We start from the raw sequence: 56,063 nt of genomic DNA, 5'->3' as shown, positions 1-56,063 counted from the left end.
GGGCAACGCCGACAGCCTTCGTGGCGGCACCCTGCTGATGACGCCCCTCAAGGGGGCCGACGGGGACACCTACGCCATGGCCCAGGGCAACCTGCTGGTCGGCGGCGCGGGGGCCTCGGCGGGGGGCAGCAGCGTGCAGATCAACCAGCAGGCCGGCGGGCGCATCGCCGGCGGCGCCACCGTGGAGCGTGGCGTGCCCCTGGACCTGGGCGCCAACGGCGGCCTGCTCGAGCTGCAGCTCGACAGCGACGACTTCGGCACCGCCCAACGGGTGGTCAGCGCCATCAACCGCGAGTTCGGCCGCCCCGTGGCCGCGGCGCGCAACGCCCGGGTCATCGCCCTGGACGGGCCCCTGGATCCCAATGCGCGGGTCAACTTCATGGCCCGCGTCGAGAACGTCCGGGTCACGCCCACCGAAGAGCCGGCCCGGGTGGTGCTCAACTCGCGCACCGGCTCCATCGTGCTCAACGGCGCGGTCACCCTGCGCCAGGCGGCGGTGGCCCACGGCAACCTGTCCATCGTCATCGACACCGAGGTCGGCGTCAGCCAGCCCAACCCCTTCGCCGATGGCGAGACCGTGGTGGTCGAGGACACCGAGGTCAGCATCCAGCAGCAGCCCGGCACCCTCAAGGTCGTCGAGGGGGCCGACCTGATGGAGGTGGTCGATGCCCTCAACTCCCTGGGCGCGACGCCCAATGACCTGATGTCCATCCTCGAGGCCCTCAAGCAGGCGGGCTCGCTGCGAGCCGAACTGGAGATCATCTGATGAGCCTGGATACCCCCGGTCACCTCAGCGGACAGTTCGCCCTCGACGTCCAGGGCCTCGAGCGCCTCAAGCACACCGCCGAGGGCTCGCCCGGCGAGGGACTGGACGGCGCCGCGCGCCAGTTCGAGGCGCTGTTCGTGCAGATGATGATGAAGAGCATGCGCGAGGCGGTGCCGTCCTCCGGGCTCCTCGAGGACAAGCACACGGACTTCTACCAGTCCCTGCTCGACAAGCAGTGGTCCCAGGTCGTCGCCGATCGCGGCGTCGGCCTGGCCGAGCGGCTGGTGGAACAGCTGGAGGGAGAGGTCGGCGGCCCGCGCCGCGGCACGGGCGCCGACCACGAGGCGCTGATCGCCGGGATCCCGAGAGGCACGCCGCGGCCCCTGGAGGACGCCCTGAGCGCGGAGGCGCCGTCGGAGGCTGCCGGCGGCGAGGCGCGACCGGCCTCCTTCATGGACGCCCTGCAGGTCACGCCGGCCGGCGATGCCTCGCGTCCCGAGGCGGCGGATCGCCATGCCGGGCGGCCGAGCCATGTGCGCGACTTCCTGGACCGGCTGGCCGAACCGGCGCGGGCCGCCAGCCGCGCCTCCGGCGTGCCGGCCGAGCTGATCCTGGCCCAGGCGGCGCTGGAGACCGGCTGGGGACGCCACGAGATCGCCACCGCCGATGGTCGCAACAGCCACAACCTGTTCGGCATCAAGGCCGGCGGCGGCTGGCGGGGCGAGACCACCGAGATCCTGACCCACGAGGTCATCGACGGGCAACGCCGGCCGGTGCGCGACCAGTTCCGGGTCTACGGCTCCTTCGAGGAAGCGTTCACCGACTATGCCCGGCTGATCGGCGACAACCCCCGCTATGCCGGGGTGACGGCCGCCGCCACTCCCGACCAGGCGGCGCGGGCCCTGCAGCGGGGCGGCTATGCCACCGACCCGGCCTATGCCGACAAGCTGATCGCGGTGATGGACAGCCTGGGGCCGCTGGCCGGCGACGCCATGCTGGCGCGCCGCGACGGCCGCTGACCCGCCTTCTCGTCGCGTCGGGCCTCAAGTCCGCGGCCCGGCGGCCGATGACCTGACTATCGGCACAAGGGAACACCGACATGAGCATCTTTTCCACCGGCCTCAGCGGCCTCAACGCCGCCCAGAACGCCCTGGCCGCGACCAGCAACAACATCAGCAACATCTTCACGCCCGGCTACAATCGCGAGGTGGCGATCCTCTCCGAGAGCGGCAACGGCGGCAATGGAGTGCAGGTCGAGGATATCCAGCGACAGTTCAATCGCTATATCGCCGACCAGCTGAACGCGGCCACCAGCAAGACCAGCGCCCTGGAGACCTACACCACCCAGGTGGAGCAGATCGACAGCCTGCTGGCCGATCGCGAGGCCGGCCTGGCGCCGCTGATGCAGGACTTCTTCTCCTCGCTGGAGGACCTGGCCAGCGCGCCCTCGGACCCCGCCGCCCGGCAGGGGGTGCTGGGCTCGGCCCAGACGCTGAGCGCCCAGTTCCGCTCCTTCGACGGCTACCTGCAGGACATGCAGGAGGGCATCAACGGCCAGATCGAGGACGAGGTCACCCAGATCAACAACACCACCAAGCAGCTGGCCGGCATCAATCGCGAGATCGCCCTGGCCCGCGCCAAGCAGGGCGAGGCCCCCAACAGCCTGCTCAACCAGCGCGACCAGTTGGTGCACGACCTCAGCGAGCGCCTGGACGTGCGCCTGAACATCCAGGACGGCAAGACCTACAACGTCAGCCTGCCCAACGGCCAGCCGCTGGTGTCCGGGGAGCGGCAGTTCGCGCTGGAGACCATGGAGGCGCCCAATGATCCCCAGCGCACCGTGCTGGGCTATCGCGACTCCGGCGGCAATGTCGTGGCCCTCGACGAGGACGTGGTGTCCGGCGGCACCCTGGGCGGGCTGATGCGCTTCCGCGACGAGACCCTGGACAAGACCCAGAACCAGATCGGCCAGATGGCGGTCTCGCTGGCCGTCGCCTTCAACCAGCAGCATGCCAACGGGGTCGACCTGGACGGCGAGCAGGGCGCGGCCTTCTTCGACATCGGCCAGCCCCGGGCCTTCTCGGCGAAGGACAACGACGGTAGCGCCACGGTGACCGACACGGCCTTCGATACCGCCAACATCGATCAGCTTGGGACGAGCGACTACCGGGTGCGGATCACCAATGCGCCGCCCTCCGGGCCGGCGGACTTCGAGGTGACCCGCCTGGACGGCGGCGGCACCCTGGAGGCCGCCGATCTCGCCTTCGACGATCCCAACGGCAATGGCACGGACGCCACCCTGAGCTTCGGCGGCGTGACGCTGACCTTCGACGACACCAACAACCTGGCGCAGAACGACCGCTTCGAGGTCCAGCCGGTGCGTCGCGCCGCGGCCGACCTGGAGGCGGCCATCACCGATCTGGACGATATCGCCGCCGGCAGCCTGGTGCATGGCGATACCGGCGCCATCGCGGAGTTCCAGGCCGAGCCGGGCAATGCCCTCGCCTCGGGGAATGCCCCTTGGCGCCTGTCCGTCACGGACACCGGAGGCGGCACCTTCGAGATCGTGGCCGAGGACGATACGGGGGCGACGCAGACCTTCACCGGCCAGGAGTCCGGGGATGCGATCACCGTCGACGGCATCACCCTGACCCTCGGGGATCTCGAGGACGGCCAGACGCTGACCCTCGATGCCGACGCCTCGGGCAGCGGCGATAACCGCAATGCCCTGGCGATGCAGGATATTCAGCAAGAAAGCGTGGTGGGCGGCTCCGCCAGCCTGAGCGGCGCCTACGGCAGCATGGTCAGCGACGTGGGCAATCGCACCAACATCGCCCAGGTCAACCTGGAGTCCCAGCAGGGGCTCAGCGAACAGCTTAGGGCGGTCCAGCAGTCCGAGTCTGGGGTCAACCTGGACGAGGAGGCCGCCAACCTGATCCGCTACCAGCAGTACTATCAGGCCAACGCCAAGGTGATCGAGGCCGGGCGGACCATGCTCGATACCGTCCTCGGCCTGCGCAACTGATCACGGAGCTACATAGATGCGTATCAGCACCGTCACCATGTTCGAGCAGAGCGTCGGCTCGCTCAACCAGCAGCAGTCGGACTTCCTCAAGGTCAGCCAGCAGATCGCCAGCGGCCGCCGGGTGGTCAACCCCTCCGACGATCCCCAGGCGGCCTCCCGGGCCGTGGGCGTGGATCAGGCCAAGGCCGTCACCCAGCAATATGCCGACTCCCGGGTCAGCGCCCGCAACTCGCTGTCCCAGTCGGAAAGCGTGCTCAACAGCGTCAACGATGCGCTGGTGCGCGCCAAATCCCTGATGGTGCAGGCGTCGAGCGATACCCTGAGCGACGTGGACCGGGAGTCCGTGGCCAGTGAGCTTCAAGGGGTCTACGAGTCCCTGATCGGCCAGGCCAATGCCACCGATGGCAACGGCCGCTACCTGTTCGGCGGCTATCAGGACAGCAGCGCGCCCTTCGTCAAGGACGTCAACGGCGATATCGAGTACGCGGGCGATAGTCGGGTCCGGGAGCAACGCATCGATGCCTCGCGATTGATGCCGGTCAGCGACACCGGCGAGGCGATCTTCATGCGCGTGCCTTCCAGCGCCGGCTACGTGGCCGAGGCGGGCGAGGGCAACACGGGGACGGGGACCTACGAGGAGGTGAGGATCACCGACCGCCAGCAAATGGCCGACGACCTGCAGGCGGGCAACTCCTTCAAGGTCACCTTCGACGATCCTCCCAATACCTATCAAGTGGAGGAGCTGGATGCCGACGGCAACACCGTCGCCACCACCAGCGGCAACTATCCCGCCGACAACCCCATCGCCATGGGCGGGATGGAGTTGAAGCTGTCCGGCGAGCCCGACAAGGACGACACCTTCACCGTCCAGTCGGCGGATCAGGCCAATACCAATATCTTCGCGACGCTCGAGAAGGCGATCGACGTGCTCGGTCAGCCTACCGACACCGACGCCAAGCAGGCCGCTCAGCGCAACACCCTGAAGAGCGTGATGCGAGAGCTCGACAACGGGCTGGACAACGTCCTGACGGTGCGTGCCTCCATGGGCGCGCGGCTCAACGAGCTGGACGTCGTGGACTCCGTGGGCGGCAATCGCACCCTCAACTACGAGCAGACCCTCTCCGACCTGGTCGACCTGGACTACTCCGAGGCCATCTCGGAGTACAGCCTGCGCCAGGTGGGGATGCAGGCCGCCCAGAAGACCTTCGCCAACATGCAGGGCATGTCGCTGTTCAAGTTCCTGAACTGATACTCCGTTACCCTGCCGGCCGGGGCTTGCCCCGGTCCCTTGTGCCGTCCGTCGCATCCCGCCGGGCGGTTTTTTTCATCCGCCGGGAACCGCGGCGAGGGTCTCCAGGAAGCCGCGCAGGGTATCCAGCCCCTGGGCGAACAGGCGCTCCAGGAAGCGGTCCAGGTCGGTCATCAGCACCATCAGCAGGGCGACCCCCATGGTCAGCTGCGCCGGAAACCCGATGCTGAAGATGGTGAGCTGGGGCGCGGAGCGGTTGAGGATGCCCAGCGACAGGCTGACGACCAGCAGCGCGGCGACCAGCGGCAGGGCCAGCAGCATCCCGGAAGAGAAGATGATGCCGCCGTAGCGGGCCAGCATCTCGAAGGCGGCGGGATCGTATTGGCCCAGGCCCACGGGGAGGATCCGGAAGCTCCAGGCCAGGATCTCGAGGACCGCCAGGTGGCCGTTGAAGGCCAGGAACATCATCAGCGTGATCATGTAGAGGATGCGCGACAGCACCATCATGTTGGTGCCGCTGGCCGGGTCGAAGAAGGTGGCGAAGGCCAGCCCCATCTTCAGGCCGATGAACTCGCCGGTGGCCTGGACCACCACCAGGGTGACGCGCATCACCAGCCCCATGGCGGCGCCGACCAGCAGCTGCTCGACGAGGATCCCGAGTCCCGCCCAGGACACCAGCGGCACGTCCGGCATGGGCGGGATGACCGGAGCCATGACCACGGTGAGGGCCATGGCCAGGCCCAGCTTGACCTGGCGCGGCACGCTGGAGTGCCCCCACAGGGGCGAGGTCAGCATCAGCCCGGTGATGCGGCAGAAGGGCCACAGGAAGGCGATCAGCCAGCCGTGCAGCTGGGCGAAGGTGACCTCGACCATCGCGGCCCTACATCACCAGGTTGGGGATATTGCCGAACAGCTCCCGGGTGAAGGTGGTGATCAGGCCCAGCAGCCAGGGGCCGGCCAGCACCAGCACGGCGAACACCGCCAGGATCTTGGGAATGAACGACAGGGTCATCTCGTTGATCTGGGTGGCGGCCTGGAAGAGGCTCACCAGCAGGCCGGTGAACAGCGCCGTGAGCAGCAGCGGGCCGGCCAGCAGCAGCGTCACGCGCATGCCCTGGTAGGCGATGGTCATCACCGTCTCGGGGGTCATGGCAGTCCTCCGGTGTCAGAGATAGAAGCTCTCGGCGAGCGAGCCCAGGATCAGCTGCCAGCCGTCGACCAGCACGAACAGCATCAGCTTGAACGGCAGCGAGATGGTGATCGGCGGCACCATCATCATGCCCAGGCCCATCAGGGTGCTGGCCACCACCAGGTCGATGATCAGGAAGGGAATGAAGATGGTGAAGCCGATCTGGAAGGCGGTCTTCAGCTCGCTGGTGACGAAGGCCGGCACCAGCACCCTCAGGGGCACGTCCTCCGGCCCCTGCAACTCGCCGACATCGGCCAGGCGGGCGAACAGCGCCAGGTCCGGCTCGCGGGTCTGGCCGAGCATGAACTCGCGGAAGGGGCCCTGAGCCTGGGTCAGGAACTCGGGGAAGGCGATGTCGCCGCTGGACAGCGGCACCCAGGCCTGGTCGTAGACCTCGCCGAACACCGGCGCCATGATGAAGAAGGTCAGGAACAGCGCCAGGCCCAGCAGGATCTGGTTGGGCGGGGTGGCCTGGGTGCCCATGGCGGTGCGCAGCAGGCTGAGGACGATGATGATGCGCGTGAAGCTGGTCATCATCAGCAGCGCCGCCGGCAGGAAGGCCAGCGAGCTGAGCAGCAGCAGGGTCTGCAGCGACAGCGACCAGCGCTGGCCACCGTCCTCCAGCGGCTGGGAGACCACGCCGGGGATCTGCTGGGCCAGGGCCAGGCCGGGCAGGAGCAGCAGCGCCAGGGCCAGCCAGCGCAGGCGACGGGCATCGAGGCGGATCATGAGCCCCCCCGCCCGGGGCGATCGAGGCCGGCGTTGTGGCGCAGGGCGCGGGCGAAACGCGCGGCGAAGCCGTCGCCCGGCTCGCCCGGGGCCTCGGCGGGTGCCTTGGCCTCCTCGGCGGCGGGCAGCTCGTGGAGCTTGGTCACCCGGCCGCTGCCCACGCCCAGCACCAGCCAGGTGTCCTCGACCTCGACGATCACCACCCGCTCCCGCTGGCCGATGCTGGTGCTGCCGACCACCCGGGGACGCGGGCCGCGCCCCTGGCCGCCGCCGCCCAGTCGCCGCAGCAGCAGGCTGCAGCCCAGGATGATCGCCAGGATCAGGGCCAGGGCCGCGGCCGTCTTGCCCAGGGTGGCCATGCCCATCAGGGCCTCGCCCCCGGCCATCCCGTCGAGGGTGGCGCTCGCCTCGGACGCGGTCTGGCTCATCGGTTCAGCTTCTGGACACGCTCGGAGGGGGTGATGATCTCGGTGATGCGGATCCCGTACTTGTCCTCCACCACCACGACCTCGCCCTGGGCGATGAGGTAGCCGTTGATCAGGATGTCCATCGGCTCGCCGGCCAACCCTTCCAGCTCGATGACCGAGCCCTGGGCCAGCTCCAGCAGCTGCTTGATGGTCAGCTTGGTGCGGCCCAGCTCCACGGTCAGCTTGACCGGGATGTCCATGATCATCTCGAGGTCGCGGGGCATGGTGCGACCTTCCTCGCCCTCGAGCGGCTGGAAGACGCTGTCGCCCGCCGGGCGGGCCGGCTCGGCCGGGTTGTCCTCGGGCGCCTGCTCGGCCTCGGCGCCCTCCTCCGCCGCGGCCTGCTCGGCCATGGCGGCGGCCCAGGGGTCCTCGTCGTCGCTCGGCGACGCCTCGTCCTGCTGCTCGGACATGGCGGCCGCCCACTCGTCATCGAGATTCTGATCGGGCTTGTTGGGATCAGTCATGCTTGGCTTCCTTGGATGTCGGCTGAGCCCCCTTGGAGAAGGCGGTGGATGGCGCATGGCCGGCGGCATGATCGAAGAGGCGCCTGACCCGGAGGGCCCGCTGGTCGTTCTGGCTGCCGTAGTCGCATTCCATCACCGGCACGCCGTCCACGCTGGCGGTCACGGTCTCCGGCAGCTCCAGCGGCAGGACGTCGCCGACCTTCAGCGACAGCACATGGGCGATGCGCGAGGGAATGTCGGCGAAGTTGGCGACCAGCTCGATCTCCGACTGGCGCAGCTCGCCGGCCATGCGCTTCGACCAGGTGCCGTCCTGATCCTGGTGGCCGTCGTTGAGCGGGTTGGTCAGCAGGTCGCGCAGCGGCTCGATCATCGAGTAGGGCATGCAGATCTGGAAGCTGCTGGCCAGGTTGCCCACCTCGAGGTTGAAGCTGGTGTTGACCACGATCTCGTTGGGCGAGTTGGTGATGTTGGCGAACTTGGATTGCATCTCGCTGCGCAGGAAGCTGATCTCCAGCGGGTAGACCGACTTCCAGGACTCGCCATAGGCCTCGATGGCCAGGTGCAGCATGCGCTGGATGATGCGCTGCTCGGTGTTGGTGAACTCCCGCCCCTCGGACTTGGTGACGAAGCGGCCGTCGCCGCCGAACAGGTTGTCCACCACCATGAACACCAGGTTGGGCGGGAAGACGATCAGCGCCGAGCCCTTGAGGGGCTTCATAGCGATCATGTTGATGTTGGTGGGCACCGGCACGTTGCGCGAGAAGTCGCTGTAGCTCTGGTACTTCACCGAGTCCACGGTGATGTCGGCGCTGCGTCGGATCAGGTTGAACAGCCCCATCCGGAAGTGCCGGGCGAAGCGCTCGTTGATCATGTCCAGGGCATGCAGGCGCTCGCGGATGATGCGGTGCTGGGAGGCGGGGTCGTAGGGGCGTACCTTGGGCTGGCCGTCGTTGCCGGCGGCCGGCTCGTCATCCCCGCTGACGCCCTTGAGCAGGGCGTCAATCTCATCCTGGGAGAGCAGATCGTCTTGGGACATGTGCGGCGCGACCCCGGGGTTATTGCACGATGAATTCGGTGAACAGCACGTCCTCGATCGCCAGCTCGGGCTGGGTCTCGGCCATGGGCGCCTCGAGGGCGGCCTCCACCTGCTCGGCGAGGCGCTGCTTGCCGTTCGGCGAGGTCAGGTCCGACGGTTGCTGTCCGGAGAGCAGCATCAGCAGGCGGCTGCGCACCTGAGGCATGTGGGAGGTCAGCAGCTCCTGGCTCTGCTCGTCGCCGACCTTCAGCGAGATGCCCGCGTACAGCAGGTGGGCGCCGAGTTCGTCCTCGGCCAGGTTGACGGTGAAGGGCTCGATCTCGACGAAGATCGGCGCCTGGTATTCGACCTGCTGCGTCTGCTGGGCCTTGGCCTGCCCGTCGTCCTGCCGGCTGAACACCATGAACAGGGCCGCGGCGGCCGCCGAGGAGGCGAGGATCACCAGCACCACCAGTAGCCACAGCAGTTTCCGGGAGCCTCCACTGGATGTCGCCATTACCGTTCCTATGCTGAAATTGCCGCCGATACCGCGGGATTATGCCCGTGGCGCGGGGGACATGATGAATTGAACAGGCCCGATGAACGGGCCCATCTCCGACCTTTGCGGGGCGCGCGGCCGTCAGGCGTAGAGGTCGACGCGGCCGTCCAGCGCGGCCTGGCGGAGCGGCTCGTCGGCCGGGTCGCCCTCGATGCCGGCATCGCCCTCGCCGGTGGGCTGTCCAGCGAGGCCGACGAAGGCCGGATCGTCGCCGTCAGCGCCGCCCTGCTGCTGCTCGCCGACGGAGGTCTCGGCCAGGGAAATGCCCTGCTCGGCCAGGGTCTCGCGCAGCTGGGGAATCGCCTGCTCGAGGGTCTGGCGAACCTGGGCATGGGCCGACAGGAAGTGCGCCTGGGCCCCCTGGTCGCCCATCTTGAGGGTCACCGACAGCGGGCCGAGCTCGGCCGGGTGCAGCTTCATCTCGATGCGCTGCTCGCCGCCGGCCTGACCGAAGCGGATCAGCTGCTGGCCCAGCTGGCGGGGCCAGGCCGGGTTGTCCACCGGGGTGGTCAGGCTGGCCTGCTGGGGCAGGCTGGCCGCCTGGGCGCCGCTGCCCGGTGTCGCCGCCGGGCCGGCGGCAGCGGCGCCGTTCAGTCCCGCCTGGCCGATGGCCAGCGAGGTCGGGGCGGGGCCATGTCGAGCCTCGTCGCGGCGTCCCGTCAGGGCCTCGAACAGGGCCTGGGGGCCGGGCGCCGGCGCGGCCTTGAGCGGGGCCTGGCCGCTGGCGTCCTGCTGCCCCAAGGCCTCGAGGGTGGTGGGCGCGATCCGTGCGGCGTCCAGGCCGCCCGGGCGCCCCTGGGCCAGGGCCAGCAGCGGGTTGGCGCCGGCCTGGCCGCCGCCCGATCCGGCGGACTCCGCCGGGCGAGCGTCGGTGACGGCGGCGCCCGGCGCCTTCGCGGCGGCCAGGCCCGGCAAGGTCGCGGCGCCGCCGGCGGCGAGCGTGGCCAGGGAGGCGCCCTGTGCAGCGGCCGCGCCGGCCGCCGCGCCCGGGGCCTGGTCGGTGCCCGCGGTCTGGATCAGCGTCAGGCGCTGCATGGCGGCCACCAGCGCCGGCATGGTCGCGGCCTCGGTGTCATCCGACGCTTGCGCGGCCGCCTCGAGCCGGCCGGCCCCGTCGCGTGCGGCCCGGTCGGCTCGGGCCAGCATCGCCTTCAGGTCGTCGGGCAGGGGGGCGTCCTCGGCCAGCAGGGCCTTCAGGTCGTCGGACAGGGCATGGCCCTCGGCCAGGCCCTTCAGCGTCTCGGGCAGGACCTGCTCCCGGGCCTCGCCGGTGTCGTTCGCCGTCAGCAGGCGCTGGCGGGGCGTCGCCTCCTGGTTCGGGGCCGCCCCGGCCTCGGCCAGCGGCCGGGCGGCCGGCGACAGCGCGGTCAGTGTCTCGGCGAAGGCGTCGCCGCTCCGGGGCGCGTCGCCCGTCTGGTCGGCCCGGGCGCCGGTCGGCCTGCCCTGGGACGCGGCGAGGATCTGCTGGATATCCATGGGAAACTCCTTGTCCGTCAGTATCCGCTCGGGGCGGCGTCTCGGCGCAGCCAACGCTGGGTCACCAGTTCGTCGGTGGCGCGCTGCTCGCGACGTTGTTCGGCTCGCCGGCGGGCCGTGGCCCGGCGCTCGGCGAGGGTATCGTAGGAGGTCAGGCGGCGCTGCTCCTCCTGCCAGTGCCGCTGGCTGCGCTCGACGCGCTGGCGCTGCTCGGCCAGGGCCTGGTGGGCTCGCTCCAGGGCGTCGTCCAGGGACGCCAGGAAGCGCTGGTAGTTGTGCATGGCGGCCGGGTCGATGCCCTCGCGCATGGCGGTATTCAGCTGGCCAGCGTATTCGCGCCGATAGCGCTGCAGGGACTCGAGCTGGGCCACGATCTGCTCGGCGCTGCGTCGCTCGCCGGCGAGCTGCTGTCCCGCCTTGTCCCGGGCCTCCCGGGCCAGTTCGGTCAGGTTGTCCAGGGCGGTCTGACTCATGACGTGCCTCCCAGGGCGCCGGCCAGGGCCTGACGGGAGGCCTCCAGATCGGCGCATTCCGCGATGCCTTGTTGCAGGAAGCCTTCCAGGGCCGGATAGCGGCGCACGGCCTCGTCCAGTTCCGGGTCATGGCCTGGATGGTAGGCGCCGACGCTGATCAGGTCACGATTGCGCTGATAGCGGGAAAACAGGCTCTTGAAGCGGCGCGCCAGATCCAGCTGGGCGTCGTCGACGATGGCGGTCATCGCCCGGCTGATCGAGGCCTCGATGTCGATCGCCGGGTAGTGCCCGGCCTCGGCCAGGGTGCGCGACAGCACCACATGGCCGTCGAGGATGGCGCGCGCCGAATCGGCGATGGGATCCTGCTGGTCGTCGCCCTCGGTGAGCACCGTGTAGAAGGCGGTGATCGAACCGCCGCCGCGCTCGGCGTTGCCGGCCCGCTCCACCAGGCTCGGCAGCTTGGCGAACACCGAGGGCGGATAGCCCTTGGTGGCCGGCGGCTCGCCGATGGCCAGGGCGATCTCCCGCTGGGCCATGGCATAGCGGGTCAGGGAGTCCATGATCAGCAGCACGTTCTTGCCCTGATCGCGGAAGCCCTCGGCCAGCCGGGTGGCATAGGCCGCGCCCTGCAGGCGCTGCAACGGCGAGGTGTCGGCCGGGGCCGCCACCACCACGGCGCGCCGGCGCCCTTCGCTGCCGAGGATGTTGTCGATGAAGTCCTGGACCTCGCGGCCGCGCTCGCCGATCAGCCCCACCACGATGACGTCGGCCCGGGTGTAGCGGGCCATCATGCCGAGCAGCACCGACTTGCCGACCCCCGAGCCGGCGAACAGGCCCATGCGCTGGCCGCGGCCGACGCTGAGCAGGGCATTGATGGCGCGGATGCCGACGTCGATCTGGGCCTCGATGGGGGCGCGGGACAGCGGATTGAGCGGCGGCGTGGCCAGCGGCGCCCGGGGCGCGTCGTCCAGCGGGCCCTGGCCGTCCAGCGGCTGGCCGTTGCCGTCGACGACCCGGCCCAGCAGGCGCTCTCCGAGCGGGAAGCGCCGGGCGGCGTCGTCGGTGCTCTCGCCCAGCGGCAGGACCCGGGCGCCGGGGCGCAGGCCGCTGATCTCGGCCAGCGGCATCAGGAACAGCCGGTCCCCCGAGAAGCCCACTACCTCGGCCTCGGCGTGGCGACGCCCCGGCCGTCCCTGGGCGTCGGGCAGCTCGATGCGGCAGGCGTTGCCCAGTGCGACCTGCAGGCCCACCACCTCGATCACCATGCCGGTGGCGCGCACCACCCGCCCGCTGGCCCGGCTGACGGGCAGCGGCTCGATGCGGGCGCGCATGCCCTGCAGGGCGCGCTGCCAGCCGAGCTGATGACGGTTGCGGGGGGCGGTGTCGCTCATCTCGCGCTCCGTTCAGTCCGCGTCGGACCGGCTCGCCGGCCGGCGGCGGCGTACCTGGTCCTGGATGGCCTGCCAACGGGTCTCCCAGGTGGCGTCCAGCTCGCCGTTGGCGCTGGTCACCCGGCAGCCGCCGCGGCTCAGCTGATCGTCGGGCTGCAGGCTCCAGCCGGCGGCCTCGAACTCCTCGCCCAGGTGCTTGGCGACCAGGCGATGGTCCAGCGGGTGCAGCCACAGGCGCTGCTGGCCGATCAGCGGCGGCTCGGTGTGCAGCAGGGCGCGGACCAGCTCCAGGACCTGCCGCGGTCGCGCCTTGAGGGCATCGCCGGCCAGCTGGCGGCCGGTGGCCAGGGCCAGTTCCACCAGGTCCTCGGCCACGGCCTCGTCGAGCGTCTCGATCGCCTCGCCGAAGCGGCGGGCCAGGGGCGCCATGGGGGCCAGCGTCTCCTCGATGCGCTGCTCCAGTTCTTCCTCGGCCAGCCGGCGTCCCTCCTCGAGCCCCTGGGCATGGCCCTCGCGGCGCCCCTCTTCTCGCCCCTCGCGCAGGCCTTCCTCGCGGGCCTCCCGGCGCACCTGCTCGCGCAGGGCGTCCAGGGCCTGCTGCTGGCGTCGGGCCTCGGCCTCGCGAGCCTGCCGGGACGCCTCTTCGCGCTCCGGGCGGGCGGCCGGCGCCGGCCGGCGCAGCTCGCCCATCTGCCAGCGGCGCCAGGGCGAGCCGTCCTCCTGGGGCGTGGCGGAGTCGGCGTCAGACATAGGTCTCGTCCCCGCCGCTCAGCACCACCTCGCCGGCATCGGCCAGGCGCCGCACCACCTGGAGGATGGTCTTCTGCTCGGCCTCGACCTGGGAGACGCGGATCGGCCCGCGGGCCTCCATGTCCTCGCGCAGCAGGTCGGCGGCACGCTGCGACATGTTGCGCAGGAACTTGTCCATGAGCGCCTCCGGCGAGCCCTTGAGGGCCACCACCAGGGAGTTGGTGTCGATCTCCTTGAGCACCAGCTGGATGCTGCGGTCGTCCAGGTCGATCATGTTCTCGAACAGGAACATCTCGTCGATGATCTTCTGGGCCAGGTCCTCGCTGTGGGAGCGCACCGTCTCGATGGCGGACTCCTCCTGATGGCTGTTCATCAGGTTGAGGATCTCGGCCGCGGTGCGGGCGCCGCCCATCTTGCTGCGCTTGAGGTTCTGGCCGTCGAGCATGTTGTTGAGCACCTCGGTCAGCTCCTGGAGCGCCGCCGGCTGCACGCCGCTGAAGGTGGCGATACGCAGCACCACGTCGTTGCGCAGCTTGTCGTCGAAGGCCTCCAGCACGTCGCTGGCCTGGTGACGATCCAGGTGGATCAGGATGGTGGCGATGATCTGCGGATGCTCCTCGCGGATCAGCTCGGCCACCATCGAGGCCTCCATCAGGTTCAGGGCGTCGATGCCCGAGCTGGTGCCCGAGGTCTCCATGACGTCCTCGATCAGGCTCGAGGCCCGGTCGCTGCCCAGGGCCTTGGTCAGCACCGAGCGGATGTGCTCGCTGGAGTTGAGGTTCAGCGCGATGAATTCCTCGGTCTCGTCGCTGAACTCCTGCAGCACCTGGCGCATCTCCTCGTGGGAGACCTGGCTCATGGTCGCCATCTCGATGCTCAGTTGCTGCACCTCCTTGGACGACATGTGGCGAAACACCTCGGCGGCGCTGTCCTCGTCCAGGGCCAGCAGCAGGATGGCGCTGCGGCGCAGCCCGGTCATCTTCTTATCCGTCATTCTTGCTCATCCAGCCGCGAACGATCATGGACACCATGCGGGGATCCTCCTGGGCCATCTCCCGCAGGTCGTTGAGGTTCTGCTCATAGGCGGTGGCCCGGCGCTTGCGTCGCCGCGGAGGCGCCGCCTCGCCGTCCTCCGCCTCGCCCGGCTCGCCCGGCTCGCCGTCCTCGCCGACGTCACGGTCGTCGTCGTCGCCGCCGACGCGCGCCTGGAAGCCCGGCGCCGGTGCCGCCGGGGCCGGCAGGGGCTGCTCGGTGTAGCGGCGGATGAAGGGCCGCAGGATCAGCAGGTAGAGCAGCAGGATGGCGATGCCCACCAGCAGGTAGCGGCCCAGGGTGAAGGCCAGCTGCTGCAGCTCGGGCTGCTGCCACCAGGCCGGCTCGGCGGGGGCATCGTCGTCCCGGGTGAAGGGGCTGTTGACCACCGCCACCTGGTCGCCGCGGGCCGCGGAGAAGCCCATGGCCTGGCGCACCAGACGCTCGATCTGGGCCATCTCCTCGTCGTCGAGCGGGGCCGGGACCCGCTCGCCGCTCTCCTCGTCGAGGGTCTCACGGTAGTCGACCACCACCGCCGCCGACAGGCGCTCGACCTGGCCGCGCCGGTGCTGGACATGGGAGACCTGGCGGTCCACCTCATAGTTGACGACGTCGTCGCGGTTCAGGCGCTGTTCCGCGGCGGCCCCCTCGGCGGGCGCCTCGTCGGCCCCCTCCTCGGCCTCGCCCTGCCCCGGGTCGGCGATCGGCGAGGCCGCCGTGCCGGGCGGAGTGTTGCTCAGTGCGCCGGGGATGCCCTCGGCCAGGTCGCCGGTGCCGTTGAGCGCCAGGCTGGTCTGGCGGCTGCGCACGGCCGCCTCGTTGGGCGGCTGGTTGGGCCCGTAGCGTTCCGAGGTCTCCTCGCGCTTGGAGAAGTCGAGCTGGGCGGTGACCTGCGCCTTGACGTTCTGATGGCCGAGGATCGGCGCCAGGATGGTCTCGATGCGCCGCTGATAGGCGCGCTCCACCTCGGCGACGTAGTCGAGCTGGGTGCCGTCGAGGCCCAGGGCTCCGCCATCGGGGGTCGAGAGCAGGCTGCCGGCCTGGTCGACCACGGTGACCGCCTCGGCATTCAGGTCGGGCACGCTGCTGGCGACCAGGTGCACGATCGAGTCCACCTGGCCCTCGCCGAGGGAGCGGCCGGGGTGCAGGGTCAGCACCACCGAGGCCTTGGCCGGCTCGCGCTGGCGCACGAAGACCGAGTCCTTGGCCAGGGCCAGGTGGACCCGGGCGTCGGCCACCGGCCCCAGGGATTCCATGGAGCGCGACAGCTCGCCCTCGAGGCCGCGCTGGTAGTTGACCTGCTCGGCGAACTGGCTGATGCCGAAGGCCTGGTTCTCCATCAGTTCCAGGCCGACATTGCCACCCTGGGGCAGGCCCTGGGCGGCCAGCTGCAGGCGCAGGGTATGGACGCGGTCGGCCGGCACCATCAGGGCCTGGCCGCCCTGGCTGAACTTGTAGGGCACCTGCTGGCTGTCGAGCTCGGCGATGATCTGGCCGCCGTCGGCCTCGCTGAGGTTGCTGAACAGCACGCGGTAGGTGGACCCGCCCGCCCAGAGCAGCAGCGCGATCACCACGGCGATCACCGCGGCGCCGACGATCAGCAGGGCGACCAGGGGGCTGCCGCGCAGCTGCTGGGTCAGCCGCGCGAAGGGGGATGTGGAGGCTTGCGGCCTGCCGGAGGACGAACCGGTGGCGGTGGCGCCACTGCTCATGAGCGCCTCCCGGCATCTCGGCTGGCCGCGGGCTTGAAGGATGAGGACATCGCTGCGTTCCGTCTATCGCGATTCGCCGCCCCCGTGGGGCGGAACTGTGATGACGGCCATTATCCGTAGCCCTGTGCCACCCAAAGGTGAGAAAAGCCTGACTTTTGGTCGGCAATTGGCGGCATGGCGGCCCCGGCCGGGCTGCTAGCCTGACGCTCACTGAGATCATCACGACCCGGAGGTCATCGAATGAGCGCGCCCGCCCTCGCTTCCGCCCTCGCCCAGATGCAGTCCCTGGCCACCCAGGCCGGCGACGCCGCCGCCGGGCAGCGCCTGTCCACCGTGGCCGGCGACCAGGACGGCTTCGCCGGCGAGCTCAAGGCCTCCATCCAGCGCATCAACCAGCTCAAGCTGCAGGCCGGCGACACCGCGCGCGCCTTCCAGGCCGGCGAGCCGGGCGTCGAGCTGGACGACCTGATGGTCGACATGCAGAAGGCCAGCGTGGCCTCCGAGATGGGCGTCCAGGTCCGCAACCGGCTGGTCACCGCCTACAAGGACGTGATGAACATGCAGGTCTGATCAGGCCTCCTCGCGGATCAGCTGGCCCTGCACCTCCTCCAGCCGCTCGGCCACCCGCAGTACCTCCTCGGCGGGGATCTGGCGGATCAGCTCGCCGGTCTCCCGGTCCACCAGTCGCGTGATCAGGCGCGAGCTGTCCTCCTGTAGCTCGAACTCCACGCCGTAGGGGCGCATCACCTCGTTGACGCGCTGGACGGGCGCCACCAGCTCGCCCCGTTGCGGCGCCTGCTCGGCCGCGGTCTCGGGCGCCTCTCCCGGCGCCCAGGTCGCCAGGACGGTTTCCACGCGGCGACGCGTCGGCGTGGCCTCCGTCGATGGGGTAGACGCGGCGGCGGCGCTCTCGTTCACGGAAGGTGTCATGGACGCGATTCCTTTTGTTCTGCCAATGGTCCGATTCGTTACCGGTTATCGGCCGATGTCGGCGTCGCTTTAGCCCGATCCCGTGGCCGCGTCGTCTGCCGCCTCGCCATCGGAATGTCATGAAGCGCTGATATAACACCGCGTCAGGCCGGTAGCCGGCCGTCCGACCATCAGCGACAGGATCTCCGATGCGACTTCTCGATCGACTGACCATCCGGCTCAGCTGGAGCCTGGTACTGATCGCCTTCGGGGCGATCATCCTGGGCACCGGGGGCCTGGGGCTCTACGCCAACCACCATGGCCACGCCGCCTTCACGGACCTGCGCGAGCGCCAGGCGCAGCAATCCCGCGCCCTGCACCAGGCCTATATCGCCACCCTCCGGGCCCAGGTCGCGATGGATCGCGCCGCCCACCTGCTGCGCGTGCCCTCCTTCGATCGCCCCGGTCCGGTCATCGAGCAGGCCCAGGCCTACATGGACGAGGCCAAGGCGGCCTTCGAGCGCTTCCGCGCGGTGCCCGTCGCCGACGGCCAGCAGGAGGCGGTGGAGGCCCTGACCTCGCGTTTCCAGTCGCTGTTCAGCACCGGCCTGTCGCTGCAGCTGATGCTGCTCGAGGAGGAGGACCCGGGCGGCTACGACTCCGGCAAGTCCCGGGTGGCCGACATGAGCCAGGCCTTCATGGACGGGGCCGATGCCTTCTTCGCCGCGGCGGCCGAGCGTGGCGACGCCCTGGCCGGGCGCTTCAACGCCATGGCGGACTGGCTCAACCTGGCCCTGGGCGCGGCCCTGGCGGGCGCGCTGCTGCTGGTGCTGGTGGTGGTCTGGGGCGTGCGGGCCAACGTCATCCGGCCGCTGTCGCGGATCATCGACCACTTCCGCCGCCTCGCCGACGGCGACCTGGCGACCCCGGTGGAGGGCCGCGGCGACAACGAGATCGGCCAGCTCTATGCCGAGCTGGATGGCATGCGCCGGGCGCTGGCGGAGACCGTGGAGCGGGTGCGCGACGGCGGTGACCGGGTGCTCGACAACGCCGCTCGCCTGAGCGAGGGCAACCAGGAGCTCGCGGCGCGCACCCAGCAGCAGGCCGCGTCCCTCGAGCAGACCGCCTCCAGCCTGGACGAGATGACCGCCTCGGTGGCCGAGACCGCCGGCCATGTGCGCGAGGCCAACGCCCTGGCCGACCAGGCCACGGACAAGGCCCGGCAGGGCAGCGACGGCGTGAGCGCCTTCGTCGAGACCATGGGCGAGATCCGCGAGCGATCGACTCGCATCGGCGAGATCGTCGGCCTGATCGACGATATCGCCTTCCAGACCAACCTGCTGGCGCTCAATGCCTCGGTGGAGGCCGCCCGGGCGGGCGAGCACGGGCGCGGCTTCGCGGTGGTGGCCGGCGAGGTCCGCCAGCTGGCCTCGCGCAGCGCCCAGGCGGCGCGCGAGATCCGCGAGCTCATCGAGGCTTCCCGGGCCAGCGTCGAGCGCGGCAACGGCCTGTCCCACCGGGCCAGCGAGGACATGGTCGCGATCCTCGACGCCACCCGCGGCCTCGGCGAGCGCATCGATCGCATCGCCCAGGCCGCGACCGAGCAGCACCGCGGCCTGGACCAGGTCAACCAGGCGATGCACCAGATGGGCAGCGTCACCCAACGCAACACCGCCATGGTCGAGCGGGCCAATCGCGCCGCCGAGGCCCTGGAGGACGAGGCCGGACGCATGCGCGACTTCACCGCCCGCTTCCGTCTGCCGGAGGCCGGCGCCCGGCCGGCGGCGATCGCGGTCGACGCCCCGGGCGCCCAGGCGCCCGGCGAGGCCGAGGCAAGGGACACGCGGGGCCTGGAGGCCCTGCCCGCCTGAGGAGAGACGACGCCATGCCAGAGGTCACCCGCGACGCGCAGCCGACCCCGGAGACCATGATCGATCACGAGGCCCTCGAGCTGGATCGCATCCTGCGCGAGGAGGCGATCACCCCGCTCTTCCAGCCCATCGTCGATGCCGGCTGCCAGGGCATCTTCGGCTACGAGGCCCTGGCCAGGGGGCCGTCGGACTCGGCGCTGCATTCGCCGCTGACGCTGTTCGACACCGCCCGCCATACCGGCCGCCTGGTCGAGCTGGACCTGCTGTGCCGACGCCTGGCCATCGAGGCCTTCGCCGCCCTGGACCTGCCGGGCCGGCTGTTCCTCAACGTCATGCCCACCTCGCTGCTCGAGGACGACTTCCGGGAGGGGCTGACCCGCGCCTTCCTAGATGGCGTGGGGCTCTCACCGGAGCGGGTGGTGATCGAGCTCACCGAGCACCTGCCGATCCATGACTACGCCCTGATGCGCCAGGCGGTGGACCACTACCGTCGCATGGGCTTCCAGGTGGCCCTGGACGACCTGGGGGCCGGCTATTCCAGCCTGCGCCACTGGGCCGAGCTGCGCCCCGACTTCGTCAAGGTGGATCGCCACTTCGTCCAGGACATCGATCGCGATCCCGGCAAGTGCCAGTTCCTCAATTCGCTGCTCGAGGTGTCGCGCAGCCTGGGCTGCCGGGTCATCGCCGAGGGCATCGAGACCGCCGGCGAGCAGCGCTGCCTGTGGGGGATGAACTGCGCCCTGATGCAGGGCTATTACTTCGCGCGGCCGGCCCGCGACCCGCTGCGCCGGCTGGCGGGGCCCGCGCCGACGCCCAGGGCGGTGACCGGCTCCTTCGGCACCCGCGCCGCCATGCTGTGCCGTCACCTGCCGCCGGTGGCGCGGGGCACGCCGGTCCCCGAGGTGGTGGCGCGCTTTCGCCACGAGCCCAACCTGCGTTGCCTGGCCGTGCTGGACGACGACCAGCGCCCGGTGGGGGTGGTGCGCCAGCACGAGTTCCTGTCGCTGTTCGCCAATCCCTTCAGCCACTCCCTGCATGCCCGGCGCCCCATCGATGCGCTGATGGACCGGCGCATGCTGGTCGCCGAGGAGACGATGCCGCTGGAGGCGCTCAGCCGACATATCACCGGCTCGACCCAGGGGCGCCAGGACGACTTCGTCATCGTCGACGCCGAGGGGCGCTATCGCGGGCTGGGCCAGGTCCTCGACCTGCTGCGCGAGATCACCGCCCTGCAGGTGCGCAGTGCCCGCCAGGCCAACCCGCTCACCGGGCTGCCGGGCAACGAGGTGATCAACGATACCCTGGCGGCGCGGCTGGCCGCCGGGGAGCCCTTCGTCGCCGTCTATGCCGACCTGGACAGCTTCAAGGCCTACAACGATGTCTACGGCTATGCCTGCGGCGACCAGGTGATCCTGGCGCTGGGGCGGATGCTGCAGGAGAGCGCCGGCGAGGACGGCTTCGTGGGGCACGTGGGCGGCGACGACTTCATGCTGGTGCTGGCGCCCGGAGACGCCCGGGAGCGCTGCGAGGCGATCCTCGAGCGTTTCGCCTGCTTCATCCCCGCCTTCTATAGCGAGGCGCATCGCCGGGCCGGCGGCTTCGACGGCCGGGATCGCCACGATCGGGCGTGCTTCGTGCCGCTGATGACGCTGTCCCTGGCCTACTGTCCGATCGCCGGGGGCGCGGGGCTGGCGGCGATGGACGTCGCCAACCGCCTGGCGGAGCTCAAGCGCCAGGCCAAGCGCCAGGCCGGCAACAGCCTGTTCATCGATCGGCGTCGCTGAGCCCGGGCGGCTCCGGGGCGACTACCAGCGGGCCGCCACGCGGTTCCGGCCCGCGCGCTTGGCCCGGTACATGGCGGCGTCGGCCCGGCGGGTGAGGGCCGCGGGGCCATCGTCGTCGGCCTTGAACGCCGTCACGCCGATGCTCACCGTGAAGTGGAAGGGCAGCGACGCCTCGGCGAGCGACCGCTCGGCGATCGCCCGGCAGAGTCGCCGAGCCACGCGCTCCGCGGTCGCGGGGGCGGTGTCCGGCATGATGACCATGAACTCTTCGCCACCCGTGCGGCAGGGCAGGTCGGCCTCGCGCAGCCGCCGCCTCAGGCAGTCGGCCAGCAGGCACAGGGCCCGGTCGCCCTCGACGTGCCCGTGGGTGTCGTTGATGGCCTTGAAGCGGTCGATGTCGATCATCAGCAGGGCGGCGGACGGGCCCGCCTCGCGGACCGAGGCGGCGACCCGCTGCACCTCGTCGTCGAAGGTCCGGCGGTTGGCCAGGCCGGTCAGGGCATCGGTGCTGGCCTGGTGCGCCCAGTCCGCCTCCTGGCGCTTCTGCCGGGTGATGTCCCGGTAGCCCCAGAGGTGGCCGCGATGGCGGCGGTCGACGATCACCGGGGTGTAGGAGCGCTCCAGGAAGCGGCCATCCGCCATGGCGACGACGTCCCGGGCCGGCGCCTCCTCGCCGGTGACGAGCGCCTCGACGCGCGCCGCGAAGGTCGCCGGGTCGCGGACGCCGGCGCGGGCGGCCCGCAGGGCCTCCCGGCAGTCCAGGCCGGTCAGGCGCTCCGGGGACGCGGCCACCTCGAAGAGGTCGCAGAAGGCCTGGTTGGCCACGATCACGGTGCGGTGCTCGTCCTCGAGGAGCAGGCCCACGTTGAGGCCCTCGATCACCACCTCCAGCTGGCGCTTGGCGAGCAGCCGGGCCTGCTCGAGCTCCCGGCGCCGGCTGATATCGAGCTCGCTCATCACGATCATCGGCTCGGCGGTCTGGGGATCGGTGGCCCGGCAGAGGTCGAGCCGATGCCAGCGCGGGCCGTCCCCGACCCGCATGGCCGCCTCCAGGGTGCATTCCGGCCGGTGCGCCAGGCGCTCGAGGAGCCGCCGGGCCAGGGCGCGATCCTCGAAGGCCTCGACGAAGCCGGCCTCCCCGCGCCGGGTGCGCAGGGCGGCCGGGTTGCGCATCAGAATCCGGCCCGCGCCGTCGAAGACCGACACCATCAGCGGGCTGTGGCGCACGGCCTCCAGGGCCCTAAGGCTGGAGGCGTCCAGCAGGGGGGCGCTCTCGAGTCCCTCGACCAGCATCCCGGTGCGGCCGTCCTCCAGGGGCAGGCCGCTGCAGCGGCAGTGCACGGAGATGCCCTCGCCGCCGGGGTAGAAGGTCCACTGCTCACTGATGGGCTCGCCGGCCGCCAGGCGCGGGAGGTAGTCCGCCAGCCGCTGGCGGCTGGCCTCGCTCATCGTCGACGACCAGTCGCGGCCGTACAGCGCCTCGTGGGTCTCGGCGTTCCACAGCCGCAGGGCGGCGGCATTGGCGTAGTGCATCCGCTCCCGTTCGATGTCGAAGATCCACACCGGGGTCTGGAGCCGGTCGAGCAGGGAGGCGGAGGCAGGCGTCGGGGGAAACCACGTCATGGGAAGGCCATGCGGAGCGTTGTCGTGTCGTGCCGGCGTCGCGCTACTCCCTGTATCGGCGACATCCCGGGCCCTGTCAAACGGGCGCGCCCTCCGCGGCGGACGGCAGCCTCATCGCGGAGTAAGGGGCATGTCCGATGCCGGTTCCTACTCTACACTGATGTGACTCCTCCGTCCCGCGGGCGGTGCCGTCAGGCATCGTCCGCCGGGCAAGGAGGGTTTTCTTGATGCATGTCAATGAAATCGACTAGCCCCCTGTCGAGCCGGCGAGGCTCGGGCTAGGGTGAATGGTTTTCCCGAGACGGTGCATGGATGGACTCGGATCAGCTCTCCCAGACGCACGCCCTTCCCGTCGAGCGCATCATGCAGCGCGGCCTGCTGACCTGCGGGCCGCAGACGCCGTTGTGCGAGGCCGCCGCCCGAATGAGCCGGCGCCGCTGCAGCTCCATCCTGATCGTCGAGGACGACCGGCCGCTGGGTATCTGGACCGAGCGGGACTGCCTGCGGCTGGATTTCGCCGAGCCGTCGACCCTGCGCCGACCGATCGCCGAGGCCATGAGCCGTCCGGTCGAGCGCCTGCGGCGGGACGTGCCCCTCGGCGAGGCCGCCATGCGCTTCGCCACCTCGCGGCGGCGCCACTTCCTGGTGGTCGACGAAGAGGATCGCCCGCTGGGCATCGTCTCCCAGACGGACGTGGCCCTGAACCAGGGCCTGGAGCCCTACCTGCGCCTGCGCGAGGTGCAGGGCGCCATGCGGCCCGCGCCCATGCGCCTGCCCGGCACGCTGAGCCTGGCCGAGGCGGCCGCCCGGATGGGCGAATGCGGCGTGGACGCCGCGGTGGTGGCCGGCGACGACCGGCCGCTGGGCATCCTCACCGAGCGCGACCTGGTACGTTTCGTCGCCCGCTACCCCGGCAACGTGGCGATCGATGCGCTGGCCAGCCGGCCGCTGCTGACCATCGGCGCCACGGAACCGCTGATCCGCGCCCGGGAGACGCTGGTCGGCCGGCAGGTGCGCCACCTGGCGGTGCTCGACGAGGCCGGCGAGGTGATCGGCCTGCTGGGCTTCCAGGACATCCTGGCCGGCGCCGAGCACGGCTACCTTCAGGACCTGCGCGAGGCCCTCGAGGAGCGCGACCGGGCCCTGGCTCAGTCCCGGGAGAGCCTGCAGCTCGCCGAGCGGGTCATCGATGCCTCCCTGGAGGGCATCATCATCACCGACCCTCGGACCCGCATCCAGTTCGTCAATCCGGCCTTCACCCAGATGACCGGCTACCACCTGGACGAGGTGGCCGGGCGCACTCCGGCGGTGCTGTCCTCCGGGCGCCACGATGCGACCTTCTACCGCGACATGTGGCAGACGCTGCAGGAGCATGGCTTCTGGCGGGGGGAGATCTGGAATCGCCGCAAGAGCGGCGAGCTCTACCTGGAGCTGCTGACGATCTCGGCGATCCGCGACGAGGCCGGCGAGGTGAGCCACTACGCCGCGCTGTTCACCGACATCACCCATATCCGCGAGAACGAGGAGCAGGTCCGCCACCTGGCCTACTACGATCCGTTGACGCGGCTGCCCAACCGGCGCCTGCTGGACGATCGCCTGGCGTTGGCGGTGCGCCACGCCCACCGCCAGGCGCGGCGCCTGGCGGTGCTCTTCCTCGACCTGGATCATTTCAAGCAGGTCAATGACTCCCTCGGCCATGCCCTGGGCGACGAGCTGCTGGTCAAGCTCACCGAGCGCCTGCAGCAGCACCTGCGCGAGGACGACACCCTGGCGCGGCTGGGCGGCGACGAGTTCATCGCCCTGCTGCCCGATGTCCAGGAGGTCGACGAGGTGACCCGGGTGGCGCGGCGGCTGATCGAGGCGGCCAGCGCCCCCTTCGAGCTGGGGCGCCATCGCTATCGAGTGGGGTGCAGCGTCGGCATCAGCGTCTATCCCGACGACGGCGAAGCCCCCGAGACCCTGGTGCAGCGGGCCGATGCCGCCATGTATCGCGCCAAGCAGGAGGGGCGCAACACCTATCGCCTCTACCGCGCCGAGATGCATGTCCGGGATCATCACCACCTGGCCCTGGAGACGGCGCTGCGCAACACCGCCGAGACCGGGGAGGGGCTGGACGTCCACTATCAGCCGCTGATCGATCGCGACACCGGCGAGGTGCGCGGCGCCGAGGCCCTGCTGCGCTGGCACAGCGCCGAGTTCGGCGTCGTCTCGCCGGGGGACTTCATCCCCCTCGCCGAACGCTCGGGGCTGATCCTGCCCATCGGCCGGCGGCTGATGCACCTGGTGGCCGGCCAGCTGCGGGCCTGGCGCCTGGCCGGCCTGACGCCGCCGAGGGTCGCGATCAACCTCTCGGCCCGCCAGTTCTGGCAGGGCGACCTGATCGCCGAGGTTTGCCAGCTCTACGCGGACTACGACCTGCCGCCGGGTCAGCTCGGCTTCGAGCTGACCGAGAGCACCCTGCTCGACCAGCACCAGCAGGCCGCGGCCACCCTGAAGGCATTGCGCGAGCTGGGCTGCGACATCGCCATCGACGACTTCGGCACCGGCTACTCCTCGCTGAGCTACCTCCAGGAGCTGCCGGTCACCACCCTCAAGATCGATCGCAGCTTCGTCCGCGGGCTGGGGCAGTCCCGGGGCAGCGGCGCCATCCTCGCCGCGGTGACCGGCCTGGCCCGCGAGCTGGGCCTGCGGGTGGTGGCCGAGGGCGTCGAGACGCCGGAGCAGCTCGAGGCCCTGCGGGCCTACCACGTCACCCTGATCCAGGGCTTCCTCACCGGCCGCCCGGCGGGCGCCGAGGCCTTCGAGGAGCGCTACCTTCGGGAGCCGCAGACGGTGCGCTGAGCGGGCCCGGCGGGCGGCTAGCGTCGCAGTCGTTTGAGGAAGTCGTCGAGATCCAGCCAGTCCCGGTCGCCGGCCGGCGGGCCGTCCGGCGGCGCCTCCCGGGACGGGGCGCGAGGGAGCGGCGAGGCCTCGCGGGCCACCTCCAACCCGGTGGCCACGATCGAGACCCGCAGGCGGCCCTCCAGGGCGGGATCCAGGGCCGTGCCGACCACCAGCATGGCGTCCTCGCCGGCGAATTCGGCGACCCGGCGGCCGATTTCGTCGAAGTCGGCGAGGCCGAGGTCCGCGCCGGCGGTGACGCTGACCAGCACGCCGGCGGCCTCGGCCAGGTCGGTGGCCTCGAGCAGGGGGTGTTCCACCGCCGCCTGCACGGCCTGGCGGGCCCGCTCCTCGCCGGCGCCCTCGCCGCTGCCGATGCGCGCCCGGCCGGGGCGGCGCATCACCGCCGCCACGTCGGCGAAGTCGATGTTGATCATGCCCGGGCGGGTGATGACCTCGGCGATGCCGGTCACCGCCTCGCGTAGCACGTCGTTGACCGCCGCGAAGGCCCGCATCATCGAGGCGCCGGGGCCCAGGGCGGGCAGCAGGCGATCGTTGGGCACCACCACCAGGCAGTCCACCCGTCCATGGAGCGCCTCGATGGCGGCGTCGGCGGTGCGCCGGCGACGGGCTCCCTCGAAGCCGAAGGGGCGGGTGACCACGGCCACCGTCAGCAGGCCCATCTCCCGGGCCAGGTCGGCCACCACCGGGGTGGCGCCGCTGCCGGTGCCGCCGCCCATGCCGGCCATCAGGAACAGCATGTCGGTGCCGGCCAGCCGGGCGCGCAGGGCGTCGCGGCCTTCCTCGGCGGCCCGTCGTCCGGCCTCGGGGTCGGCGCCGGCGCCGAGGCCCCGGGTGGTGCCCCCGCCGATGGCCAGGGCGGTCGACTGGGGCAGGGTCTCCAGCGCCTGGCGGTCGGTGTTCACGGCGATGGCGTCGATGCCGTCCAGCTCGGTGGTGTCCAGCAGGTGACGGATGGCGTTGCCGCCGCCGCCGCCGACGCCGACCACCTTGAGGGAGGCGGGATATTCCTGGGGAAGCTGCTGGTCGCTCATGCGTCCTGTCGTGGCCTGGGGTGGAAAGGGATCGTCATGCCCATCATCGGCCAGGACGGGGCCTTCTTGAAAGCCGCGTGACGCGGGGGCGGTTCAAGTTCCGGCCGGCACGGCCGATAGCCGCAGTCGAGCCAGCGCCTGGCACCCGGGAGCTGCGCCCACGACGAACTCCCCATCCACGAGAGTGACCATGCTGACATCCCTGCGACTGCGAATCCTGATCGCCACCCTGGTGGTGATCGCCGTGGCGTTGCTTATCAACGGCGCGGCCAGCTACTTCACCGTCGAGTCCCACAACGACGACCAGATCACCCGCAACCTGGAGGCCGTGGCCCACGGCAACGCCCAGGCCATCGAGGAGTGGGTCGATGCCCGGGCCGGCATGCTCGCGGCCCTGGAGCCCGTCGCCACCAGCGATGCGCCCATGCCCGCCCTGGAGCAGCTGCGGGTCTCCGGTGACTTCATGAACACCTACATCGCCGACACCCGGGGCGGGGTCGTCTTCTCGGCCAGCGAGACCCCGGAAGGCTATGATCCCCGCGAGCGGCCCTGGTATCGGCAGGCCGCGGAAGCCGGCGAGGTGGTGGTCACCGCGCCCTACGCGGACGCCACCTCCGACAAGCTGGTGGTGACCTTCGCCGCGCCCTTCTACCGCGACGGCGACCTGGTGGCGGTGGCCGGCGGCGACGTGGCCCTCGACGCCATCATCGACATCGTCGACCAGATCGCGCCGACGCCCTCGAGCCTGGCCTTCCTGGCGACCGCCGACGGCACCCTGGTGGCGCATCCCGATCCCGAGATGAGCCTGGCGCCGGTGAGCGAGCTCTCCCCGACGCTGTCCGCCGCCGCCCTGGCCGAGCTGACCGGCGCCGCCTCGCCGCTGCCGGCGGAGCTGGCCGGCGCCGACAAGCTGCTGCTGGGCAACGGCATCGAGGGCACCGACTGGCAACTGGTGGTGGCCCTGGACGAGCACGAGGCGACCGCCGGGCTGCGCGGCATCATGAGCGCCTCGGCGATCACCCTGGTGCTGGTCGGCCTGGGCGCGGCCCTGCTGCTCGGGCTGCTGCTCAAGGTGGTCTTCCGCCGGCTGCTGGCCGCGCGGGACGCCATGGAGAACGTGGCCAGCGGCCAGGGCGACCTGACGCGGCGGCTGCCGGAGGACGGCAGCGACGAGGTGGCGCAGATCGCCAATGCCTTCAATCGCTTCGTGTCGCGCATGGAGTCGGTGATGCTGACCATCCGCGACAGCAGCGAGTCCGTGCACGTGGCGGCCACCGAGATCGCCCAGGGCGGCCAGGATCTCTCCCGGCGCACCGAGAACGCGGCCTCCAGCCTGCAGCAGACCTCGGCCTCCATGGAGGAGATCACCAGCACCGTGGAGCACACCGCCGAGTCCTCCCGGCAGGCCAACGGCCTGGCCGAGTCGGCCAACGAGGTGGCGCGGCGCGGCGGCGAGGCGGTCGGTCAGGTGGTGGCCACCATGGACGGCATCAGCGACTCCTCGCGGCAGATCGGCGAGATCGTGACCATGATGGACAGCATCGCCTTCCAGACCAACCTGCTGGCGCTCAACGCCTCGGTGGAGGCGGCCCGGGCCGGCGAGCAGGGTCGCGGCTTCGCGGTGGTGGCCGGCGAGGTGCGTCAGCTGGCCAGCCGCTCGGCGGAGGCGGCCAAGCAGATCAAGGGGCTGATCGACACCTCGGTGGAGCGCACCGAGGAGGGCGCGGCCCAGGTGCGCGCGGCCGGCGAGACCATGGAAGAGATCGTCGAGAGCGTGACCCGCGTGACCGACGTGCTGGGCGAGATCACCGCCGCCACCGGCGAGCAGAGCGAGGGCATCGGCCAGGTCAACGTGGCGGTCAGCGAGCTCGACCGCATGACCCAGCAGAACGCCGCCCTGGTGGAGGAGTCCACCACCGCCGCCGAACAGCTCAAGGAGCAGTCCGACCGGCTGGCCGAGGCCGTGGGCGGTTTCACCCTCGGTCAGCAGGCCGAGGCGTCGCCGGCCGCGGCGTTGCCGGCCGGCCGCCAGCGCCTCGCCGAACCCGCCTGAGGCGTGCCGCCTCAGGCATGGGGCGGCAGGTCGATCTGGTCGCTGCGCCGGATGCCTTCGGTCATCTGCCGGCATAGCTTGAGGAACTCGCGCATGCCGGGCGCCAGGTACTTGTGGCGATGCCAGATGAAGGCGAACTGACGGCTCAGGTCCAGCTCCGGGGTGGGGATCGCCACCAGGCTGCCGCGGCGGAAGGCGTCGCGTAGCGCCAGCCGTGACACGCAGCCGATCCCCAGCCCGGACTCCACGGCGCGCTTGATGCCCTCGGTGTGCTCCAGCTCGAGCAGGGTATTGAAGCGTCCCCGCCGGTGCCGGGCGGCCTGTTCCAGGGTCAGCCGGGTGCCGGATCCCTCCTCGCGCATGATCCAGGCCTCGCGCAGCAGGCGGTCGAGCTCCACCGGCCCCTGGCCGGCCAGCGGGTGATACGGCGCGCAGAATACCGCCAGCTCGTCCTCCACCCAGGGCTGGGTGATCACGTCCTCGTCCTCGCACTGCCCCTCGATCAGCCCGAGGTCCAGCTCGTGGTGGCGCACGCCCTCGATGATGGTGCGGGTGTTGCGCACCTGCAGGCGGATGCGGCTGCCCGGGTGCTGCTGCATGAAGTCGCTGATCAGCAGGGTGGCCAGATAGTTACCGATGGTCAGGGTGGCGCCCACGTCCAGGGTGCCGATGCCCTGCTGGCCGCGCAGCAGCCCCTCGATCTCCTCCGCGCGATCGAGCAGGGCGACCGCCTTGGGCAGCAGCTGGAAGCCCAGGGCGTTGAGCTTGAGGCGCTTGCCGATACGGTCGAGCAGGCGGCAGTCGAACTGGCGCTCCAGCTCGGCCAGGGCGGTGCTGGCGGCGGACTGGGACAGCGACAGGGCGCGGGCGGCATGGGAGACGCTCTCGTGCTGGGCGACGGCCACGAACACCTCGAGCTGGCGCAGGGTATAGCGCATGGGGGGCGAGCTCCGGGCTTTGTTATCTGGATTGTAGATAAGCTTTATCCACACAACCCATTTAACAGATATTGTCGCCTCTCTTAGAATTCCCTGCAAAGAAGTTTCCGCCCTACTATGCGTTTCGAGAATATACAGGAGCCGGCATGAGCAAGTTCGCCCAGGAAGAAGTCCTTAGCGTCCATCACTGGAACGATTCGCTGTTCAGCTTCACTACCACCCGCGAGCGCAGCCTGCGCTTCAAGAACGGCCAGTTCGTGATGATCGGCCTCGAGGTGGACGGCAAGCCGCTGATGCGGGCCTATTCCATCGCCAGCCCCAACTACGAGGACCACCTGGAGTTCTTCAGCATCAAGGTGCCGGACGGCCCGCTGACTTCGCGCCTGCAGCACCTGAAGGTCGGCGACCAGATCATGGTCAGCCGCAAGCCCACCGGCACCCTGGTCACCGACGACCTGCTGCCGGGGCGCAACCTCTACCTGCTGTCCACCGGCACCGGCCTGGCGCCCTTCATGAGCCTGATCCAGGACCCCGAGGCCTACGAGCGCTTCGAGAAGATCGTGCTGGTGCACGGTGTGCGCACCGTCAGCGAGCTGGCCTACGCCGACTTCATCACCAAGGAGCTTCCGGCCCACGAGTACCTGGGCGAGGAGATCAGCGAGAAGCTGGTCTACTACCCCACCGTGACCCGGGAGGAGTTCCACACCATGGGTCGCCTCACCGATCATATCCGCAGCGGCAAGCTGACCGAGGACACCGGCCTGCCGGCCCTGGATCCCAAGCAGGATCGCGCCATGATCTGCGGCAGCCCGGCGATGCTCGATGACACCAGCGCCCTGCTCGACGAGCTCGGCTTCAACATCTCGCCGCGCATGGGCGAGCCCGGCGACTACGTGATCGAGCGGGCGTTCGTCGAAAAATAAGCCGGAAGCTGGAAGAACAACCCTCCGAGGCAGCACCTCGGAGGGTTTGACGTTTATTGGGTGGAGCTCAGCCTGCTGCTTCGAGCTTCGAGCTTCGAGCTTCGAGCTTCGAGCTTCGAGCTTCGAGCTTCGAGCTTCGAGCTTCGAGCTTCGAGCTTCTGGCCGGGCCTGCTAGAATCCCTGCCTTCATGTCCCGTACAAGGCGTTGCCGTGCTGTCCCTGCTGGTCGATCGCATCACCAAGCACCTTGAACGGTCCCCCAGGTCCCCCAAGTACCTGTGCATGCGGGATGCGATCATCGAGCTGATCGTCGAGGGGCGGCTGCCGGAAGGGGCCCGGCTGCCCACCGAGCAGGAGCTGGCCGCCGCCCTGCCGCTGAGCCTGGGCACCGTGCAGAAGGCGCTGCGCGACCTGGTGGAGAGCGGCGAGCTGTATCGCCAGCGGCGACTGGGCACCTTCGTCGCCGGCGGTGATCACCGCCGCGAGATCACCACCCCGGCCTTCGGCTTCCTGCGCCCCGACGGCACCCGGGTCCGCATGGTCTTCATTCGCTTGCTCAAGCGCGAGCGCCTCCATCGCCAGGGGCCCTGGAGCGAGGTGCTGGGAGCCTGTTCGGCCGGTTACGTGCGCCTGGTGCGCCAGGACCGCATCGACGGTGCCTTCGACTGCCATACCGAGATCTACCTCCGGGCCGACCTCGCGGCCCCTCTGCTCGAGGTGGAGGCCGAGGCCCTGGAGCACGAGAGCGTGCTGCCGCTGCTCGAGGCGCGGAGCCGGGTGACCGTCGACCACGCCGAGAACCGGGTCCGCCTGGTGCGATTGCCCAAGGCGGCGGCCAGGGTCATGCTCCCCGAGCGCACCGATGAGCCGCCCGCCGGGATCCGCCTCGAGACCCTCTATCGCCTGGCCGACGACACCACCGTCGCCTGGCAGATCATGCATATTCCCGCCAACGACTACCGCCTCTCCCTGCGCACCGACCAACGCTAGTCGTGTCTATCCTTTGGGTAGTGCGACGCTGCTTTGTGCGCTTAATACTATATAGTATTTGACAGGCGCGACGGCCTGCCTATACTGACGCTCCGAAGGATCAAATAACAAACGTCGTCTCTTATATGAGATGACAGGGAGGCCCCCATTCCCCGACCGATGAGGACCGCGTCATGAGTTGGACCACCGTCTGCAAGACCGACCAGGTACAGGAAGACTTCCCCTATTCCGCCAAGGTCGACGACAAGGAGGTCGGCGTCTACGTCCTCGACGGCGAGTACTACGCCCTCGAGGACGTCTGCCCCCACGCCTATGCCCTGCTGTCCCAGGGCTTCGTCGAGGACGGCCAGGTCGAGTGCCCGCTGCACGAGGCCACCTTCGACATCAAGACCGGCAAGTGTCTGCGCGAGCCCGCCGATCGCGACCTCCACGTCTATCCGGTACGGATCATCGACGACGAGGTGCAACTCCAGATGAGCGAGGAGAGCTGAACCATGGCCCAGCAAGACTACAACCCCCAACTCAAGACCTGGCAGCGCATCATCCCCTCCAGCGAGCCCGGCCAGGGGCACATCGAGGTCCCCGGCGGCTTCGCGAATCCCGTCTGGCAGACCCGTGCGGGCGTGCCGGGGCCCTTCGAGCTGGAGCTGGTGGAGGCCCTCGAGGAGGTCTTCGCCGAGGGCGTGACCGAGCTGGATGCACTGGTCGAGGGGCTCAATGCCCGCGACCGTCACGACCGCAACGGCGAGCCCTGGACACGGGAAAGTTTCCTCCAGGAAATCGCGGTCCTGGGGCAGTGAGCCCCCGTCCACCTCTTCGTACCAACCACAACGAGGTCGAGTCATGACTAGTGCATCCTCCGTCGACACCGCCGTTCAGGACTACCTGGACACCGGGCTGCGTTCCCTCTGGTACCCCGTGGCCGCCAGCTGGGAGGTCGGCAGCAATCCGCTGGGCATCACCCGTCTGGGCGAGAACCTGGTGCTGTGGCGCGGCTACGACGGCACCCTGCATGCCGTCGAGGACCGCTGCCCCCACCGTGGGGCCCGCCTGTCCAAGGGCTGGAACCTGGGCGACCGCCTGGCCTGCTGGTATCACGGCGTCGAGGTCAACGGCGAGGGCGAGGTCTGCGACGTGCCCGCCATCAGCAACAGCCCGCTGGTCGGCCAGGCCTGCGTGCGCCGCTATCCCATCCAGGAAGCCCACGGCGCCATCTTCGTCTACTTCGGCACCACCCCGGACGAGGCGCCCAGCGAGCTCGAGCTGCCCGAGCAGCTGACCGACGGCGAGACCTACGGCCACTTCCTGTGCACCGCCACCTGGAAGTGCAACTACCAGTACGCCGTCGACAACGTCATGGACCCCATGCACGGCACCTACCTGCATGCCGACTCCCACTCCATGGCCGAGGGCGACCGCCAGGCCGAGATGGTGCTCGAGCCCACCGAGAGCGGCTTCATCTTCAAGAAGACCGGCCAGACCGGCGTCAACTTCGACTGGGTGGAGTACGGCAACACCGGCGCGCTCTGGCTGCGCCTGTCGATTCCCTACCAGCCGCGCTTCGGCCCCGGCGGCCCCTTCTGGATCGTCGGCATGGCCGTGCCCGAGGACAAGGAGAACACCCGGGTGTTCTTCTGGCGGGTGCGCAAGGTCGACGGCTGGCAGCGTCAGGTGTGGCGCTTCTTCTACCGCACCAAGCTCGAGCAGCTGCACTGGGACGTCCTGGAGCAGGATCGCATCATCCTCGAGAACCTGGCCCCCGACGCCCGGCACCACGAGAACCTCTACCAGCACGACGTGGGTCTGTCGCGGCTGCGCCGGGTGATGCTCAAGATGGCCAAGAAGCAGCTGGCCGAGCGCCAGAAGGCGGCCTGAGATGGCTCAGATGCTTTCCGGCAAGCGCATCCTGGTGACCGGTGCCGCCCGGGGCCTGGGGCGTAGCGTCGCCGAGGCCGCCGCCGCCGAGGGCGCGCGCCTGGTACTCAGCGACATCCTCGCCGAGGAACTGGAGACCACCGCCCAGGCGCTGCGCGAGCGCGGCGTCGAGGTGGAGGCCCGGGTCATCGACCAGGCCGATCCCGCCTCCATCGAGGCGGGCATGGCGGGGATCGCCGAGGGCGGCCCCCTGGACGGGCTGGTCAACAACGCCGCCATCGCCACCGGCGTCGGTGGCGAGACCATGATGGACTACGACATGGCCCTCTGGGACCGGGTGATGACGGTCAACGTGCGGGGCCTGTGGCTGATGACCCGGGCCGCCGTGCCGTTGCTCGAGGCCGCCGGCGGCGGCCGGGTGGTCAACCTGGCCTCGGACACCGCCCTGTGGGGCGCCCCCAGGCTGATGGCCTACGTGGCCAGCAAGGGGGCGGTGATCTCCATGACCCGCGCCATGGCCAGCGAGCTCGGCGAGCGCGAGATCTGCGTCAACGCCGTGGCCCCGGGCCTGACCCGCTGCGAGGCCACCGAGTACGTCCCCCAGGAGCGCTACGACTTCTACGCCCAGGGGCGTGCCCTGAAACGCGAACAGCAGCCCGACGACGTGGACGGCACCATCCTCTACCTGCTGTCGGACTGGGCGAAGTTCGTCACCGGTCAGGTGATCCCGATCAACGGTGGCTTCGTCTTCAACTGAGGAGCGGCGAACATGGCAACTGATATCCAGCGCATCGTGGTGATCGGCGGCGGCCAGGCCGGCGGCTACGCCTGCAAGGCGCTGCGCGGCGAGGGCTTCGAGGGCCGCCTGACGGTGGTCGCCGACGAGCCCCACGACTTCTACGAACGCCCCCCCCTCTCCAAGGGCGTGGTCACCGACAGCGATCCCCTGCCGAGGCTCTTCCCCGAGAACACTCAGGCATCCCTCGACATCGACTGGCGACGCCCCCACCGCGCCGTGGAGATCGACCGCGAGGCCGGCGAGGTGGTGCTCGACGACGGCGAGCGCCTGCCCTATGACCGGCTGCTGATCGCCACCGGCAGCCGGCCGCGCATGCCGGTGGCCGAGTGGTCGGATATCGCCAACGTCATGACCCTGCGCACCTGGGACGACGCCAACCGGCTCAAGACCCGACTCGAGGAGAGCCGGCGCGTCGGCATCATCGGCGGCGGCTGGATCGGCCTCGAGGTGGCCTCCAGCGCGCGCAAGCTGGGCGTGGAGGTGGACGTCTTCGAGCGCGCGCCGGCACTCTGCGGTCGCAGCGTGGGGCCCGAGGTGGCCGAGGCGATCCGCGAACTCCACGAGCGTCACGGCGTGGGCCTGGAGCTGAACCGCCAGGACATCCGGCTGAGCGAGGAGGACGACGGTCGGGTGACGGTCACCGCCGACGGCCAGGCCCATGAGCCCTACGACCTGGTGGTGGTGGGCGTCGGCGTCGAGATCAACCTGGAGCTGGCCCGCGACGCCGGGCTGCGCACCGAGCAGGGCATCATCGTCGATGCCGCCGGGCATACCTCCGACCCGAAGATCTTCGCCGCCGGCGACGTCTCCCAGCATCCGCACCTGGGGCTCTGCCTGCAGTCCTGGGCCTATGCCCAGAACCAGGCCCGGGTGGTGGCCGACGCCATGCTCGGCAAGGAGGCGCACTACGACGAGCCGGCCTGGCTGTGGTCCGACCAGCACGGCGTCAACATCCAGATCCTCGGGGTGCCGCACGGCGAGCTGCATTGCGTGGTGCGCCAGGATCCCCAGGGGCCGGTGTTCTTCTACCTGGACGACGACAATCGCCTGGTGCAGATGGTGGCCTTCGATCAGCCCCGGGCGATCAAGCTCGGCAAGCGCTGGCTGGCCGCCGAGCGCATGCTGGACCCCCAGGCCCTGGGCGATCCGAATTACAACCTGATGCAGTTACGCTGACCCCCTCACCCCGCGTTCTTCCTTTTCGGCAGCGTCCGGGACAGGCCTTGCCTGCCCGCGCTGCCCTTTTTTATGCCTCCCGCCTCGGCGAGCCCGGCCGCTCGTTATTTCAGTAGTCTCTTGCCTATAGCTAGTGGATTGTTCTGGCAGGCCTCTTCCGCCCGTCGGCCGAAAGGGCCGACGAGAGGTTTGACAACGTCGCAAGGGCGACCTACATTGCTAGCATCAAATAATAAACAAAGTTTCAAATATGATGCGGGCGGATCCCGCGGTCTTGGACGGCAACAAAGGTGTGAACATGACAAGCCTGAAGATCGGTATCTGCGGTGGGGGCGTCGGCGGCCTGTGTGCGGCCCTGGCGCTGCGTCAACAGGGGCACGAGGCCATTGTCTTCGAACGCGCCAAGCAGTTCCTGCGCATCGGCGCGGACGTCAACCTGACGCCCAACGCCGTGCGGGCCCTGGATCGCCTGGGCGTGGGCGAGGTGCTGCGCGAGACCGCGGCGCGCCCCACCCATCGCATCAGCCGCACCTGGGACACCGGCGAGGAGACCTCGCGGCTGCCCATGAGCGAGGCCGCCGAACAGCGCTACGGCGCCCCCCAGCTGACGATCCACCGCGGCGACCTGCTCCAGGCGCTGGAGAACGCCCTGCCCGAGGAGGCCATCCGCCTGGGCAAGCAGGCCGAGCGGGTCGAGCAGGGCGAGCCCATGCGCATCCACTTCGCCGACGGCACCAGCGAGGAGGTCGACCTGGTGATCGGCGGCGACGGCATCCACTCCGCCGTTCGCCGCGAACTGTTCGGCGAGGATCATCCCGAGTTCACCGGCCTGGTCTCCTACCGGGCCGTGGTGCCGCGCAGTTCGGTGCCGGAGGTGGAGAACCTGGACGCCCTCACCAAGTGGTGGGGCCCGAGCCCGGACGTCCAGGTGGTGGTCTTCCCCCTGACCCGCGGCGAGGAGGTCTTCGTCTTCGCCACCACCGCCCAGGACGACTGGCGGGAGGAGTCCTGGACCCTGCCCGGCGACGTCGAGGAACTGCGCCGGGTCTACAAGGACTTCCATCCCGACGTCCAGGCCCTGCTGGCCGCCTGCGACAGCGTGACCAAGTCGGCGCTCTACGTGCGCGAGCCCATGCCGCAATGGTCGGCGGGCCACGCCACCCTGCTCGGCGACGCCGCCCATCCCATGGTGCCCTTCATGGCCCAGGGCGCCTGCATGGCCATCGAGGATGCGGTGGTGCTGTCCCGCTGCCTGGAGGGCGTCGATCGCGCCGGCCTGTCCGCCGCCCTGGAGCGCTACGAGGAGGCCCGCAAGCCGCGCACCGCCCAGGTGCAGCGCGGCTCCCGGGCCAACGACTGGCTCAAGGGCGAGGGCAATGCCGACTGGGTCTACGGCTACGATGCCTGGGGCAAGGAGCTGCCCTGACGTCGTGTCCCAGCGCACTTCGCCATACTCATGAACTGCAATAACAACACTCGAGGAAACCCCGATATGACCAAGCAGCTCCTGACCCAGTCCCTGGTGGGCCTGTCCCTCATCGGCGCGGCCACCGCCGCCCACGCCGAAGAGATCAAGCTCAACGCCATTTCCTTCACCCCCAAGACGGTGGTCGTCTCCCACGGCTTCGAGCAGTTCGTCGCCGCCATCAACGAGGAGTTCGATGGCGAGCTGGAGATCAACTGGCGTGGCGGTCCCGAGGTGATGCCGCCCTTCCGCCTGGCTGATGCGGTGCGCAACGGCTCCATCGACATGGCGCTGACCAGCCCCAGCTACTACTCCGGCCTGGTGCCGTCGGCGACTGCCTCCAACCTCTCCTTCAAGACCTACGAGGAGATCGCCGAGACCGATTACCTGGCGCGCATGACCGAGGTCCACGCCGAACGCGGCCTGCACTTCCTCGGCGAGATCCCGGCCAGTCCCGTCAAGTTCTTCCTGTTCTTCAAGGAGGAGGTGACCGGCCTGGATGACATCGCTGGCAAGCGCATCCGCGTCTTCCCGACCATCCTGCCCTTCGTCGAGGCCCTAGGGGCCGAGCCGCTGGTGCTGCCCATGGGCGAGATCTACACCGCCATGGAGCGCGGCGTCATCGACGGCTTCGCCCAGAGCAACATCGGCTGGGTCGACCAGTTCGAGGACGTGGTCAACCACTACATCACCCCGCCCTACTATCGGGCCGGCTTCAACGTCCTGGTCAATCCGGAGGTCTGGAGCGAGCTGCCCGAAGACCTGCGCGACCGCGTCCAGGCCTACCTGCGCGAGGAGCTGGCACCGCAGATCGACCAGAGCTGGCAAGAGGTCATCGACACCGGCTACGCGCAGATGGACGAGGCCGGCTTCCAGGAGGTCAAGCTCACCGGCGAGGACGCCGACGAGTACGTCGCCACCGCCATCGAGGCGGCCTGGGACAAGCTCGCCGAGGACGTGGAGCCGGAGCTGCACGCCGAGCTCAAGGCCATGCTGGTCGACTGATCCTCGCCCATCCCCCGGTGCCCGCCTCCGGGCGCCGGGCCCCATTCATTCCCCGGGGCCTTCGCTATGGATGACTCCCTGACCGTCAAGCAATCGTCGTCTTCCGTGTTCATGCGCGGCGTCAGCCGCCTCAACCTGTGGCTCGCCTGGCTGGCCGGACTGGTGCTGGTGGCCGCCACCGGCCTGGTGTTCATGGAGATCCTCTCGCGGCTGATCTTCGACAAGTCCCTGGTCTGGGTCATCGAGCTCAGCGAATATTCGCTGCTCTACATGACCTTCCTCGGCGCGCCCTATCTGCTCGAGAAACATCGCCACGTGGCCATCGACATCGTCACCGATGCGCTGCCGGACCTGCCGCGTCGTGTTCTGAGCGCCCTGATGTGCGCCCTGGGGGCGGTCGCCTGCGGCTACTGTGCCTGGGTCGGCGGCCTGGTGACCCTGGACCAGTTCGAGTACGGCATGCGCGAGACCACCCTGATGCGCCCGCCGAGCTACCTGATCACCATGGTCTTTCCCCTTGGCATGCTGCTGCTTGCGATCCAGTTCGCGGCGCAGACCCTCGACAGTTTCAAGCGCTGAGCCGCGCGGCTCGCGCAACGACAACACTCTCCCCTGGAGGCTGATATGGATTGGTGGCTAACGCTGCTCCTGATCATGGGACCGCTCCTGCTGCTGATGATGCTCGGCATGCCGGTGGCGTTCGCCTTCCTGGTCGTCAACCTGGTGGGTGCCTACCTGCTGCTGGGTGGCATGTCCGGCGTCGAACAGCTGGTGATCAACACCACCGGCGCGCTGACCAGCTTCACCCTGGTGCCCATCGCTATGTTCATGATCATGGGCGAGGTGATGTTCCGTTCCGGCATCGCCAACGACCTGCTGGATACCCTGGACAAGTGGTTCGGCAAGCTGCGCGGTCGCCTGGCCTTCATGGCCGTGGGCGGCGGCGTGCTCTTCTCCACCCTGACCGGCAACAGCATGGGCTCCATCGCCCTGCTGGGCTCCAGCCTGGTGCCGGAGATGGAGAAGCGGGGCTACCAGAAGCCCATGACCCTGGGCCCGATACTGGGCTCCGCCGGCCTGGCGATCATGATCCCGCCGAGCTCGCTGGCCGTGGTGCTGGGGGTGGTGGCGGAGCTGCCCATCGGCCGGCTGCTGATCGCCATCATCCTGCCGGGTCTGCTGATGGCGGTGCTCTATACCGCCTACATCCTCGGCCGCTGCACCCTGCAGCCGGACGTGGCGCCGTCCTTCGACGTCGCACCCACGCCGATGCGCGTCAAGCTGGAGGCCGGGGCGCGTAACATCCTGCCCATCGGCATCATCGTCTTCGCCGTGGTCGGGGTGATCTTCCTGGGCCTGGCCACGCCCACCGAGGCGGCGGCCTCCGGCGCCGTGGCCACGGTGGCGCTGGCCTTGGTCAAGCGTCGCCTGAGCCTGGACATCTTCAAGAGCTCGATGTTCGAGAGCGCCGGCATCTCGGTGATGGTGCTGCTGATCGTGGCCGGGGCCATCGCCTTCACCCAGCTGCTGTCCTTCACCGGCGCCACCTTCGGCCTGATGGATGCCGTGCTCGGCCTGCCGTTCGACGACAAGACCATCGTGCTGGCCATGGTGCTCACGGTGGTGCTGCTGGGGATGTTCATGGGGCCGCTGCCGATCATGATGATCACCCTGCCGATCTTCGTGCCGGTGGTGGAGCAGTTCGGCTTCGATCCCCTGTGGTTCGCCGTGCTCTTCCTGATCGCCATCGAGACCGGCTCAACCTCGCCGCCGCTGGGCGCCGCGCTGTTCGTGATGAAGGCCGTGGCCCCCCAGGGCACCCGCATGGGCAGCATCTACAAGGCGGCGGTGCCCTTCCTGATCTGCGACTTCCTGGCCATCGCCATCGTCTTCATCTTCCCCGAGATCGTTACCTGGCCGGTCGGGCTGATGTTCGACTGATCCTCCCGCCCCGGCGCGCGCCGCCGGGGCGACGCTTCCCTGCGGTGCAGGAGACCTCATGCGGCGACCCAGCTTCGTGCTTTTCATCACCGACCAGCAACGGGCGGATCACCTGGGCTGCTACGGCGATCCCACCGTGCGCACGCCGCACCTGGACCGCCTGGCCGCCGAGGGCGTGCGCTTCACGCGGTTCCACGTGGCCACGCCGATCTGCCAGCCCAACCGGGCCTGCCTGGTCACCGGCCAGCAGCCGTCGGTGAACGGCGTGCGCCAGAACGGCATTCCCCTGGACCTGGACAGCCTCACCTTCGCCGATGTGCTGCGCGCCTCCGGCTATCGCACCGGCTACATCGGCAAGGCGCACTTCCAGAACGTCACCGACATCCCGGCCCCCGAGCGGCATCAGGGCGGCCGCGGCGAGGCGCTGCCCGAGGCGCTGAGCCACAGCCTGCGCCGCCAGCGAGACGGTGAGGCCTACGGCGGGGAGGTGCGCCGGCGCTGGGTCGAGAACCCGGACCGCGAGCTGCCCACGCCCTACTACGGCTTCGATCACGTGCGGCTGTGCATCGGCCACGGCGATGAGGTCGAGGGGCACTACACCGCCTGGCTGCGCAGCCGGCAGGCCGACCCCGACGGCCTGCGCGGCCCGGCCAACGCCCTGCCCGACGCGACCGTCTCTGCGCCCCAGTGCTGGCGAACGGCCCTGCCCGAGGACGACTATCCGACCGCCTACGTGGCCGAGCAGGCGTGCGACTTCCTCGACGATCAGGACGCCGACACGCCCTTCGTGCTGGTGGTCTCCTTCCCCGATCCGCACCATCCCTTCACTCCGCCCGGGCGCTACTGGTCGATGTACGACCCGGACGAGGTGGTGCTGCCGCCCAACGCCGGCTGCCCCGTCGAGGCCATCCCCGGGCTGCCGGCCTCGGCGCTGGCGGCCTATCGCTGGGGGCGGGCCGAGCCGGGCAGCCACTGGCCGCTGACGCTCCCCGAGCGTCAGCTCCGCGAGATCATCGCCCTCAACTACGGCAGCATCTCGATGATCGACGACGCCGTGGGCGAGGTGCTGGCCCGTCTCGAGGCCCGGGGGCTGGCCGAGGACACCGTGGTGGCCTTCACCTCCGACCATGGCGACTACATGGGCGACCACGGCAGCGTGCTCAAGCTCGGCCTGCACTTCCGGAGCCTGGTGCGGGTGCCGCTGATCTGGCGCGACCCCCGGGCCCGCGAGCCGGGCGGCCGCGTCTCGGACCGGCTGGGCAGCGCCATCGACCTGGCCCCGACCCTGCTGCAGCGGGCGGGGCTGAAGACGCCCATCGGCATGCAGGGCCGCGATCTCTTCGATGCCTCGCGCCCGGCGGCGCCGGTGCTCATCGAGGACGCCGGCATCCAGGTGTTCCGGGACGGCGATGCCGAGACGGGCATCACCACCCTGGTCACCGAGGACTGGCGGCTGAGCCTCTTCGAGGGCGTCGCCGGGGGGGAGCTCTACCGGCTGACGGAAGATCCCCACGAGACCCGCAACCTCTGGGACGACCCGGCGCATCGTGACGACAAGGCGGCGCTGCTGGAGGCCCTGGCGCGGCGCATGGCCGAGCTGCGCGACCGGCGGCTGTCGGCGACGGCGCGGGCCTAGCCTTCCGCCCGGTGCCGGAGGCCGGTCCCGGCCTCGAGCTCGGGCGTCATCTCTGCGATTAATCTCTTTTTTATCAATGTCTTATATTGCGATCAGGCGAGGGGAAACAAGCCTTGACAAAGGCCGTTTCGGAGACTATCTTCAAGTGGTATCAAATAAGAAATAAAGTTTTATATTTGAAGTGAGCGGCTCGGGAGAGTCGCCAGGAGCCGGACGGCGAATCGGCTCCCGGGTCCCGATCCGGTATCTTGGGCGCAAGGGCGCCACCGGCTCCACGAGGAGCCCGATCACCGGCGCGGATACCGACCCGACACCAAGAGGCGATGACGCGATGAGCGACACCGAGAAGGATGCACGCAAGTACCTGATCCCGGGCCTGGAGCGCGGCCTGATCATCCTGATGGAGCTGAGCCGCAGCCATCGGGAGATGAGTTTTGCCGAGATCGTCAAGCGCGTCGACATCCCCAAGGCCACGGCCTATCGGGCCATCCAGACCCTGGAGTACATGGGCTTCATTCGGCGCCACCCCTCCACCGGCCTGTATTCCCTGGGGGTCAACGTGCTGCGCCTGGGCTTCGAGTACGTCGCCTCCCTGGACGTGGTCCAGGTCGGCCAGCCGGTGATCGAGTCGCTGCGCGACAAGACCGGCTGCTCGAGCCACATCGCCATCCGCGACGGCCGCGACGTCATCTACGTGGCCCGGGTCAGCGCCGCCAACGCCACCGTGCGTCGCGTCAGCGTGGGCACCCGGCTGCCGGTGCACCGCACCTCCCTGGGACGGGTGCTGCTGACCGACCTGAGCCGCGAGGAGTTCGAGGCCCTCTATCCCGAGGAGAGCCTGCCGGACAACGAGCCCGGCGCCCCCGCCGACCGCGAGGCGCTCTGGGCGCTCGTCCAGGAGGACCGCCGGCGCGGCTACGTGATCGCCGAGTCCTACTTCCAGTTCGGCATCTCCTCGATCGTCTACCCGCTGTACAACCACGACGGCGAGATCGAGGGGGTGGTCAGCATCATGGTGCCGGTGCACGAGATCCCCGCGGAGGATCGCGATCGCCTGCGGGTCCACGTGGCCGAGGCCGCCGACACCATCTCCAACCTGTTGGGCTACCAGGGGCACGCCGGGGGGCGGAGCCAGATGTGATGAACGCCAGCTGAACCTAGCCGCCGGGCGCCCGCCTAGTCCGCGCCCGGCCCAACCAGACACGGCAACGAGACTGTCGCGATGCGCTCGCTTCGCGAACGGGGAGCCTTTGTGTCCGTGAAGTCGAAACGCGTGACGGTCGAGGTCACGTCTAGCAGGAGACCGATATGAGTATCGTGGGTATCGAAGAACTGGAATTCGGCGCCGAGGACGTCGCGGCGGGCAAGCGGTTCGCCGAGGACTTCGGCCTGACCAAGGTCGACGAGGACGACCGGGGCGCCACCTTCGAGGCGCTCAACGGCGCCCGCCTGGTGGTCCGCGCCATCGACGACCCGGCGCTGCCCGAGGCCTTCGAGGAGGGCTCGACCCTGCGCCGCATGACCTGGGGCGTGGCGGACGCCGCCGCCCTGGACGAGCTGCGCGAGCGCCTGCGCGACCAGCCCGGCTACGTCGACCACGGCGACAGCCTGGAGTGCCGGGACCCCAACGGGCTGGCCGTGCGCATCCGCCCGACGGCGCTGCGCGAGGTCGAGCTGGAGGTCACGCCCATCAACCAGTGGGGTGACATGAAGCGCGTCGACCAGCCGAGCCCGGTCTACGAGCGGGCCACCCCGGCCAGCATCGGCCACGCGGTCTTCTTCGTCGACGACCTGGAGGCCAGCGAGCGCTTCTATCGCGAGCTGCTGGGCTTCTCGGTCTCCGATCGCTACATCGACCGCGCCGTCTTCCTGCGCATGCAGGTGCGCGGCGGCCACCACAACCTCTTCCTGCTCAAGCTGCCGCACCGCGGCGCGGGGCTCAACCACGTGGCCTTCACGGTGCGCGACATCCACGAGGTGATCGGCGGCGGGCTGGCCATGAACCGGCGGAAGTGGAGCACCTTCCTGGGCCCGGGTCGCCACCCGATTTCCTCGGCCTACTTCTGGTACGTCAACAGCCCCCTGGGCGGGGCCTTCGAGTACTACACCAACGAGGACTACCTGACCGAGGCCTGGGAGCCCCGGAAGATGCAGCACTCCCTGGAGTCCTTCACCGAGTGGGCCATCGAGGGCGGCATCGACGCCGAGACCCGGCGCCAGAAGAAGGCCGACGCCTGAGCCGCGGCCGGGAGGCCCGGCCGCCCCAGGAGAACCCAAGCTTCACCATCGAGGCCGGTCGCCCCCGGGCGGCCGGCACGGGGACCCCTCGTCCTGAATCCGGTCGCCGGCCGGCCCTCGCAACGAGGCCTCCCCGCCACCGACAGCCAAGCGCGATCCCGAGGAGAGACACCATGTCCGAACAGTTCGCTACCTGGAGCAAGCCCGACGACCTGTCCTTCGAGGACTGGATCGAGTCCCGTATCGCCCGTTTCGAGGGCCGCAAGTACGACTGGAACGCCCTCAAGTTCCAGGCCGATTACGATCCCAAGTACCGCCGCGCCCAGATGCGCTACATCGGCACCGGCGCCACCGGCGTGGCCAACGACGTCAACACCATCCCGGCCGAGCACTTCACCTTCTCGACCATGGTGCTGCCGTCCAAGTGCGAGGGCCCGCTGCATGTCCATGACGACGTCGAGGAGGTCTTCTTCGTCCTCAAGGGCCGCATCCGCCTGTTCATCAAGGACGGCGACAACTACACCGAGACCGTGCTCAAGGAGCGCGACGTGATCTCCGTGCCGCCGGGCATCTATCGCGGCCTGCTCAACGAGAGCGAGGAAGAGGCCCTGATGTGCGTGATGCTGGGCACGCCCAGGCCGCAGATCCCGACCTATCCGGACGATCACCCGCTGTCCAAGGTCAAGCGCGACGGATGAGTGGTGAGGCCATGACCCCCAAGCACCTGACGCTCGACGCCGGCCGCCAGGCCTACCGCGAGAGCGGCGAGGGGCCGGCCATCGTGCTGCTGCACGGCATCAGCTCCGGGGCGGCCTCCTGGGCGCCGGTGGCGCCGTTGCTGGCCGGCTACCGGATGCTGGCCTGGGACGCCCCGGGCTACGGCGAGAGCCAGCCGCTGGCCCAGGCCGAGCCCAGGGCGGCGGACTATGCGGCCCGCCTGGACGCCTGGCTGGACGCCCTGGGCATCGAGCGCTGCGTGCTGGTCGGCCACTCCCTGGGCGCGATGATGGCCAGCGCCTACGCGGCCCGTCGACCCGAGCGGCTGGCCGGGGTGGTCCTGGCCGACCCGGCGCTGGGCTACCGCGACGCCGACGAGGCCAAGCGCGACAGCGTCTATCGCAGCCGCTGGACGATGCTCGCCGAGCAGGGCCATGACGCCTACGCCGCGGCCCGGGCGCCGCGGCTGCTGCGCGAGGGCGCCGACGAGGCCGACATCGCCCGGGTGCGCGAGGGCATGCGCCGCCTCCACGTCGAGGGCTTCGCCCAGGCCAGCTGGATGCTGGCCAACGATGCCCTGGAGGCCTACCTGCCCGAGGGCCTGCCGGTGCCGGCCACGGTGCTGTGCGGCGACGAGGACGCCATCACCCCCCCCGAGGCCTGCCGAGCCCTGGCCGAGCGGCTGGGGCTGCCCTACCGCGACATCCCGCGGGCCGGCCATGCCAGCTACATCGACGCCCCCGAGGCCTTCGCCGAGGCCGTCGAGGCCTTCGCCCGGCCGCTGCTGGCGGCCTCCACCGGGACCCGAAAGAGGACGACACCATGAGTTTTATGATCGAAGACCGGGTGGCGGTGGTCACCGGCGGCTCCTCGGGGATCGGCCTCGAGACCGTGCGCCTGCTGCTGACCCACGGCGCCCGGGTGGCGCTGTGCGGCCGCAATCCCGAGCGTCTCGAGTCGGCCCGCGCCGCGCTGGTCGAGGAGTTCCCCGCCGCGGAGCTGCTGGCCGAGACCTGCGACGTGCTCGACGAGGCGTCCTGCGCGGCCTTCGCCGATGCGGTGCGTGATCGCTTCGGGGGCGCCGACATGCTGATCGCCAACGCCGGCCAGGGCTATGTGGCCCACTTCGACGACACCCCGCGGGAGGCCTGGCTGTCCGAGGCCAACCTCAAGCTGTTCGGCGTGATCAACCCGCTCACGGCCTTCCGCGAGCAGCTGGCGGCTTCCGAGATCGGCTCGCTGACCTGCGTCAACTCGCTCCTGGCGCTGCAGCCGGAACCGCACATGATCGCCACCTCGGCGGCCCGGGCCGCCCTGCTCAACATGACTCACTCGCTGTCCCACGAGCTGATCGGTGACGGCATCCGGGTCAACTCCATCCTGCTGGGCATGGTCGAGTCCGGGCAGTGGCGTCGACGCTTCGAGCAGCGCGACGACCCGTCCCAGACCTGGGAGGAGTGGATCGGCGCCATCGCCGCCAAGCGCGGCATCCCCATGGGCCGCCTGGGGCGCCCGCAGGAGCCGGCGCGTGCCCTGGTCTTCCTCGCCTCCCCGATGGCTTCCTTCACCACCGGCGCCGCCCTGGATGTCTCCGGTGGCTTCAACCGCCACCTCTAAGAAAAGACAACGGAGAATCCCCATGACGAAACGACTCCTGATGATCGGCTACGGCGCCATGGGCACCGAGGTGCACCGACTGCTCCCCGAGGGCATGGAACTGGCCTGGGTGGTGGTGCCGGAGGCCTATGCCCCGGCGACCCGCGACCGCCTGGCCGGCCGGGCCGAGGTGCTCACCTCCATCGACGCCTGCGAGGAGACCCCGGACCTGGTGGTGGAATGCGCCGGCCAGCCCGGGCTGGCCGAGCACGGCGAGGCGGTGCTGCGCCGCGGTCTGACCCTGGCGGTGGTGGCCACCGGCGCCCTGGCCGACGAGGCCCTCTATGAGCGTCTGGCCACCGCGGCCCGGGAGGGCGGCGGCCGGATGCAGCTGCTGTCCGGCGCCGTGGCCGGCATGGACGGCCTGGCGGCGGCCCGGGAGGGTGGCCTGGACGAGGTCACCTACGAGGCCTGCAAGGCGCCGCGCAGCTGGAAGGGCAGCCACGCCGAGCAGCTCATCGACCTGGACGCGGTCACCGAGAAGACGGTGTTCTTCGAGGGCGATGCCGGCGAGGCCGCGCGCCTCTTCCCGGCCAACTCCAACGTCGCCGCCACCATCGCCCTGGCCGGCGTGGGCATGCGCGACACCCGGGTCCAACTGATCGTCGACCCGGGCACCACCCGCAACACCCACCGCATCCACGCCAAGGGACGCTTCGGCGAGTTCACCATCGAGCTCAACGGCCTTCCCCTGGAAAGCAACCCCAAGACCTCGACCCTCGCCGCCCTCTCGGTGGTGCGCGCCTGTCGCCAGGCGCTCGAGCCGGTCTCGTTCTAAGGGAGGTGCACCAGATGACTCAGAAGATCTTCATCGCCGGTGAATGGCGCGAGGGACGCGGCGACCCCATGGTGTCGCGCTTCCCCGCCGACGGCTCGATCAATGCCGAACTCCAGGCCGCGGGCCTCGAGGACGTCGAGGAGGCGGTCGAGGCCGCCGACGCGGCCTGGCGCGCGCCGGCCTGGCGCGACCGCCTGCCCCACGAGCGGGCCGAGGTGCTGTATCGCGTCAGCGACCTGATCCGCGAGCGCAGCGAGGAGCTCGCCGCCCTGCAGACTCGGGACAACGGCAAGCCCCTGGCCGAGGCCCGTGGCCTGGTGGCCAGCGCCGCCGGCACCGCCCGCTACTTCGCGGCGGCCTGCGAGACCCTGGAGGGCGAGCTGCCCACCCAGCGCAACGCCGACTTCATGACCCTGAGCCAGTACGAGCCGCTCGGGGTGATCGCCGCCATCACGCCCTGGAACTCGCCGATCGCCAGCGAGATGCAGAAGGTCGCCCCGGCGCTGGCCGGCGGCAACGCCGTGGTGCTCAAGCCCGCCGAGGCCACCCCGTTGATGGCCCTCAAGCTCGGCGAGCTGTTCGAGGAGGCCGGGCTGCCCAAGGGCCTGCTCAGCGTGCTGCCGGGTCGCGGCAGCGTGATCGGCGAGGCCCTGGTGCGCCACCCCAAGGTGCGCAAGATCTCCTTCACCGGCGGCACCAACACCGGCCGCCACCTGGCCCACGTGGCCGCCGACAAGCTGATCGGCACCTCGCTCGAGCTGGGCGGCAAGTCGCCGACCATCATCTGCGAGGACGCCGACCTGGAGCAGGCGGTCAAGGGCGTGGCCTACGGCATCTTCAGCTCCGCCGGCCAGGCCTGCATCGCCGGCTCGCGGCTGTTCATTCACCGCAGCCGCTACGACGAGGTCATGGACCGCCTCGAGGAGATCGCCCGTGGCCTGCGCGTGGGACATCCGGAGACCCCCGGCGTCCACCTGGGCCCGCTGATCAACGAGGGCCACCGCGACGGCGTGGCGGCCTACGTCGAGCAGGCCCGGGAGCAGGGCGGCCGCATCCGTTGCGGCGGCGAGATTCCCACCCAGGGCGAGCTGGCCGCGGGCAGCTTCTACCCGCCGACCCTGATCGACGGCCTGGCCCACGACAGCGCGGTCTGCCAGGAGGAGATCTTCGGCCCGGTGCTGGTGGCGCTGCCCTTCGATGACGAGGACGCGCTGGTCGGCCTGGCCAACGACAACGTCTACGGCCTGGCGGCCGGGATCTGGACCTCGGACTACCGCCGCGCCCTTCGGCTGGCCGGCAAGCTCGAGGCCGGCACGGTGTGGATCAACACCTACAAGAAGTTCTCCATCTCGACGCCCTTCGGCGGTTACAAGGAGAGCGGCCTGGGCCGCGAGAAGGGCCGCCAGGGCATCCAGGCCTACATGCAGCAGAAGAGCCTGTACCTGGGGCTCGACGCCGCCCCCATGAACTGGTGCGACTGAGCGCCCACGGTCACAGAGGAACCGAACCATGACGACCATCACCGTGGGCGAAGCCGTCGCCCGTACCCTGGAAGCCTACGCGGTCTCGGCCGTGTACGGGGTGATCTCCATCCATAACCTGCCGATCGCCGACGCCATCGGCCAGCGCGAGCGGGTACGCTTCGTGCCGTCCCGCGGCGAGGCCGGCGCCGTGACCATGGCCGACGGCCATACCCGGGTGGGGGGCCTCGGCGTGGCCCTGACCAGTACCGGCGCCGGCGCGGGCAACGCCGTGGGCGCCATGCTCGAGGCGCTCAACGCCGGCACCCCGCTGCTGCACATCACCGGCCAGGTCGAGAAGGCCTACCTGGATCGCGACGCCGGCTTCATCCACGAGACCCGCGACCAGATGGGCTTCCTGCAGGCCTGCTCCAAGCGCGCCTACCGAGCCTGCACCCCCGAGCAGGTGGTGCCGCTGCTGCACCGCGCCATCCAGGACGCGATGACCCTGCCGCGGGGCCCGGTCAGCCTGGAGATCCCTATCGACATCCAGGCGAGTTCCGTCGAGTGGGTCGAGACGGCACCCGCCGAGCCCGCCGCCCCGGCCCGGGTCGGCGAGGCCGAGATCGACGCCCTGGCCGAGCGCGTCCTGGCCGCCGAGCGGCCGGTGCTGTGGATCGGCGGCGGCTGCCTGGAGGCCGGCGACGCCGTGCGCCGCCTGGCGGATGCCGGCATTCCGGTGGTCTCCAGCACCCACGCCCGGGGCGTGCTGCCCGACAGCCATCCGCGCAGCCTGCGCGCCTTCCACAGCGCCCCGGCGGTGGAGGAGCTGTTCGGTCGCAGCGACCTGATGCTGGTGGCCGGCTCACGGCTGCGCAGCAACGAGACCCGCACCTACTCGGTGGCGTTGCCGCGTCCGCTGGTGCAGATCGACGTCGACCCGGCCGCGGCCCACCGCAACTATTCGGCCGACGCCTTCCTGTGCGGCGAGTGCGGTGATGTCCTCGCGCGTCTGGCCGACCGCCTCGAAGGCAAGCGACGCCCCGACGCGGAGGTCGATCGCGACGTCGCCCAGGCCGTCGAGGCCGCCGAGCAGGCCCTGCGCGGCCAGGTCGGCGAGTACGCCAAGCTCTCCGACGCGATCCGCGCGGCGCTGCCCGAGGACGGCATCTTCGTGCGCGACATCACCGTCTCCGGCAGCACCTGGGGCAGCCGCCTGCTGCCCATCGAGCGCCCGCTGACCAACATCCACTCCCTGGCCGGCGCCATCGGCCAGGGCCTGGCCACCGGCATCGGCTGCGCGGTGGGGGCCGAGGGCCGCAAGGTGGTGACCGTGGTCGGCGACGGCGGCCTGATGCTGATGGTCGGCGAGATGGCCACCCTGGCCCAGGAGCGTGCGGACATGACCCTGGTGGTGATGAACGACGGCGGCTACGGCGTGATGCGCGGCATCCAGGACAAGTACTTCGAGGGCCGGCAGTACTACAACGACCTGCATACGCCGGACTTCCAGGCCATGGCCGACGCCCTGGTCCTGCCGCGCTGGAAGGTTGGCCGGGGCGACGACTTCCAGGCCGTGCTCGTCGAGGCCGTCGGCCAGGACGGTCCGGCGGTGGTCGAGGTGGACATGGCCAGCGTCGGCGAGCTCAAGTTCGCCGGCCCGCCCCAGAAGACCCTCTACTGAGAGGCCATCCGCTCTCCCGGGCGTCGCCGACCTCCCCCGGTGGCGCCTCTCCCAGCCATGCAGACGAGAGGAGGCGCTAGGAACCATCGAGAGACGTTGAATCAGAACAATAATCCCGTGCCTTTCCGTTCATAATAACGACTTAAGAGAGATCATCATGCATTCCAGAAAGACCCTGATGCTGGCACTGCTGCCGGCAGGCCTGCTTGCGGCCCAAAGTTCCCATGCCTTCGATGTCGTCCCCGCCGGCGAGCCGGTGGTGACCGGCGAGCCGAGCCGCGTCGGCGCGCCCTGGAACCACCGCAGCACCTTCAACATCCCCGGCACCAACACCGACGTGGCCTTCGGCGGCTACGTCAAGTTCGACGCCATCCACGACTTCGACTACGACCTGGGCGAGATCACCGATGCGCTGGCGGTCGGCCGCGAGGATAACCCGAAGACTACAGCCAATGAGAGCACTGCCACCGACGGCAAGACGACCTTCACCGCCCAGGAGTCGCGGCTGAACTTCCGCACCCAGACCCGCTTCGGCGACGAGGTGCTGCGCACCTACCTGGAAGGTCACTTCGCCCCGGACAACAAGTTCAACCTGCGCCACGCCTACGGCGAATACAACGGCTTCCTGGCCGGCCAGACCTGGACCAACTTCATGCACTTCCTGGGGACTCCGCGCATCCTCAAGCTGGGCGGGCCCATCGGCTACGCCACCGGGCGTCCCGAGCAGGTGCGCTACACCCACCAGGCGGGCCCCAACACCTTCGCCGTGGCCCTCGAGAACCCCGAGTCCTCGATCTCCGACCTGGGCCCGGGTGGTGCGGTCGACGAAGGCTCCGAGCTGCCCGACCTGACCCTGCGCTACCAGTACAAGCGCAGCTTCGGCATCTCCGGCGTGGTTCGCCAGTTCTCCACCAACTCCGAGCTGAATGGCCAGGACGAGAGCACCACCGGCTTCGGCATCGCCGCCCAGGGGGCCCTGCCGCTGGGCGGCAGCACCACCCTCAAGGGCAACCTGATGGCCGGCAGCGGCCTGGGCGGGTACCTGGACTACGTGCCGGCGTCCGGCGCCAAGTTCCGTGCGCCGGATGCCTACCTGGCGGCCGACGGCGATCTCGAGGCCGTCGACCTGCAGAGCGTCGGCCTCTCCCTGGACCATCGCTGGAACGCCAGCTGGTCGAGCTCCATCGGCACCTCCCGGGTCGAGCAGGACCTGGCGGATGACGCCCCGGCCTTCCAGGGCATGGCGGACACCGTGCAGTTCTCCCATGTCAACCTGATCTGGGACGTCAACGACCGCATGACGGTGGGCGCCGAGTACCAGTACATCGACCTGGAGAAGGTCAGCGGCGAGGAGGTGGACGCCAGCCGCGTGATGGCCAGCGCCCAGTTCCACTTCTGAGGCGATCCCTTTTTGACCCAGCTTGTTGCAGGCCGTATGGCCTGCCCTTGCCGGCCCTCGGGCCGGCTTTTTTGTGCCTGCGGCGCGGCGTCGCCGGGAGCAGCAAGCCATAAGTTCGAAGAGCGGCGCTTCGCGTCTGGAAGCTTGAAGAGGGAAGAAAAACACCCCTGCAGCCTGGCTGCAGGGGTGTTGACCTGTCGGGGCGCGAGCTGATGCTATCTCGCGCCTCGCGCCTCGCGCCTCGCGCCTCGCGCCTCGCGCCTCGCGCCTCGCGCCTCGCGCCTCGCGCCTTAGACCGCGTCCTTGTCCGTCTCGCCGGTGCGGATGCGGATCACCTGCTCCAGGGCGGTGACGAAGATCTTGCCGTCGCCGATCTTGCCGGTGTTGGCCACCTGGGTGATGGCGTCGATGACCTGCTCGGCCATGGCGTCATCCACCGCGACCTCGAGCTTCACCTTGGGCAGGAAGTCGACCACGTACTCGGCCCCGCGGTAGAGCTCGGTGTGGCCCTTCTGGCGTCCGAAGCCCTTGACCTCGGTGACGGTGATGCCCTGGACGCCGATCTCCGAAAGGGATTCGCGTACGTCGTCGAGCTTGAACGGCTTGATGATGGCGGTCACCAGTTTCATGGTCATGTCCTCGCGTGGTCCGTGTCCGATGGCGACGCCGCGCCATCCAGAGGGTATGGGGCCAGAGCATACACCTCCGGCGGGGGGAAGAAAAAAGGGCCCCGCGAACGGGGCCCGGACGGGAAGGGGCAGGGCGTCACTCGGTACGCGGCGCCAGCGGGCGTGCCTGGCCGCTGGGCTCGGCGCGGGAGCGGCCCGAGCCGCCGCCGTGGACCTTGGAGACGGTGAACTCGGGGTAGGCCTCGAGCCCGCACTCGGCCAGGTCCACGCCCTCGTACTCCTCTTCCTCGCTGACGCGCACCCCCATGATCGCCTTGATGACCAGCCACACGGCCAGGCTGGCGGCGAAGACCCAGGCGAAGATGCCGAGGATGCCGATGAGCTGGGCACCGAAGGAGGCGCCGTCGTTGGTCAGCGGTACCGCCAGCACGCCCCAGATGCCGGCCACGCCGTGGGCGGAGATGGCGCCGACCGGATCGTCGAGCTTGAGCTTGTCCAGGCCGACGATGGCCACCACCACCAGCAGGCCGCCCACGGCGCCGATCAGGGTGGCGCCCAGGGCGCCGGGCGACAGCGGGTCGGCGGTGATGGACACCAGGCCGGCGATGGCGCCGTTGAGGGCCATGGTCAGGTCGGCCTTGCGGAACCAGGCCTTGGCCAGGATCAGCGCGGCGATCACCCCGCCGGCGGCGGCGGCGTTGGTGTTCACCAGCACCTGGGCCATGTTGTTGGCGGAGCTCACGTCGGACACCTTCAGCTCGGAGCCGCCGTTGAAGCCGAACCAGCCCATCCACAGGATGAAGGTGCCTAGGGTCGCCAGCGGCAGGTTGGCGCCGGGGATGGCGAAGACGCTGCCGTCCTTGCCGTACTTGCCCTTGCGCGGGCCGAGCACCAGCACGCCGGCCAGCGCCGCGGCCGCCCCGGCCATGTGCACGATGCCGGAGCCGGCATAGTCGGAGAAGCCGACCTCGGCCAGCCAGCCGCCGCCCCAGGTCCAGTAGCCGGAGACCGGGTAGATGACCCCGGTCATCACCACGGCGAAGGCCAGGAAGGCCCACAGCTTCATGCGCTCGGCCACGGCCCCGGAGACGATGGACATGGCGGTGGCCACGAACACCACCTGGAAGAAGAAGTCGGCGCGCATGGAGTAGTAGGGCGCGTCCTCGCCGCCGGCGGTCACCGCGGCCACGGTGTTCTCGTCGCCCAGCAGGAAGCCCAGGTTGGGCAGGATGCCGCCCGCGGCCCCGGAGTACATCAGGTAGTAGCCCAGCAGCAGGTACATGGTGCAGGCGACGGCGAACAGCGCGATGTTCTTGGTCAGGATCTCGGCGGTGTTCTTGGACCGCACCAGGCCGGCCTCGAGCATCGAGAAGCCGGCGGCCATCCACATCACCAGGACGCCGCAGATCAGGAAGTAGAAGGTGTCGAGCGCGTAGCTCAGCTCGGTTATCTCGTTCATGGCAGTCACTCCAGGGTGAGGGAGAAACGGTCGGCTCAGACGGCGTCGCCGCCGCGCTCGCCGGTGCGGATGCGGATGACGTCTTCCAGCGCGGTCACGAAGACCTTGCCGTCGCCGATCTTGCCGCTGTTGGCGGCGCTGCAGATGGCGTCCAGCACGGTGTCGAGGCGGCCGTCGTCCACGGCGATCTCGACCTTGACCTTGGGCAGGAAATCGACCACGTACTCGGCCCCGCGATAGAGCTCGGTGTGGCCCTTCTGGCGCCCGAAGCCCTTGACCTCGGTGACGGTGATGCCCTGCACGCCGTTGTCGGCGAGCGCCTCGCGCACGTCGTCGAGCTTGAAGGGCTTGATGATGGCGGTGATCAGCTTCATCCCGGATCTCCCCTGTTGGGTGGGCGCGGGGTGAACCGCGCGGTGCATGTCTGCCATGGCATTGCGCAAAGCGTGCCAGTCTCGTGAAGAAGCCTTGCAGCTCATGTGCTTGGGGGAAGGTCCACGCAAGGGGTGGCGCGTCCTGGTGCGCGCCCCGCCAGGCGGGCTGCACCGTTTCGGTGCCGAGATCGGCGCGCGATGCGCCATTCGGGGGCGAGCGTGGGGAATGCGCCCGGCGGATGCCTTGCGTATCCTTGTCGTCAGCCACCCCAGACCGCTCAGGAGAGACAACATGGTCAGCCAAGACCGCATCGGCCGCCTGGCTCAGCAGATCGGTGAGCGCCTGCAGGGCGCCTCCCAGGCGCCGGAAGAGGTGCAGAAGGGCATCCAGCAGGTGGTGCGCGGCGCCTTCGACCGCCTGGAGCTGGTGTCCCGGGAGGACTTCGACATCCTGATGGACGTGCTGCAGCGCACCCGCGGGCGTGTCGAGGCCCTGGAGCAGCAGGTCGCCGCCCTGGAGGCGGCCCTGGAGGCGTCCCGTGACGAGGCCGGGCGGCCGCCGGTCGCCGCCGAGGCGACGCCCCCGGTCGAGGGTCGCGACGCGGCCGCGCCGGAGGAGGACGCCGGGGCCGGCGAGACCGACCGCTGAGGCCCCGGGCGGTCCCCGTCGCGCTGGACTAGCCTGAGGACAGGCAATGCGCGAGGGACCGCCGATGACCCTGTCGATCGTGCGCACCCGGGCGGGCCTCGGCCTGGAGGCGCCCGAGGTGCTGGTGGAAGTCCACCTGGCCAACGGCCTGCCCGGCATGACCCTGGTCGGGCTGCCCGAGGCGGCGGTGAAGGAGAGCCGCGAGCGGGTGCGCAGCGCCCTGGTCAATGCCGGCTTCGACTTCCCGCTGCGCCGCATCACCCTCAACCTGGCGCCCGCCGACCTGCCCAAGGACGGCGGACGCTTCGACCTGCCCATCGCCCTGGGGCTGCTGGCGGCCTCGGGGCAGATCCCGCCGGAGGCCCTGGCCGAGTTCGAGTGCGTCGGCGAACTCGCCCTGGACGGCGCCCTGCGGCCGCTGCCCGGCGTGCTGCCCATGGCGATGGCCACCCGGCGTGCCGGCCGTCGGCTGATCGTGCCCCGCGCCAATGCCGAGGAGGCGGCGCTGGCCGGCGAGCTCGAGGTGCTGCCCGCCGACCACCTGCTCGAGGTGGTGGCCCACCTGCTGGGCCAGGCGCCCATCGCGCCCCTCGATGCGGCGCGACCCGCGGCGCCACCGCCGGCGGGCGACGACCTGGGGGACGTCCGCGGCCAGCACCAGGCGCGGCGGGCCCTCGAGGTCGCCGCCGCCGGTGGCCATAACCTGCTGCTGGCCGGGCCGCCGGGGACCGGCAAGACCATGCTGGCCAGTCGCCTGCCCGGCATCCTGCCGCCGCTGAGCGAGGACGAGGCCCTGGAGGTGGCCGCCGTGCGCTCGGTCTCCGGGCTGCCGATCGCCGAGCACTGGGGGCGGCGCCCCTTCCGCGCGCCCCATCATACCGCCAGCGCCGTGGCCCTGGTGGGCGGCGGGTCGCGACCGCGTCCCGGGGAGATCTCGCTGGCCCACCTCGGGGTGCTGTTCCTCGACGAGCTGCCCGAGTTCTCCCGCCAGGTGCTGGAGGTGATGCGCGAGCCCATGGAGTCCGGCGCCATCCATATCGCCCGGGCCAGCCACGAGCGTCGCTACCCGGCGCGCTTCCAGCTGGTGGCGGCCATGAACCCCTGCCCCTGCGGCCACCTGGGCGACCCCCGCCAGGCCTGTCACTGCACCGCCGCCCAGATCCAGCGCTACCAGGCGCGACTCTCCGGCCCGCTGCTGGATCGCATCGACCTGCAGGTGGAGGTGCCGGCGCTGCCGCCGGCACAGATGACGTCCCGGGAGGCCGGGGAGCCCTCGGCGGCGGTGCGCGAACGAGTGCTGGCGGCCCGGGCGCGCCAGCGGGCGCGCGGCGCGCTCAATGCCCACCTGGCCGGCCGGGCGCTGGAGGCTGCCTGTGCCCTGGAGGCGACGGATCGGGCCTGGTTGGCCGGGGTGCTGGAGCGGCTGCAGCTGTCGGCTCGCGCCTTCCATCGGGTCCTGCGGGTGGCGCTGACCCTCGCCGACCTGGCCGGCGAGCCGCGGCCCGGCCGGGAGCAGCTGATCGAGGCCATCGGCTATCGCCAGCTGGACCGGTTGCTGCGCGGGGGGTGAGGGCGGCTCAGAGAGCGGTGGCGTCCAGGGCGCCGTCGATCCGGGCCTGCCAGAGGGGCGTCGCCTGGCCCGGGCGGCGCAGCGTCAGCTGCAGGCGGTAGGGCAGCAGGGTGCGGTCGCTGAGCGTCAGCCGCGGGCCGGTGGCGAGCAGCCGGCTGTCCAGGCGCCACTGATTGGCGCCGGCGTCCCGGGACAGGGCCGGCTGCCAGTCCAGCACCTGGGGGCCC

The 56,063-nt window shown here is 70.2% G+C and carries 53 protein-coding genes (2 of these 53 only partly in view); 32 read left to right on the top strand and 21 right to left on the bottom strand.

Translation table 11 applies throughout. The features are described from left to right. The 4 genes from QC818_RS06665 to flgL form a co-directional block, all read left to right on the top strand. Positions 1-766 carry the 3' portion of a flagellar basal body P-ring protein FlgI gene (locus QC818_RS06665; protein WP_309652064.1) on the top strand. 365 nt of this gene lie to the left of the window's left edge, so the window shows 766 of its 1,131 coding nt (coding positions 366-1,131); its start codon lies beyond the left edge, outside the window; it ends in the stop codon at positions 764-766. Further along, positions 766-1,785 (top strand): flagellar assembly peptidoglycan hydrolase FlgJ, encoded by a 1,020-nt coding sequence (gene flgJ, locus QC818_RS06660; protein ID WP_309652063.1) that lies wholly within the window; start codon positions 766-768, stop codon positions 1,783-1,785. Before QC818_RS06665 ends, flgJ begins: the two co-directional genes overlap by 1 nt. Positions 1,786-1,865: 80 nt before the next feature. Next, on the top strand, positions 1,866-3,791 hold the full coding sequence (gene flgK / locus QC818_RS06655; RefSeq protein ID WP_309652062.1) for a flagellar hook-associated protein FlgK: 1,926 nt from the start codon (positions 1,866-1,868) through the stop codon (positions 3,789-3,791). 16 nt (positions 3,792-3,807) lie between these two features. Further along, complete coding sequence (gene flgL, locus QC818_RS06650; RefSeq protein ID WP_309652061.1) at positions 3,808-5,040, top strand: flagellar hook-associated protein FlgL; 1,233 nt, start codon at positions 3,808-3,810, stop codon at positions 5,038-5,040. A gap of 75 nt (positions 5,041-5,115) precedes the next feature. Here the strand turns inward: flgL and fliR are convergent, their stop codons facing one another. The 13 genes from fliR to fliF all read right to left on the bottom strand — a co-directional run bounded on the left by fliR (position 5,116) and on the right by fliF (position 16,300). Further along, positions 5,116-5,913, bottom strand: a complete 798-nt coding sequence (gene fliR, locus QC818_RS06645) for a flagellar biosynthetic protein FliR (protein ID WP_309652060.1) — start codon at positions 5,911-5,913, stop codon at positions 5,116-5,118. Between the two features lie 7 nt (positions 5,914-5,920). Further along, positions 5,921-6,190, bottom strand: a complete 270-nt coding sequence (gene fliQ, locus QC818_RS06640; protein ID WP_309652059.1) for a flagellar biosynthesis protein FliQ — start codon at positions 6,188-6,190, stop codon at positions 5,921-5,923. A 15-nt stretch (positions 6,191-6,205) separates the two neighbouring features. After that, a complete protein-coding gene (fliP, locus tag QC818_RS06635; protein ID WP_309652058.1) occupies positions 6,206-6,958 on the bottom strand; it encodes a flagellar type III secretion system pore protein FliP in 753 nt (250 codons plus the stop codon). Next, a complete protein-coding gene (gene fliO, locus QC818_RS06630) occupies positions 6,955-7,386 on the bottom strand; it encodes a flagellar biosynthetic protein FliO (protein WP_309652057.1) in 432 nt (143 codons plus the stop codon). Before fliO ends, fliP begins: the two co-directional genes overlap by 4 nt. Beyond that, positions 7,383-7,892, bottom strand: a complete 510-nt coding sequence (gene fliN / locus QC818_RS06625) for a flagellar motor switch protein FliN (protein WP_309652056.1) — start codon at positions 7,890-7,892, stop codon at positions 7,383-7,385. Before fliN ends, fliO begins: the two co-directional genes overlap by 4 nt. Continuing rightward, complete coding sequence (gene fliM / locus QC818_RS06620) at positions 7,885-8,928, bottom strand: flagellar motor switch protein FliM (RefSeq protein WP_309652055.1); 1,044 nt, start codon at positions 8,926-8,928, stop codon at positions 7,885-7,887. Before fliM ends, fliN begins: the two co-directional genes overlap by 8 nt. Before the next feature lie 19 nt (positions 8,929-8,947). After that, entirely contained in the window at positions 8,948-9,424 is a 477-nt protein-coding gene (gene fliL / locus QC818_RS06615) for a flagellar basal body-associated protein FliL (RefSeq protein WP_309652054.1), read from the bottom strand. 123 nt (positions 9,425-9,547) lie between these two features. After that, on the bottom strand, positions 9,548-10,942 hold the full coding sequence (locus QC818_RS06610) for a flagellar hook-length control protein FliK (RefSeq protein ID WP_309652053.1): 1,395 nt from the start codon (positions 10,940-10,942) through the stop codon (positions 9,548-9,550). Between the two features lie 17 nt (positions 10,943-10,959). Further along, positions 10,960-11,415: a flagellar export protein FliJ gene (gene fliJ / locus QC818_RS06605; protein WP_309652052.1), complete on the bottom strand. Its 456-nt coding sequence runs from the start codon at positions 11,413-11,415 to the stop codon at positions 10,960-10,962. Then, positions 11,412-12,806, bottom strand: coding sequence for a flagellar protein export ATPase FliI (gene fliI, locus QC818_RS06600; protein ID WP_309652051.1), 1,395 nt, complete (start codon positions 12,804-12,806; stop codon positions 11,412-11,414). Before fliI ends, fliJ begins: the two co-directional genes overlap by 4 nt. Positions 12,807-12,818: 12 nt before the next feature. Next, positions 12,819-13,556 (bottom strand): FliH/SctL family protein, encoded by a 738-nt coding sequence (locus QC818_RS06595; protein ID WP_309652050.1) that lies wholly within the window; start codon positions 13,554-13,556, stop codon positions 12,819-12,821. After that, on the bottom strand, positions 13,549-14,550 hold the full coding sequence (gene fliG / locus QC818_RS06590) for a flagellar motor switch protein FliG (RefSeq protein WP_309652049.1): 1,002 nt from the start codon (positions 14,548-14,550) through the stop codon (positions 13,549-13,551). Before fliG ends, QC818_RS06595 begins: the two co-directional genes overlap by 8 nt. Beyond that, entirely contained in the window at positions 14,540-16,300 is a 1,761-nt protein-coding gene (gene fliF, locus QC818_RS06585; protein ID WP_309652048.1) for a flagellar basal-body MS-ring/collar protein FliF, read from the bottom strand. Before fliF ends, fliG begins: the two co-directional genes overlap by 11 nt. Positions 16,301-16,540: 240 nt before the next feature. Between fliF and fliE the strand changes: the two genes are divergently transcribed. Beyond that, a complete protein-coding gene (gene fliE, locus QC818_RS06580; RefSeq protein WP_309652047.1) occupies positions 16,541-16,870 on the top strand; it encodes a flagellar hook-basal body complex protein FliE in 330 nt (109 codons plus the stop codon). Here the strand turns inward: fliE and QC818_RS06575 are convergent, their stop codons facing one another. After that, positions 16,871-17,230, bottom strand: coding sequence for a flagellar protein FlaG (locus QC818_RS06575; protein WP_309652046.1), 360 nt, complete (start codon positions 17,228-17,230; stop codon positions 16,871-16,873). It abuts the gene before it with no gap. Positions 17,231-17,418: 188 nt separating this feature from the next. On the opposite strand from QC818_RS06575, the gene QC818_RS06570 reads away from it, so the two are divergent. Together QC818_RS06570 and QC818_RS06565 are read left to right on the top strand one after the other, a co-directional pair. Further along, positions 17,419-19,080, top strand: a complete 1,662-nt coding sequence (locus QC818_RS06570) for a methyl-accepting chemotaxis protein (protein ID WP_309652045.1) — start codon at positions 17,419-17,421, stop codon at positions 19,078-19,080. Between the two features lie 14 nt (positions 19,081-19,094). Continuing rightward, on the top strand, positions 19,095-20,864 hold the full coding sequence (locus QC818_RS06565) for a bifunctional diguanylate cyclase/phosphodiesterase (RefSeq protein WP_309652044.1): 1,770 nt from the start codon (positions 19,095-19,097) through the stop codon (positions 20,862-20,864). A 21-nt stretch (positions 20,865-20,885) separates the two neighbouring features. Here the strand turns inward: QC818_RS06565 and QC818_RS06560 are convergent, their stop codons facing one another. Next, a complete protein-coding gene (locus QC818_RS06560) occupies positions 20,886-22,487 on the bottom strand; it encodes a sensor domain-containing diguanylate cyclase (protein WP_309652043.1) in 1,602 nt (533 codons plus the stop codon). A 312-nt stretch (positions 22,488-22,799) separates the two neighbouring features. On the opposite strand from QC818_RS06560, the gene QC818_RS06555 reads away from it, so the two are divergent. Then, a complete protein-coding gene (locus tag QC818_RS06555; protein ID WP_309652042.1) occupies positions 22,800-25,328 on the top strand; it encodes an EAL domain-containing protein in 2,529 nt (842 codons plus the stop codon). Between the two features lie 17 nt (positions 25,329-25,345). On the opposite strand, the gene ftsZ is transcribed toward QC818_RS06555, so the two are convergent. Next, positions 25,346-26,422, bottom strand: a complete 1,077-nt coding sequence (gene ftsZ / locus QC818_RS06550) for a cell division protein FtsZ (RefSeq protein WP_309652041.1) — start codon at positions 26,420-26,422, stop codon at positions 25,346-25,348. 190 nt (positions 26,423-26,612) lie between these two features. Between ftsZ and QC818_RS06545 the strand changes: the two genes are divergently transcribed. Beyond that, a complete protein-coding gene (locus QC818_RS06545) occupies positions 26,613-28,475 on the top strand; it encodes a methyl-accepting chemotaxis protein (RefSeq protein ID WP_309652040.1) in 1,863 nt (620 codons plus the stop codon). An 11-nt stretch (positions 28,476-28,486) separates the two neighbouring features. On the opposite strand, the gene QC818_RS06540 is transcribed toward QC818_RS06545, so the two are convergent. Further along, a complete protein-coding gene (locus tag QC818_RS06540) occupies positions 28,487-29,413 on the bottom strand; it encodes a LysR family transcriptional regulator (protein WP_309652039.1) in 927 nt (308 codons plus the stop codon). 146 nt (positions 29,414-29,559) lie between these two features. On the opposite strand from QC818_RS06540, the gene QC818_RS06535 reads away from it, so the two are divergent. The 21 genes from QC818_RS06535 (at position 29,560) to QC818_RS06435 (ending at position 51,155) form a co-directional block, all read left to right on the top strand. Beyond that, positions 29,560-30,336 (top strand): ferredoxin--NADP reductase, encoded by a 777-nt coding sequence (locus tag QC818_RS06535; protein WP_309652038.1) that lies wholly within the window; start codon positions 29,560-29,562, stop codon positions 30,334-30,336. Positions 30,337-30,546: 210 nt separating this feature from the next. After that, positions 30,547-31,326 (top strand): GntR family transcriptional regulator, encoded by a 780-nt coding sequence (locus QC818_RS06530; RefSeq protein WP_309652037.1) that lies wholly within the window; start codon positions 30,547-30,549, stop codon positions 31,324-31,326. 173 nt (positions 31,327-31,499) lie between these two features. Continuing rightward, the gene (gene nirD / locus QC818_RS06525; RefSeq protein WP_309652036.1) at positions 31,500-31,817 is read left to right on the top strand and encodes a nitrite reductase small subunit NirD; all 318 of its coding nucleotides are present in this window, start codon (positions 31,500-31,502) and stop codon (positions 31,815-31,817) included. Positions 31,818-31,820: 3 nt separating this feature from the next. Next, positions 31,821-32,126, top strand: coding sequence for a recombinase-like helix-turn-helix domain-containing protein (locus QC818_RS06520; RefSeq protein WP_309652035.1), 306 nt, complete (start codon positions 31,821-31,823; stop codon positions 32,124-32,126). Between the two features lie 43 nt (positions 32,127-32,169). After that, positions 32,170-33,201, top strand: a complete 1,032-nt coding sequence (locus QC818_RS06515; protein ID WP_309652034.1) for an aromatic ring-hydroxylating dioxygenase subunit alpha — start codon at positions 32,170-32,172, stop codon at positions 33,199-33,201. Position 33,202: 1 nt separating this feature from the next. After that, a complete protein-coding gene (locus tag QC818_RS06510) occupies positions 33,203-33,958 on the top strand; it encodes an SDR family oxidoreductase (RefSeq protein WP_309652033.1) in 756 nt (251 codons plus the stop codon). Positions 33,959-33,970: 12 nt separating this feature from the next. Beyond that, entirely contained in the window at positions 33,971-35,176 is a 1,206-nt protein-coding gene (locus QC818_RS06505) for an NAD(P)/FAD-dependent oxidoreductase (protein WP_309652032.1), read from the top strand. Positions 35,177-35,474: 298 nt separating this feature from the next. Continuing rightward, positions 35,475-36,602, top strand: a complete 1,128-nt coding sequence (locus QC818_RS06500; protein WP_309652031.1) for an FAD-dependent monooxygenase — start codon at positions 35,475-35,477, stop codon at positions 36,600-36,602. A 66-nt stretch (positions 36,603-36,668) separates the two neighbouring features. Continuing rightward, the gene (dctP, locus tag QC818_RS06495) at positions 36,669-37,646 is read left to right on the top strand and encodes a TRAP transporter substrate-binding protein DctP (protein ID WP_309652030.1); all 978 of its coding nucleotides are present in this window, start codon (positions 36,669-36,671) and stop codon (positions 37,644-37,646) included. Between the two features lie 66 nt (positions 37,647-37,712). Further along, positions 37,713-38,225 (top strand): TRAP transporter small permease, encoded by a 513-nt coding sequence (locus QC818_RS06490; RefSeq protein WP_309652029.1) that lies wholly within the window; start codon positions 37,713-37,715, stop codon positions 38,223-38,225. A gap of 45 nt (positions 38,226-38,270) precedes the next feature. Continuing rightward, the gene (locus tag QC818_RS06485) at positions 38,271-39,587 is read left to right on the top strand and encodes a TRAP transporter large permease (RefSeq protein ID WP_309652028.1); all 1,317 of its coding nucleotides are present in this window, start codon (positions 38,271-38,273) and stop codon (positions 39,585-39,587) included. Between the two features lie 58 nt (positions 39,588-39,645). Continuing rightward, complete coding sequence (locus QC818_RS06480) at positions 39,646-41,223, top strand: sulfatase family protein (RefSeq protein ID WP_309652027.1); 1,578 nt, start codon at positions 39,646-39,648, stop codon at positions 41,221-41,223. 331 nt (positions 41,224-41,554) lie between these two features. Further along, a complete protein-coding gene (locus QC818_RS06475) occupies positions 41,555-42,364 on the top strand; it encodes an IclR family transcriptional regulator (RefSeq protein ID WP_309652026.1) in 810 nt (269 codons plus the stop codon). Between the two features lie 167 nt (positions 42,365-42,531). Next, positions 42,532-43,461 carry a VOC family protein gene (locus tag QC818_RS06470; protein ID WP_309652025.1) on the top strand — a complete coding sequence of 310 codons (930 nt, stop codon included), beginning with the start codon at positions 42,532-42,534 and terminating at the stop codon, positions 43,459-43,461. Positions 43,462-43,634: 173 nt separating this feature from the next. Further along, on the top strand, positions 43,635-44,159 hold the full coding sequence (locus QC818_RS06465; protein ID WP_309652024.1) for a cupin domain-containing protein: 525 nt from the start codon (positions 43,635-43,637) through the stop codon (positions 44,157-44,159). Positions 44,160-44,170: 11 nt separating this feature from the next. Further along, positions 44,171-45,004, top strand: a complete 834-nt coding sequence (locus QC818_RS06460; RefSeq protein WP_309652023.1) for an alpha/beta fold hydrolase — start codon at positions 44,171-44,173, stop codon at positions 45,002-45,004. After that, the gene (locus QC818_RS06455; protein ID WP_309652022.1) at positions 45,001-45,795 is read left to right on the top strand and encodes an SDR family oxidoreductase; all 795 of its coding nucleotides are present in this window, start codon (positions 45,001-45,003) and stop codon (positions 45,793-45,795) included. Before QC818_RS06460 ends, QC818_RS06455 begins: the two co-directional genes overlap by 4 nt. A 22-nt stretch (positions 45,796-45,817) precedes the next feature. After that, a complete protein-coding gene (locus QC818_RS06450) occupies positions 45,818-46,612 on the top strand; it encodes an aspartate dehydrogenase (RefSeq protein WP_309652021.1) in 795 nt (264 codons plus the stop codon). 14 nt (positions 46,613-46,626) lie between these two features. Next, on the top strand, positions 46,627-48,093 hold the full coding sequence (locus QC818_RS06445; RefSeq protein WP_309652020.1) for an aldehyde dehydrogenase: 1,467 nt from the start codon (positions 46,627-46,629) through the stop codon (positions 48,091-48,093). 28 nt (positions 48,094-48,121) lie between these two features. Next, positions 48,122-49,756, top strand: a complete 1,635-nt coding sequence (locus QC818_RS06440; RefSeq protein ID WP_309652019.1) for a thiamine pyrophosphate-binding protein — start codon at positions 48,122-48,124, stop codon at positions 49,754-49,756. A gap of 157 nt (positions 49,757-49,913) precedes the next feature. Further along, complete coding sequence (locus QC818_RS06435; RefSeq protein WP_309652018.1) at positions 49,914-51,155, top strand: DcaP family trimeric outer membrane transporter; 1,242 nt, start codon at positions 49,914-49,916, stop codon at positions 51,153-51,155. A gap of 290 nt (positions 51,156-51,445) precedes the next feature. On the opposite strand, the gene glnK is transcribed toward QC818_RS06435, so the two are convergent. The 3 genes from glnK to QC818_RS06420 all read right to left on the bottom strand — a co-directional run bounded on the left by glnK (position 51,446) and on the right by QC818_RS06420 (position 53,617). Beyond that, a complete protein-coding gene (glnK, locus tag QC818_RS06430; protein WP_309652017.1) occupies positions 51,446-51,784 on the bottom strand; it encodes a P-II family nitrogen regulator in 339 nt (112 codons plus the stop codon). A gap of 136 nt (positions 51,785-51,920) precedes the next feature. After that, entirely contained in the window at positions 51,921-53,243 is a 1,323-nt protein-coding gene (locus QC818_RS06425; protein ID WP_309652016.1) for an ammonium transporter, read from the bottom strand. Positions 53,244-53,278: 35 nt separating this feature from the next. Then, positions 53,279-53,617: a P-II family nitrogen regulator gene (locus QC818_RS06420; protein ID WP_309652015.1), complete on the bottom strand. Its 339-nt coding sequence runs from the start codon at positions 53,615-53,617 to the stop codon at positions 53,279-53,281. 292 nt (positions 53,618-53,909) lie between these two features. Between QC818_RS06420 and QC818_RS06415 the strand changes: the two genes are divergently transcribed. Continuing rightward, positions 53,910-54,266, top strand: coding sequence for an accessory factor UbiK family protein (locus QC818_RS06415; protein ID WP_309652014.1), 357 nt, complete (start codon positions 53,910-53,912; stop codon positions 54,264-54,266). A gap of 64 nt (positions 54,267-54,330) precedes the next feature. Next, on the top strand, positions 54,331-55,836 hold the full coding sequence (locus tag QC818_RS06410; protein WP_309652167.1) for a YifB family Mg chelatase-like AAA ATPase: 1,506 nt from the start codon (positions 54,331-54,333) through the stop codon (positions 55,834-55,836). 7 nt (positions 55,837-55,843) lie between these two features. On the opposite strand, the gene QC818_RS06405 is transcribed toward QC818_RS06410, so the two are convergent. Then, positions 55,844-56,063 carry the end of a hypothetical protein gene (locus QC818_RS06405; protein WP_309652013.1) on the bottom strand. 266 nt of this gene lie beyond the right edge of the window, so 220 of the gene's 486 nt are visible here — the last part of the coding sequence; its start codon lies off the right edge, out of view; the stop codon is at positions 55,844-55,846.

This window comes from Halomonas koreensis, from assembly GCF_031451675.1.
Lineage (GTDB): Bacteria > Pseudomonadota > Gammaproteobacteria > Pseudomonadales > Halomonadaceae > Halomonas > Halomonas koreensis.
This window is presented reverse-complemented; position numbering and strand designations above follow the sequence as displayed.

Excerpts from the sequence above, each read along its gene's own strand:
- QC818_RS06560 (WP_309652043.1), bottom strand. The coding sequence starts at position 22,487 with ATGACGTGGTTTCCCCCGACGCCTGCCTCCGCCTCCCTGCTCGACCGG.
- fliL (WP_309652054.1), bottom strand. The coding sequence starts at position 9,424 with ATGGCGACATCCAGTGGAGGCTCCCGGAAACTGCTGTGGCTACTGGTG.
- QC818_RS06505 (WP_309652032.1), top strand. The coding sequence starts at position 33,971 with ATGGCAACTGATATCCAGCGCATCGTGGTGATCGGCGGCGGCCAGGCC.
- fliO (WP_309652057.1), bottom strand. The coding sequence starts at position 7,386 with ATGAGCCAGACCGCGTCCGAGGCGAGCGCCACCCTCGACGGGATGGCC.
- QC818_RS06540 (WP_309652039.1), bottom strand. The coding sequence starts at position 29,413 with ATGCGCTATACCCTGCGCCAGCTCGAGGTGTTCGTGGCCGTCGCCCAG.
- QC818_RS06425 (WP_309652016.1), bottom strand. The coding sequence starts at position 53,243 with ATGAACGAGATAACCGAGCTGAGCTACGCGCTCGACACCTTCTACTTC.
- QC818_RS06440 (WP_309652019.1), top strand. The coding sequence starts at position 48,122 with ATGACGACCATCACCGTGGGCGAAGCCGTCGCCCGTACCCTGGAAGCC.
- fliE (WP_309652047.1), top strand. The coding sequence starts at position 16,541 with ATGAGCGCGCCCGCCCTCGCTTCCGCCCTCGCCCAGATGCAGTCCCTG.
- flgL (WP_309652061.1), top strand. The coding sequence starts at position 3,808 with ATGCGTATCAGCACCGTCACCATGTTCGAGCAGAGCGTCGGCTCGCTC.
- QC818_RS06455 (WP_309652022.1), top strand. The coding sequence starts at position 45,001 with ATGAGTTTTATGATCGAAGACCGGGTGGCGGTGGTCACCGGCGGCTCC.
- fliR (WP_309652060.1), bottom strand. The coding sequence starts at position 5,913 with ATGGTCGAGGTCACCTTCGCCCAGCTGCACGGCTGGCTGATCGCCTTC.
- QC818_RS06535 (WP_309652038.1), top strand. The coding sequence starts at position 29,560 with ATGAGCAAGTTCGCCCAGGAAGAAGTCCTTAGCGTCCATCACTGGAAC.
- QC818_RS06445 (WP_309652020.1), top strand. The coding sequence starts at position 46,627 with ATGACTCAGAAGATCTTCATCGCCGGTGAATGGCGCGAGGGACGCGGC.
- dctP (WP_309652030.1), top strand. The coding sequence starts at position 36,669 with ATGACCAAGCAGCTCCTGACCCAGTCCCTGGTGGGCCTGTCCCTCATC.
- QC818_RS06420 (WP_309652015.1), bottom strand. The coding sequence starts at position 53,617 with ATGAAGCTGATCACCGCCATCATCAAGCCCTTCAAGCTCGACGACGTG.
- QC818_RS06415 (WP_309652014.1), top strand. The coding sequence starts at position 53,910 with ATGGTCAGCCAAGACCGCATCGGCCGCCTGGCTCAGCAGATCGGTGAG.
- fliF (WP_309652048.1), bottom strand. The coding sequence starts at position 16,300 with ATGAGCAGTGGCGCCACCGCCACCGGTTCGTCCTCCGGCAGGCCGCAA.
- QC818_RS06595 (WP_309652050.1), bottom strand. The coding sequence starts at position 13,556 with ATGTCTGACGCCGACTCCGCCACGCCCCAGGAGGACGGCTCGCCCTGG.
- QC818_RS06575 (WP_309652046.1), bottom strand. The coding sequence starts at position 17,230 with ATGACACCTTCCGTGAACGAGAGCGCCGCCGCCGCGTCTACCCCATCG.
- QC818_RS06460 (WP_309652023.1), top strand. The coding sequence starts at position 44,171 with ATGACCCCCAAGCACCTGACGCTCGACGCCGGCCGCCAGGCCTACCGC.
- QC818_RS06515 (WP_309652034.1), top strand. The coding sequence starts at position 32,170 with ATGACTAGTGCATCCTCCGTCGACACCGCCGTTCAGGACTACCTGGAC.
- QC818_RS06500 (WP_309652031.1), top strand. The coding sequence starts at position 35,475 with ATGACAAGCCTGAAGATCGGTATCTGCGGTGGGGGCGTCGGCGGCCTG.
- ftsZ (WP_309652041.1), bottom strand. The coding sequence starts at position 26,422 with ATGAGCGACCAGCAGCTTCCCCAGGAATATCCCGCCTCCCTCAAGGTG.
- QC818_RS06475 (WP_309652026.1), top strand. The coding sequence starts at position 41,555 with ATGAGCGACACCGAGAAGGATGCACGCAAGTACCTGATCCCGGGCCTG.
- fliP (WP_309652058.1), bottom strand. The coding sequence starts at position 6,958 with ATGATCCGCCTCGATGCCCGTCGCCTGCGCTGGCTGGCCCTGGCGCTG.
- QC818_RS06570 (WP_309652045.1), top strand. The coding sequence starts at position 17,419 with ATGCGACTTCTCGATCGACTGACCATCCGGCTCAGCTGGAGCCTGGTA.
- QC818_RS06555 (WP_309652042.1), top strand. The coding sequence starts at position 22,800 with ATGGACTCGGATCAGCTCTCCCAGACGCACGCCCTTCCCGTCGAGCGC.
- QC818_RS06435 (WP_309652018.1), top strand. The coding sequence starts at position 49,914 with ATGCATTCCAGAAAGACCCTGATGCTGGCACTGCTGCCGGCAGGCCTG.
- QC818_RS06480 (WP_309652027.1), top strand. The coding sequence starts at position 39,646 with ATGCGGCGACCCAGCTTCGTGCTTTTCATCACCGACCAGCAACGGGCG.
- QC818_RS06565 (WP_309652044.1), top strand. The coding sequence starts at position 19,095 with ATGCCAGAGGTCACCCGCGACGCGCAGCCGACCCCGGAGACCATGATC.
- QC818_RS06520 (WP_309652035.1), top strand. The coding sequence starts at position 31,821 with ATGGCCCAGCAAGACTACAACCCCCAACTCAAGACCTGGCAGCGCATC.
- QC818_RS06410 (WP_309652167.1), top strand. The coding sequence starts at position 54,331 with ATGACCCTGTCGATCGTGCGCACCCGGGCGGGCCTCGGCCTGGAGGCG.
- QC818_RS06610 (WP_309652053.1), bottom strand. The coding sequence starts at position 10,942 with ATGGATATCCAGCAGATCCTCGCCGCGTCCCAGGGCAGGCCGACCGGC.
- QC818_RS06485 (WP_309652028.1), top strand. The coding sequence starts at position 38,271 with ATGGATTGGTGGCTAACGCTGCTCCTGATCATGGGACCGCTCCTGCTG.
- QC818_RS06450 (WP_309652021.1), top strand. The coding sequence starts at position 45,818 with ATGACGAAACGACTCCTGATGATCGGCTACGGCGCCATGGGCACCGAG.
- glnK (WP_309652017.1), bottom strand. The coding sequence starts at position 51,784 with ATGAAACTGGTGACCGCCATCATCAAGCCGTTCAAGCTCGACGACGTA.
- fliJ (WP_309652052.1), bottom strand. The coding sequence starts at position 11,415 with ATGAGTCAGACCGCCCTGGACAACCTGACCGAACTGGCCCGGGAGGCC.
- fliN (WP_309652056.1), bottom strand. The coding sequence starts at position 7,892 with ATGACTGATCCCAACAAGCCCGATCAGAATCTCGATGACGAGTGGGCG.
- fliM (WP_309652055.1), bottom strand. The coding sequence starts at position 8,928 with ATGTCCCAAGACGATCTGCTCTCCCAGGATGAGATTGACGCCCTGCTC.
- QC818_RS06510 (WP_309652033.1), top strand. The coding sequence starts at position 33,203 with ATGGCTCAGATGCTTTCCGGCAAGCGCATCCTGGTGACCGGTGCCGCC.
- QC818_RS06490 (WP_309652029.1), top strand. The coding sequence starts at position 37,713 with ATGGATGACTCCCTGACCGTCAAGCAATCGTCGTCTTCCGTGTTCATG.
- fliI (WP_309652051.1), bottom strand. The coding sequence starts at position 12,806 with ATGAGCGACACCGCCCCCCGCAACCGTCATCAGCTCGGCTGGCAGCGC.
- flgJ (WP_309652063.1), top strand. The coding sequence starts at position 766 with ATGAGCCTGGATACCCCCGGTCACCTCAGCGGACAGTTCGCCCTCGAC.
- fliG (WP_309652049.1), bottom strand. The coding sequence starts at position 14,550 with ATGACGGATAAGAAGATGACCGGGCTGCGCCGCAGCGCCATCCTGCTG.
- QC818_RS06545 (WP_309652040.1), top strand. The coding sequence starts at position 26,613 with ATGCTGACATCCCTGCGACTGCGAATCCTGATCGCCACCCTGGTGGTG.
- QC818_RS06465 (WP_309652024.1), top strand. The coding sequence starts at position 43,635 with ATGTCCGAACAGTTCGCTACCTGGAGCAAGCCCGACGACCTGTCCTTC.
- nirD (WP_309652036.1), top strand. The coding sequence starts at position 31,500 with ATGAGTTGGACCACCGTCTGCAAGACCGACCAGGTACAGGAAGACTTC.
- fliQ (WP_309652059.1), bottom strand. The coding sequence starts at position 6,190 with ATGACCCCCGAGACGGTGATGACCATCGCCTACCAGGGCATGCGCGTG.
- QC818_RS06470 (WP_309652025.1), top strand. The coding sequence starts at position 42,532 with ATGAGTATCGTGGGTATCGAAGAACTGGAATTCGGCGCCGAGGACGTC.
- flgK (WP_309652062.1), top strand. The coding sequence starts at position 1,866 with ATGAGCATCTTTTCCACCGGCCTCAGCGGCCTCAACGCCGCCCAGAAC.